General features: G+C 71.9%; 49 protein-coding genes and 1 pseudogene (2 of these 50 cut by a window edge). 23 read left to right on the plus strand and 27 right to left on the minus strand.

The genetic code is table 11. The features are described 5' to 3' along the window. On the plus strand, positions 1-139 hold the end of the coding sequence (locus tag ACHBTE_RS20005) for a cytochrome P450 (protein ID WP_394725332.1). Its footprint begins 1,106 nt before the window's first position; 139 of the gene's 1,245 nt are visible here — the last part of the coding sequence; the start codon falls outside the window, past its left edge; its stop codon occupies positions 137-139. A 100-nt stretch (positions 140-239) separates the two neighbouring features. On the opposite strand, the gene ACHBTE_RS20010 is transcribed toward ACHBTE_RS20005, so the two are convergent. The 3 genes from ACHBTE_RS20010 to ACHBTE_RS20020 all read right to left on the minus strand — a co-directional run bounded on the left by ACHBTE_RS20010 (position 240) and on the right by ACHBTE_RS20020 (position 5,321). Beyond that, entirely contained in the window at positions 240-1,868 is a 1,629-nt protein-coding gene (locus ACHBTE_RS20010) for a hypothetical protein (protein ID WP_394725333.1), read from the minus strand. Between the two features lie 295 nt (positions 1,869-2,163). After that, positions 2,164-3,798, minus strand: coding sequence for an amidohydrolase (locus ACHBTE_RS20015; protein WP_394725334.1), 1,635 nt, complete (start codon positions 3,796-3,798; stop codon positions 2,164-2,166). A 20-nt stretch (positions 3,799-3,818) separates the two neighbouring features. Further along, complete coding sequence (locus tag ACHBTE_RS20020; RefSeq protein ID WP_394725335.1) at positions 3,819-5,321, minus strand: APC family permease; 1,503 nt, start codon at positions 5,319-5,321, stop codon at positions 3,819-3,821. Positions 5,322-5,444: 123 nt separating this feature from the next. On the opposite strand from ACHBTE_RS20020, the gene ACHBTE_RS20025 reads away from it, so the two are divergent. Then, positions 5,445-6,284: a TetR/AcrR family transcriptional regulator gene (locus ACHBTE_RS20025; protein ID WP_394725336.1), complete on the plus strand. Its 840-nt coding sequence runs from the start codon at positions 5,445-5,447 to the stop codon at positions 6,282-6,284. A 137-nt stretch (positions 6,285-6,421) separates the two neighbouring features. Further along, on the plus strand, positions 6,422-6,814 hold the full coding sequence (locus tag ACHBTE_RS20030; protein WP_394725337.1) for a VOC family protein: 393 nt from the start codon (positions 6,422-6,424) through the stop codon (positions 6,812-6,814). Positions 6,815-6,847: 33 nt separating this feature from the next. Here ACHBTE_RS20030 and ACHBTE_RS20035 read toward each other — a convergent pair whose 3' ends face one another. Continuing rightward, complete coding sequence (locus tag ACHBTE_RS20035; RefSeq protein WP_394725338.1) at positions 6,848-7,156, minus strand: DUF4235 domain-containing protein; 309 nt, start codon at positions 7,154-7,156, stop codon at positions 6,848-6,850. 24 nt (positions 7,157-7,180) lie between these two features. Then, on the minus strand, positions 7,181-8,194 hold the full coding sequence (locus tag ACHBTE_RS20040) for a glutathione S-transferase family protein (RefSeq protein WP_394725339.1): 1,014 nt from the start codon (positions 8,192-8,194) through the stop codon (positions 7,181-7,183). 180 nt (positions 8,195-8,374) lie between these two features. Here ACHBTE_RS20040 and ACHBTE_RS20045 point away from each other — a divergent pair, with 180 nt between their 5' ends. Further along, positions 8,375-9,295 (plus strand): cation diffusion facilitator family transporter, encoded by a 921-nt coding sequence (locus tag ACHBTE_RS20045; protein WP_394725392.1) that lies wholly within the window; start codon positions 8,375-8,377, stop codon positions 9,293-9,295. A gap of 82 nt (positions 9,296-9,377) precedes the next feature. Here the strand turns inward: ACHBTE_RS20045 and ACHBTE_RS20050 are convergent, their stop codons facing one another. Together ACHBTE_RS20050 and ACHBTE_RS20055 are read right to left on the minus strand one after the other, a co-directional pair. Further along, complete coding sequence (locus tag ACHBTE_RS20050; protein ID WP_394725340.1) at positions 9,378-9,821, minus strand: nitroreductase family deazaflavin-dependent oxidoreductase; 444 nt, start codon at positions 9,819-9,821, stop codon at positions 9,378-9,380. A 127-nt stretch (positions 9,822-9,948) separates the two neighbouring features. Beyond that, positions 9,949-10,572, minus strand: a complete 624-nt coding sequence (locus ACHBTE_RS20055) for a LysE/ArgO family amino acid transporter (RefSeq protein ID WP_394725341.1) — start codon at positions 10,570-10,572, stop codon at positions 9,949-9,951. 320 nt (positions 10,573-10,892) lie between these two features. Here ACHBTE_RS20055 and ACHBTE_RS20060 point away from each other — a divergent pair, with 320 nt between their 5' ends. From ACHBTE_RS20060 to ACHBTE_RS20080, 5 genes are all read left to right on the plus strand, one after another. Beyond that, positions 10,893-12,110: a cytochrome P450 gene (locus ACHBTE_RS20060; RefSeq protein WP_394725342.1), complete on the plus strand. Its 1,218-nt coding sequence runs from the start codon at positions 10,893-10,895 to the stop codon at positions 12,108-12,110. A gap of 60 nt (positions 12,111-12,170) precedes the next feature. Then, positions 12,171-12,371, plus strand: a complete 201-nt coding sequence (locus ACHBTE_RS20065; RefSeq protein ID WP_394725393.1) for a ferredoxin — start codon at positions 12,171-12,173, stop codon at positions 12,369-12,371. A gap of 196 nt (positions 12,372-12,567) precedes the next feature. After that, the gene (locus tag ACHBTE_RS20070) at positions 12,568-13,110 is read left to right on the plus strand and encodes a flavoprotein (protein WP_394725343.1); all 543 of its coding nucleotides are present in this window, start codon (positions 12,568-12,570) and stop codon (positions 13,108-13,110) included. 39 nt (positions 13,111-13,149) lie between these two features. Next, entirely contained in the window at positions 13,150-14,118 is a 969-nt protein-coding gene (locus tag ACHBTE_RS20075) for an aldo/keto reductase (RefSeq protein ID WP_394725344.1), read from the plus strand. Positions 14,119-14,554: 436 nt separating this feature from the next. Then, on the plus strand, positions 14,555-16,855 hold the full coding sequence (locus ACHBTE_RS20080) for a ricin-type beta-trefoil lectin domain protein (protein ID WP_394725345.1): 2,301 nt from the start codon (positions 14,555-14,557) through the stop codon (positions 16,853-16,855). A 38-nt stretch (positions 16,856-16,893) separates the two neighbouring features. Here the strand turns inward: ACHBTE_RS20080 and ACHBTE_RS20085 are convergent, their stop codons facing one another. Then, positions 16,894-19,278 carry a SpoIIE family protein phosphatase gene (locus ACHBTE_RS20085; protein WP_394725346.1) on the minus strand — a complete coding sequence of 795 codons (2,385 nt, stop codon included), beginning with the start codon at positions 19,276-19,278 and terminating at the stop codon, positions 16,894-16,896. Between the two features lie 396 nt (positions 19,279-19,674). Between ACHBTE_RS20085 and ACHBTE_RS20090 the strand changes: the two genes are divergently transcribed. The 3 genes from ACHBTE_RS20090 (at position 19,675) to ACHBTE_RS20100 (ending at position 22,268) form a co-directional block, all read left to right on the plus strand. After that, positions 19,675-19,920 carry a hypothetical protein gene (locus tag ACHBTE_RS20090; RefSeq protein ID WP_004979459.1) on the plus strand — a complete coding sequence of 82 codons (246 nt, stop codon included), beginning with the start codon at positions 19,675-19,677 and terminating at the stop codon, positions 19,918-19,920. Between the two features lie 3 nt (positions 19,921-19,923). Next, a complete protein-coding gene (locus ACHBTE_RS20095; RefSeq protein ID WP_394725347.1) occupies positions 19,924-20,301 on the plus strand; it encodes a toxin Doc in 378 nt (125 codons plus the stop codon). A gap of 353 nt (positions 20,302-20,654) precedes the next feature. Then, positions 20,655-22,268, plus strand: a complete 1,614-nt coding sequence (locus tag ACHBTE_RS20100; RefSeq protein WP_394725348.1) for an RICIN domain-containing protein — start codon at positions 20,655-20,657, stop codon at positions 22,266-22,268. Positions 22,269-22,415: 147 nt separating this feature from the next. On the opposite strand, the gene ACHBTE_RS20105 is transcribed toward ACHBTE_RS20100, so the two are convergent. The 3 genes from ACHBTE_RS20105 to ACHBTE_RS20115 form a co-directional block, all read right to left on the minus strand. Next, positions 22,416-23,408: a 2-hydroxyacid dehydrogenase gene (locus tag ACHBTE_RS20105; RefSeq protein ID WP_394725349.1), complete on the minus strand. Its 993-nt coding sequence runs from the start codon at positions 23,406-23,408 to the stop codon at positions 22,416-22,418. Next, entirely contained in the window at positions 23,405-24,574 is a 1,170-nt protein-coding gene (locus ACHBTE_RS20110; protein WP_394725350.1) for a lactate 2-monooxygenase, read from the minus strand. The genes ACHBTE_RS20105 and ACHBTE_RS20110 overlap by 4 nt, the downstream gene beginning before the upstream one ends. Positions 24,575-24,712: 138 nt before the next feature. Further along, entirely contained in the window at positions 24,713-25,264 is a 552-nt protein-coding gene (locus tag ACHBTE_RS20115; protein WP_394725351.1) for a hypothetical protein, read from the minus strand. Between the two features lie 335 nt (positions 25,265-25,599). On the opposite strand from ACHBTE_RS20115, the gene ACHBTE_RS20120 reads away from it, so the two are divergent. Beyond that, the gene (locus ACHBTE_RS20120; protein ID WP_394725352.1) at positions 25,600-26,034 is read left to right on the plus strand and encodes a protease inhibitor; all 435 of its coding nucleotides are present in this window, start codon (positions 25,600-25,602) and stop codon (positions 26,032-26,034) included. A gap of 254 nt (positions 26,035-26,288) precedes the next feature. On the opposite strand, the gene ACHBTE_RS20125 is transcribed toward ACHBTE_RS20120, so the two are convergent. The 3 genes from ACHBTE_RS20125 to ACHBTE_RS20135 are packed head-to-tail and all read right to left on the minus strand — an operon-like array spanning position 26,289 to position 28,188. Beyond that, entirely contained in the window at positions 26,289-26,501 is a 213-nt protein-coding gene (locus tag ACHBTE_RS20125) for a CDGSH iron-sulfur domain-containing protein (RefSeq protein WP_394725353.1), read from the minus strand. Further along, positions 26,482-27,135: a HemK2/MTQ2 family protein methyltransferase gene (locus ACHBTE_RS20130; RefSeq protein WP_394725354.1), complete on the minus strand. Its 654-nt coding sequence runs from the start codon at positions 27,133-27,135 to the stop codon at positions 26,482-26,484. Before ACHBTE_RS20130 ends, ACHBTE_RS20125 begins: the two co-directional genes overlap by 20 nt. A gap of 21 nt (positions 27,136-27,156) precedes the next feature. Beyond that, positions 27,157-28,188, minus strand: a complete 1,032-nt coding sequence (locus ACHBTE_RS20135; protein ID WP_394725355.1) for an iron-containing redox enzyme family protein — start codon at positions 28,186-28,188, stop codon at positions 27,157-27,159. Between the two features lie 73 nt (positions 28,189-28,261). Between ACHBTE_RS20135 and ACHBTE_RS20140 the strand changes: the two genes are divergently transcribed. Beyond that, positions 28,262-28,870, plus strand: coding sequence for a flavodoxin family protein (locus ACHBTE_RS20140; protein WP_394725356.1), 609 nt, complete (start codon positions 28,262-28,264; stop codon positions 28,868-28,870). Positions 28,871-28,939: 69 nt separating this feature from the next. On the opposite strand, the gene ACHBTE_RS20145 is transcribed toward ACHBTE_RS20140, so the two are convergent. Both ACHBTE_RS20145 and ACHBTE_RS20150 read right to left on the minus strand, forming a co-directional pair. After that, positions 28,940-29,161: a hypothetical protein gene (locus ACHBTE_RS20145; protein ID WP_394725357.1), complete on the minus strand. Its 222-nt coding sequence runs from the start codon at positions 29,159-29,161 to the stop codon at positions 28,940-28,942. 48 nt (positions 29,162-29,209) lie between these two features. Next, positions 29,210-30,229, minus strand: coding sequence for a Ppx/GppA family phosphatase (locus tag ACHBTE_RS20150; RefSeq protein ID WP_394725358.1), 1,020 nt, complete (start codon positions 30,227-30,229; stop codon positions 29,210-29,212). Between the two features lie 104 nt (positions 30,230-30,333). On the opposite strand from ACHBTE_RS20150, the gene ACHBTE_RS20155 reads away from it, so the two are divergent. Together ACHBTE_RS20155 and ACHBTE_RS20160 are read left to right on the plus strand one after the other, a co-directional pair. Beyond that, entirely contained in the window at positions 30,334-30,750 is a 417-nt protein-coding gene (locus tag ACHBTE_RS20155) for an ArsR/SmtB family transcription factor (protein ID WP_394725359.1), read from the plus strand. Next, a complete protein-coding gene (locus ACHBTE_RS20160) occupies positions 30,747-31,277 on the plus strand; it encodes an SRPBCC family protein (protein ID WP_394725360.1) in 531 nt (176 codons plus the stop codon). Before ACHBTE_RS20155 ends, ACHBTE_RS20160 begins: the two co-directional genes overlap by 4 nt. Before the next feature lie 7 nt (positions 31,278-31,284). Here the strand turns inward: ACHBTE_RS20160 and ACHBTE_RS20165 are convergent, their stop codons facing one another. The 5 genes from ACHBTE_RS20165 to ACHBTE_RS20185 form a co-directional block, all read right to left on the minus strand. Then, a complete protein-coding gene (locus ACHBTE_RS20165; protein ID WP_394725361.1) occupies positions 31,285-34,101 on the minus strand; it encodes an NHLP bacteriocin export ABC transporter permease/ATPase subunit in 2,817 nt (938 codons plus the stop codon). A gap of 1 nt (position 34,102) precedes the next feature. Continuing rightward, the gene (locus ACHBTE_RS20170; protein ID WP_394725362.1) at positions 34,103-36,325 is read right to left on the minus strand and encodes an NHLP family bacteriocin export ABC transporter peptidase/permease/ATPase subunit; all 2,223 of its coding nucleotides are present in this window, start codon (positions 36,323-36,325) and stop codon (positions 34,103-34,105) included. Next, positions 36,322-37,128, minus strand: a complete 807-nt coding sequence (locus tag ACHBTE_RS20175; protein WP_394725363.1) for an HlyD family efflux transporter periplasmic adaptor subunit — start codon at positions 37,126-37,128, stop codon at positions 36,322-36,324. Before ACHBTE_RS20175 ends, ACHBTE_RS20170 begins: the two co-directional genes overlap by 4 nt. Positions 37,129-37,272: 144 nt before the next feature. After that, positions 37,273-37,488 (minus strand): type A2 lantipeptide, encoded by a 216-nt coding sequence (locus tag ACHBTE_RS20180; protein WP_383442906.1) that lies wholly within the window; start codon positions 37,486-37,488, stop codon positions 37,273-37,275. A gap of 625 nt (positions 37,489-38,113) precedes the next feature. Then, positions 38,114-38,527 (minus strand): PaaI family thioesterase, encoded by a 414-nt coding sequence (locus tag ACHBTE_RS20185; RefSeq protein WP_394725364.1) that lies wholly within the window; start codon positions 38,525-38,527, stop codon positions 38,114-38,116. 185 nt (positions 38,528-38,712) lie between these two features. Between ACHBTE_RS20185 and ACHBTE_RS20190 the strand changes: the two genes are divergently transcribed. Next, the gene (locus ACHBTE_RS20190; RefSeq protein WP_394725365.1) at positions 38,713-40,044 is read left to right on the plus strand and encodes a S1 family peptidase; all 1,332 of its coding nucleotides are present in this window, start codon (positions 38,713-38,715) and stop codon (positions 40,042-40,044) included. Between the two features lie 149 nt (positions 40,045-40,193). Here ACHBTE_RS20190 and ACHBTE_RS20195 read toward each other — a convergent pair whose 3' ends face one another. Then, positions 40,194-42,344 (minus strand): SpoIIE family protein phosphatase, encoded by a 2,151-nt coding sequence (locus tag ACHBTE_RS20195; RefSeq protein ID WP_394725366.1) that lies wholly within the window; start codon positions 42,342-42,344, stop codon positions 40,194-40,196. A gap of 666 nt (positions 42,345-43,010) precedes the next feature. On the opposite strand from ACHBTE_RS20195, the pseudogene ACHBTE_RS20200 reads away from it, so the two are divergent. Further along, a pseudogene (locus ACHBTE_RS20200) lies at positions 43,011-43,229 on the plus strand (LuxR C-terminal-related transcriptional regulator); the annotation flags it as partial. Here the strand turns inward: ACHBTE_RS20200 and ACHBTE_RS20205 are convergent. The 4 genes from ACHBTE_RS20205 to lanKC form a co-directional block, all read right to left on the minus strand. Then, positions 43,152-45,719, minus strand: coding sequence for an ATP-binding cassette domain-containing protein (locus ACHBTE_RS20205; RefSeq protein WP_394725367.1), 2,568 nt, complete (start codon positions 45,717-45,719; stop codon positions 43,152-43,154). The pseudogene ACHBTE_RS20200 and the gene ACHBTE_RS20205 sit on opposite strands and share 78 nt — an antisense overlap. Further along, a complete protein-coding gene (locus tag ACHBTE_RS20210) occupies positions 45,716-47,407 on the minus strand; it encodes an ABC transporter ATP-binding protein (RefSeq protein WP_394725368.1) in 1,692 nt (563 codons plus the stop codon). The genes ACHBTE_RS20205 and ACHBTE_RS20210 overlap by 4 nt, the downstream gene beginning before the upstream one ends. Before the next feature lie 95 nt (positions 47,408-47,502). Next, positions 47,503-47,619: a SapB/AmfS family lanthipeptide gene (locus tag ACHBTE_RS20215; RefSeq protein ID WP_019759682.1), complete on the minus strand. Its 117-nt coding sequence runs from the start codon at positions 47,617-47,619 to the stop codon at positions 47,503-47,505. Positions 47,620-47,680: 61 nt separating this feature from the next. After that, positions 47,681-50,278, minus strand: coding sequence for a class III lanthionine synthetase LanKC (gene lanKC, locus ACHBTE_RS20220; RefSeq protein WP_394725369.1), 2,598 nt, complete (start codon positions 50,276-50,278; stop codon positions 47,681-47,683). A gap of 186 nt (positions 50,279-50,464) precedes the next feature. On the opposite strand from lanKC, the gene ACHBTE_RS20225 reads away from it, so the two are divergent. From ACHBTE_RS20225 to ACHBTE_RS20245, 5 genes are all read left to right on the plus strand, one after another. Beyond that, positions 50,465-52,921, plus strand: coding sequence for a SpoIIE family protein phosphatase (locus tag ACHBTE_RS20225; protein WP_394725370.1), 2,457 nt, complete (start codon positions 50,465-50,467; stop codon positions 52,919-52,921). Between the two features lie 95 nt (positions 52,922-53,016). Further along, the gene (locus tag ACHBTE_RS20230) at positions 53,017-54,084 is read left to right on the plus strand and encodes a glucose-1-phosphate thymidylyltransferase (protein ID WP_394725371.1); all 1,068 of its coding nucleotides are present in this window, start codon (positions 53,017-53,019) and stop codon (positions 54,082-54,084) included. Next, complete coding sequence (rfbB, locus tag ACHBTE_RS20235; RefSeq protein ID WP_394725372.1) at positions 54,081-55,067, plus strand: dTDP-glucose 4,6-dehydratase; 987 nt, start codon at positions 54,081-54,083, stop codon at positions 55,065-55,067. Before ACHBTE_RS20230 ends, rfbB begins: the two co-directional genes overlap by 4 nt. Beyond that, the gene (rfbD, locus tag ACHBTE_RS20240) at positions 55,067-55,948 is read left to right on the plus strand and encodes a dTDP-4-dehydrorhamnose reductase (protein WP_394725373.1); all 882 of its coding nucleotides are present in this window, start codon (positions 55,067-55,069) and stop codon (positions 55,946-55,948) included. Before rfbB ends, rfbD begins: the two co-directional genes overlap by 1 nt. After that, positions 55,935-56,744, plus strand: a complete 810-nt coding sequence (locus tag ACHBTE_RS20245) for a class I SAM-dependent methyltransferase (protein WP_394725374.1) — start codon at positions 55,935-55,937, stop codon at positions 56,742-56,744. Before rfbD ends, ACHBTE_RS20245 begins: the two co-directional genes overlap by 14 nt. A gap of 155 nt (positions 56,745-56,899) precedes the next feature. Here the strand turns inward: ACHBTE_RS20245 and rfbC are convergent, their stop codons facing one another. After that, positions 56,900-57,223, minus strand: partial view of a dTDP-4-dehydrorhamnose 3,5-epimerase gene (rfbC, locus tag ACHBTE_RS20250; RefSeq protein ID WP_394725375.1) — the 3' portion only. 288 nt of this gene lie beyond the right edge of the window; the window shows 324 of its 612 coding nt (coding positions 289-612); the start codon falls outside the window, past its right edge; its stop codon occupies positions 56,900-56,902.

The raw sequence follows: 57,223 nt of genomic DNA on the forward strand, positions 1-57,223 counted from the left end.
CGTCATCGAGATCGCGGTGGACGTCCTTCTGCACCGTCTGCCGGGCCTGCACCTAGCGGTGCCGCCGGAGGAACTCACCTCGACGGCGTCCACATGGATGTCCCTGCTGGACAGCCTGCCGGTCGAGTTCGAGGTGTAGACGCCGAGGCGACAAGACGACAAGACGACAAGACGTCGAGAAGCCGCTCCCGGCCGGGAGCGGCTTCTCGACGCGTAGGAATCGGGGCCGGATCGAGGCGTCAGCCGTCCAGCCAGTCGCCCTCGAGGTCCGTGGGACGGTACCCCATGGCGTTCCAGAGGAAATGCGGGTGGGCGCAGCCGAACATGTAGGCGAGCAGAGCGGCGTCCTCCCTCCCTGTGCGAGGGTCGTGCAGGGCGTGGAAGAACTCCGACCCGACCGCGCCGGAGTCCTGTTGGATCTCACGCGCGCGGGCCGTGGACGGCGCGGCGGCGGATGCCTCCACCGCGGCGATGTACGTGCGGCGCAGGATCTCCCAGGTGCTGTCGGCGTCGCCGTGCCAGGGGCCGTGCAGTGCTTCGAAGGCATGGAGTTCGGTGTCGAAGAGGGACCATGCCCCGGGGTTCTGCGCTCGGCAGCGTGCGGACAGCTCGGCGGTCCGGGCGCTCAGAGCAGGTGCGGTGGGCCGCGGGGAGAGGGTGAGCGTGGTGCCGTCTGTGAGGATGCCGGTGCACGCGTTGGGCTGAAGGTCGCACAGCGAACAGTCCTCGGCCGGCGGGAGACCCTGGACGATGCCGTCGAACCACAATCCGTGCCGGCCCGTGAGCCCCAGCCAGACGATGGTGCTGGGCATCAGCCAGGTGTTCCACATCGGGGGGTGCGCCTCGGGCATGCAGCCGTACTTGACGGCGGCGATGGCGCAGGCGGCGTAGAGGGCCTTGGTGTGGGCGGGCAGGTCGGCGAGCCAGAAGTTGCTGATCTCGCCGGTGAGGGCGTCGGCTCGGACGTCGACCATGTCGTCGACGACGCGGCACAGCAGCAGCGCGGCGAGGTGTTCCTCCTGCCAGAGTTCGGTGTCGGGTGAGACGTGCCAGAACAGGCAGTCCATCATCTGCAGGAGCGAGTAGGTGCCCTGGCCGAGCGGGTTGGTCTGGGGGAGTGCGACGTCGCCCGCGTGGTGCCGCTGGAGCCAGGACTCGTCCACGGATCGCTTGTGGGCCGCGTAGAGTCCGCAGACCAGGGCCCGTGCCGTGTTGATGCTGAAGTCTTCGGCCAGGCGGCCTTCGATGAGTTGGGTGAGGTGCGTGGTGTCTATGGTGTCGATCACGCGCTTGTACTCATGGAAGAGCAGGATGTCGTCCTCGAAGCGGTGGCGGTAGCCGAGGTCTCGTTCGAGGTCGTTCATCTGCCGGGCCAGGACCCATCCACCGGTCAGGACGCTGTCCAGTTCCCGGTGGTACGGCCAGGTCTTGACGGTGAGGGGACGACCGGCGCTCTGCCGCCAGTCGTAGTCGGCCAGCGTGCGGTCGGGGGGCGTGGGTAGCCGGCGGCACAGGGAGCAGGCGCAGGAGGCTGCCTGCTCCTCCTCGCGCGGCGGGGTGAGCGCCCGGCTCCTCCAGGCCCCCTCCAGCATCGTGCACGTCAGCCGGCAGATCTCGACATCGGTGCTGACCTGAGGGAAGGCTGACTCGATCACGCGCAGCCCGGCGTCCAGCCGCCTCAGCCTGGCGTAGCCCTCGTCATCGGGCGGGAGGAACGCGCGCGGCGCCGTACGAAGGGCTCCCTCCACATGCAGCGTGGTGCCCGAGCGGGGCGATCCGAACGCGTCGAGGCGCTGCTGAGCGGCGTTCTGGCAATCCCGGTACTCGTCGGTGCACCCGTTGACGTGCTCGGCGAAGAGGCCGGCCAAGGCGTTCCCCGCCTCGGCCGGCTGGAGCCGGGCACTCGGCCGCGCCGGGAGCAAGCGGTCCGTGGATATCCGAGGACCACCGCCTACGACTCGAGATTGCACACCGGTCTCCCTTCAAGCTGCGGTCCTGGCAACGGATCGATCGGCCGTGGCTGTCAGCCGGTCGTGACCGCCACACGACCGCCCGCTCGTTCGAACTCGCTTTCCCGATACGCAAGTTGAAACGAAAAGCGGTACGAGACTGCCCAGGCCGGAAATGATCTACGCCCAACCGGACCGTGATCTCCGTTACTGCTCAAGCCTCCTGAGCTGCGTATACTCGCGCGCCCCCGACGTAAGTGACAGCTACACGCGTCTGGGCGATCTCCTCGGCCGGCGCGTCGAACGGATCGCGGTCCAGGACGACGAGATCCGCCAGCGCTCCCGCACGGATCTCACCGGTGTCGTCGAGGTGGTTCACATACGCCGAGCCCGCCGTGTAGGCGGTCAACGCCTCGACGAGTCCGATCCGTTCGCCGGGCAGGAACACCGGCGCGTCGCCCTCGCCGGGCGCCACCCGGTTGACCGCCACATGAATGCCGTGCAGCGGATCCGGGCTGCTCACCGGCCAGTCGCTGCCCGCCGCGAGCCGGGCACCGGAGCGCAGCAGCGCGCCGAACGGGTACTGCCACGCGGCGCGTTCGGGCCCGAGGAAGGGAATGGTCAGCTCGTCCATCTGCGGTTCGTGCGCGGCCCACAGCGGCTGGATGTTCGCGACCGCCCCGAGCCGGGCGAAGCGCGGCACGTCAGTGGGTTGCACCACCTGGAGATGGGCCAGGTGGGGCCGTGTGTCGCTCGGCCCGTTCGCGGCTCGCGCGGCCTCGACGGCGTCCAGGGCGTCACGGACGGCGCGGTCGCCGAGGGCGTGGAAGTGGCACTGGAAGCCGAGCGCGTCCAACTCGGTCACGTAACCGGGAAGTCGGGTCGCGTCGATGAAGCTGGTGCCCCGGTTGGCGGTGGCGCAGCCGCACTTGTCGAGATACGGGTCCAGCAGCGCGGCCGTCCCGGTCTCGGCGACGCCGTCCAGCATCAGCTTGACACTGCCCGCGCGGAAGCGGCCGTGGGTCAACGCGGCCCGCCGCTCGACGAGTTCGGGAATCTGCTCGGCTCCGCGCTCGCGGTCCCACCACAGCGCTCCGACGACGCGTGCGGTGAGCGAGCCCTCCCGGGCGGCGGCCAGATACGCCTGCGCCGGGTCGTCCATGCCGAGGAAGTCCCCGACCAGAGCGTCCTGCCAGGCCGTGATGCCGAGCGCGTGCAGATGCCGCTGGGCGTGCAGCAGGGCCGCCAGCCGGTCGGCGGGTGTGGCCGGCGGCGTGAGCCGTCCCACCAGCTGCATCGCGCCCTCCTGGAGCGTGCCGCTCGGCTCACCGGAGGCGTCCCGGTCGATCCGCCCGTCGGCCGGGTCGGGCGTGTCCCGTGTGATCCCGGCGAGCGCGAGGGCACGGCTGTTGACCCAGGCGCCGTGATGGTCCCGGTTGGGCAGATACACCGGCCGGTCCGGCACCACCTTGTCCAGCAGCTCCTTCGTCGGCGTACCGCCCTCGAACGCCTCCATCGACCAGCCGCCGCCGGTGATCCACTCCCGTGCGGGGTGCGCGTCGGCGTAGGCCCGCACCGCGGCCAGGGTCGCCTCCGCGGTCCTCGCCCCCGTCAGATCGCACTGGGTCAGCTCCAGCCCCGCCGGCACCGGATGCACATGAGCGTCCTGGAAGCCGGGCAGCAACAGCCGCCCGGCGAGGTCCACCACCTCGGTCCGCGGTCCGGCGAGCTCGTGCACCTCCTCGCGTCCTACGGCCGTGACGCGGTCGCCCGTGACGGCCACGGCGGTCGCGGTGCGGCCCTCGGGGGTGAGGACGGGGCCGCCGGTGAAGAGAAGATCTGCGTACATGGTCCGTTTCCTGGTCGGGGTCATCGGGAGGTGGCGAGCAGCCGCGGAGCGTCGGCGTCCGTGCCCTCGCCGGTGCGGAAGTACGGCGACCTGCGCACCCACTTGGCCCACGCGGCGGCCACGAAGCCGGACGCGATCATCGTGAGCGGGGTGAACAGTAGGAACCATCCGTTGTCGGCGCTGACTTCGAAGTGGTCGGCGGAGGTGTAGAAGGACCAGCCGAGGTAGCCGCCGAGAGCGAGCAGCGCCGTCGCGCTCAGCGTGGGCAGCACGACCGCGCGCACGCCCTGCCGCCAGTCCTCGCGCAGCAGCGATCGGAACCGTACGGCTGCCGCCAGTGCCGTGAGCGCGTACGACAGGGCGACCACGATGCCGACGGCGCTCACCGTCGCCATGATCATGTCGGCGAGCCGGGGGATGACCAGTGCGAGGGCCGCCACCGTGGCCGCCAGCGCGCCGATCAGCAGGGTGCCGGCGGCCGGAGTCCCGTACCGCGGGCTGACCTTGGACCACACCGGCCCGAGCGTACGGTCCCGGCTCATCGCGAACATCGCCCGGGCCGTCGGGATCACCCCGGCCTGGAGCGAGGCGACCGCCGAGAACAACAGGGCGATCAAGGGGAGCGCCGCCCACGGCTGGGACGCCAGCCGCTCACCGAAGAAGGCCAAGCCCTCGGCGCCGTGGCCGACCAACTCCTCCTCGGACAGGACGCGTTGGAACGCGATCGAGCCGAGCAGGAACAGCCCCAGCATGGTGAACAGCGTGATGAGCCCGGCCCGGGAGGCGTCACGGGGATCGCGCACCTCCTCGTTGACGCTGAACGCCGACTCGAAGCCCCAGTAGCAGAACACCGACAGCAGCAGGCCCTGCGCCAGTGCCGTCGCCGACGGGATCGCGAACGGGTCGAACCAGCTCAGGGTGAACGCGTGCGGTCCGGTGACGATCCCGTATCCGCAAAAGCCCAGCAGGACGACGTACTCGAAGACCAGCAGTGCCGCCTGGAGTCGCGCCGCGGTGCGGATGCCGGTCACCGCGGTCAGCGTGACGGCCACCAGGACCAGGATGCCGACCGCGGTGGTCTGCGCGGTCGAACCCGGGTCGAGCGCGAGTGCGCCGACCCGGTGCACTCCGGCGTCCCCGGCCAGCTGGAGCAGCGCCGAGCCGGTGACCGCCGTGGTGTAGGCGAGGAACGCCACCACCGCCACCAGGTTCACCCAGCCGACCATGAAGCCCAGCCAGGGGGTGAGTGAACGGCCCACCCACACATAGCCGTTGCCCGCGTTCGGCTCGACCCTGTTCAGCCGGGAGAAGGCGCCCGCGATGCCCAGGACCGGCAGGAACGCCAGCAGCATGATCGCCGGCAGATGCAGCCCGACCACACCGGCCGTGACGCCGAGACCGATGCCGATGCTGGTGGTGGCGGCCGTGCTGGACGCGGCGATGGCGACACCGTCCAGGACACCGAGGGACTTGCGCAGCTCGGGCCGCTCGGGTGGGGCGACGCTGTGGGGCTTGTCGGGCATGGCCGGTCTCCGCTCGCACCGGGGGCCTGGACGGCCCCGATGAGCGGACATGAAACTGTCCGGGGTCTTAACAGGTCAACGGTGTTGTCATAAGGTGCGGACACGCCGAGAGGGAGGCAGTCCATGACCGAGCGCGTCGTCCCGCCCGCCGATCGCCGCCGCAGGCGCCCCACCAAGCAGGGCGTCGTCCTGTCCGAGGCACTCATCGTCGAGACGGCCCTCAGACTCATCGAGGAGCACGGCGCCGACGCCCTCTCCGTGCGCCGCCTCGGCCGCGCCCTGGGCGCCGACCCCAGCTCGCTGTACCGGTACTTCCGGCACACCGACGACCTGATGCTCGCCATCGCCGACGAACTCATCGGACGCACCCTGCGCACCTGGCGCCCCACCGGCGACTGGCGCGCCGACCTGCGCGACCTGGGGCTGCGCATGCACGCCGGTGCCCTCGCCCACCCACGGGCCGCGGTGCTCAGCTCGTACCGGGTGACCGGGCGGGTGCACGAGATCCAGGCCGTCGAGACCATCCTCGGCGTGCTGCGCCGCGCCGGATTCCCCGACGCCGAGGCGGTGCGGATCTACCACGCCTTCGTCGACCAGGCCCTCGCCCACGGCGCCCTCGACTCGGCGAGCGTGGCGATGCCGAAGGCGGCGCGGGAGGCGGAGGCGGCCGTCTGGCGGGCCACGTACGCCCGGCTTCCTGCCGACACCCACCCGCACATCGCCGCCACCGCCCGGCACCTCGTGGCCGAGATGCCGCACAGCTCCTACCCGGCCGCCCTGGACCTGCTGCTCGCTGCCGCCGCCGCTCGGCTCGCGCGGGTCCGGTCCGGCTCCGGACACCCGACGGCCACCATGGACACACCGTCAGCACGGCCCGACGAACCCGACGAACCCGACGAGCCCGACCAGCCCGCCGAACCCGACGAGGAGGCCGAGCTCCACGAGGAGGCCGTCGACCGATGACCTCACCGACCGCGCGCCCCGCCGGACATGACGGACGGCGCGTGGCCGGTGGCGGACTGAAACGGCCTGCCCGGGACACCCGGCAAGGACAGGGCGCGGGACCGGACGTCCCGCGCCCAGGACACTTCGGAGGAGCCATGCCATTGGTGAAAGCGGGCGTCGTGGTGCTCGACTGCGCCGAGCCCGAGAAGCTCGCCGTCTTCTACAAGGAACTGCTCGAAGGGGAGCAGACGGACGCCACCGCCAACCGCGTCGAGATCAGGGGCGCCGACGGGGTCCGGCTGGCGTTCCGCCGCGACATGAACGCCACCCCGCCGAGCTGGCCGCGCCCCGAGAACTCCCTTCAGGCCCATCTGGACTTCGTGGTGGACGACCTCGACGAGGCCGAGCGCAGGATCGTCGGGCTCGGCGGCCGTCCGCTGGAGGCGAAGGAAGCGCCGGGACCGTACGAGGAGCGCGGTTTCGCCGACCCGGCCGGCCACTCCTTCACCCTGCGCCGCGTCGCGGCCACGGCGCCGAAGCAGGGCTGAACCGGCCGCGGCCGGCCCGGCGAGAAGCGCTCCTCAGTCCCGCCCGCCCTTCTCGGTGGCCGGCCACACCCCCGTCGAGCGTTCGATCGCCTTCGCCCCCGTGCGGTCCGCCAGGCTGCGCGCCACCGCGAAGAGGGCGCCCTGGACCGCGGCTGCCAGCAGGATCTCTCCCCAGCCGCGGTCACGGTCCAGGGCGTCGGGGGCGTCCTCCTCGTGCCGGATTGCCATCCACGTCTTGCGGAAGGCGAGCCCCGCCATCGCCCCGCTCGCCCAGCCCAGCGCGAACCCCAAGGGCTTGTAGGCGAGGGGAAGCTTCATCTTCTTCTTGCTCTGCTTGGCCATGTGTGCCTGCGCCTCCTTCATCGGTCAGGGCCGTCCCCGCTCCGGGACCTGCTCGGCCTCGGGAACCGGCCCGGGCGGCGTCCCGTCACCGAACGGCCTGCCACCCAGTTCCTCACGACGGTGCGGTGTCAGCCAGTCCGACAGATCCGGCCCGAGAGGGACGATGCCGGTCGGGTTGATGCCGCTGTGCACCTGGTAGTAGTGCCGCTTGATGTGGTCGAAATCGACGGTGTCACCGAACCCGGGCGTCTGGTAGAGATCACGGACGTACGCCCACAGGACCTGATTCTCCGTCAACTTCCAGCGATTGCATTTGAAGTGACCGTGATAGACGGCGTCGAAACGCACCAGCGTGGTGAACAGCCGGATGTCCGCCTCGGTGATCGTGTCGCCGACCAGATAGCGCTGCCCGGACAGCCGCCGCGCCAACAGCTCCAGCCGCTCGAAGAGCCGTGTGCAGGCCCCCTCGTACTGTTCCTGGCCGGTGGCGAAGCCCGCCCGGTACACGCCGTTGTTCACATCCTCGTAGACCTCCGCCATGACGGCGTCGATCTCGTCCCGCAGCCCCTGCGGATACAGGTCGGGCGCTCCTTCGCGGTGCAGGGCCGTCCACTCGGTGGCGAGGTCGAGCGTGATGCGCTGGTAGTCGTTGCTGACCAGCTCGCCGCTCGGCACGTCCACGATCGCGGGCACGCTGACACCGCCCGGATAGTCGCTCTCACGCTTGCCGTAGGCCTCGCTGAGATAGCGGATGCCCAGCACCGGATCGCGGCCGTCCGGGTCGAGGGAGAACCGCCAGCTGCGGTCGTCCTGGATCGGGTCGGCGATCGCCATCGGCAGGGCGTCCTCCAGCCCGAGCAGCCGACGTGAGATCACCGCCCGGCTCGCCCACGGACAGGCGCGGCTCACCACCAGCCGGTAGCGGCCCGCCTCCACCGGCCATCCGTCCCGGCCGTCCGCGGTGATGCGGTCGGCGAAGTGTGCCTTCGACCGCTGGAACGACTTCCTTCCGTAGGCGGTGTTGCCGCCGCCGCTCATGATCGGACTCCTCTCTGGCGTACACCCGCTGCCGTACCCGGGTTCCCCGTTCACCGGGTTCCCGTTGTACCGACGGGTCCCCAGATTTGCGCCGACGGCACGGGTGTGAGCCCGATCGGCCGGGGCAATCGCCGTGGAATGAGCGACACGCCCAATGCAGACCGCAGGACCCGCTTGACCGTGCTGGTGGCTCTCGCGGCCAACCTCGTCATCGCGGTCGCCAAGACCATCGGCGGCCTCCTCGCCCACTCGCCCGCGCTGCTGTCGGAGGCGGCGCATTCGGTGGCGGACAGCATGAACGAGGTCTTCCTCCTGGCCGCGCTGCGCCGCAGCCGCCGCCCCGCCGACAGCAGGCATCCCTTCGGCTATGGCAAGGAGCGCTTCTTCTGGTCCCTGCTCGCGGCCGTCGGCATCTTCGTGATGGGCGGCTGCTTCTCCTTCTTCCAGGGCTTCGAGGCTCTGCGCGGGGGTGGAGAGGAATCGTTCGGCGGTTATGTGGCCGGCATGATCGTGCTCGGCGTCGCCCTGCTCGCCGAAGGTCTGTCGCTGGTCCGGGCCCTGTACCAGGTCCGCCGGGAGGGCGGCCTCGGCAAGGGCATGCGCGACCCGGCACTGCGCACGGTGGTCGCCGAGGACGGCACGGCGGTGCTGGGCGTGAGCCTCGCTCTCGTCGGCATGGCACTGCACATGGCCACCGGGCAGGTCGTGTGGGAGGCGTCCGCCTCGCTCGCGATCGGCGCGCTGCTCGTGTACGTCGCCTTCCGGCTGGGGCGCGAGGCCCGCGACCAGCTGATCGGGCAGGCCGCCGACCCCGAGGCCGACGCCCGGATCCGTGCCCTGCTCGAGGCCCAGCCCGAGATCGACAGCGTGGAGGCGCTGTTCACGATGCAGACCGGCCTGGAGACGGCACTGGTGGCGGCCCGGGTCGATCTCGTGCCGGGCCTGGACAGCGAGCAGGTCGAGGAGGTCGCCGTACGGATCAAACGGTCCATCGCCCACACCGTCGCCGAGGCGGACCAGATCTTCCTCGACGTCACCGAGCGCTCCGCCTGCGAGGCACAAGGAAGCCCCGCCGCGACGGGGGAGCGCGGCGGGGCCTGACGCAGGTGTGCCCGGCGCACAGCAGTTCATGCGCCGGCCCCGAAAAAATCTCCGGGCACCCGGACAGCCCGCGGTCCGGGCCTCAGATCCGGTCGAGCGGCTCCAGCACGAAGACGGGGATCACCCGGTCGGTCTTCTTCTGGTAGTCGGCGTACGGCGGGTACGCCGCGACGGCGCGCTCCCACCACTCGGCGCGCTCCGTCCCGGTGACCTCCCGGGCCGACATGTCCTGCTTCACCGGGCCGTCCTGGAGCTCCACATGAGGTTCGGCCTTGACGTTGTGGTACCAGACCGGGTGCTTGGGCGCCCCGCCCAGCGAGGCCACCGCGGCATAGCGGCCCTCGTGCTCGACGCGCATCAACGGCGTCTTGCGGATCTTGCCGCTCCTGGCACCCCGGGTGGTGAGCAGGATGACCGGCATTCCCTGCATGGTCGTCCCCTTGGTGCCGCCGGAGCTCTCGTACTTCTCCACCTGGTTGCGCACCCACTGGGTCGGGCTGGGCTCGTACTCGCCCTCGAGAGGCATGTCATCGGTCCCATCGTCGTGTCCTGTCGACTGACGCCGATCTTCAACACCAAAACGGGCCGGTTTCATCCTGACCGGCCGGACAGGAACTCCTGTGTCCGGTGTCTGCCCGAGCGCATGCCGAGCCCTACAGAAGCATGTGCACGGCGAGCGCCAGGATCACGGCGCTCGACACCAGGGCCGTCACCAGCCGTCCCCTGTACCCGGTCAGCACCCGCCCCAACAGCGCCCCGCCCCCGGCGAGCAGCAGCTGCCAGCTCGCCGACGCGGCGAACGCGGCGAGCACGAACACGCCCTGTTCCAGCGGTGATACGGCATCCGTCGCGCGGGTGCCGAGGACGAGGGCCGCGAAGTAGATCACCGTGGTCGGGTTGAGCAAGGTGATGCCGAGCAGCGCCAGATAGGCACGTCCCGGACTCGGGGGTGGTGGTGTGGAGCGGGTGGCGAGCCGGTGGCCGCGGTAGTGGCGTACGGCGGTCACCGCGCCCCGGATCGCGAGGAAGGCCAGCACCAGGGCGGAGGCCCAGCGCAGCGGCGTCAGCACCGGTCGCAGCGTCTCGGCGAGCGCGGAGCCGCCGAGTGCGGCCACGAGGGCGTAGAGCCCGTCGGCCGTCGCGACGCCGAGCGCGGCGCAGATCCCGGTGCGCAGGGAGGTGCGGGCGGTGAGGGAGACGAGGTAGGTCGCGACGGCGCCGACCGGTACGGCGATGCCGTAGCCGGCGATCAGACCCGCGACGAGGGCGGCGGTCACGACGCCGGATGCGTCGGCCTCCGGGGGACGCCGGGCTGCTGCTGGTACCGCACCGGAACGGCGGCGGTGGTCAGCGGCAGGAAGGCGAGGATCGTAGGCATGGCCGGATTCTGCGGGCGGCCGGCCTTCGCCGACAAGCGATTTTCTCCCGGCGGCCCGTTCGAGCGTTCCCGCTGTCGGAACCCTGTGCGACGATCTTCGGCCAGAATTTCCGGTGCGTCTGATATGGCCGAACTTGTCGTGGTCCCGCTAGATGCCTGGGGCATCTAATGAAGATCGGCACGACGCACCCTTCGTCTGCGAGGTCTTCCGTGACAGACATGACGGACACGACGAACAGGACGCAACCGCCCACCGTCGCCTTCCCTCAGAGCCGCAGCTGCCCCTATCACCCGCCCACCGCCTACGCCCCTCTGCGCGACAACCGCCCGCTGGCCCGTGTGAAGCTCTACGACGGCCGTCTCGTCTGGATGGTCACCGGCCATACGCTCGCCCGTGCGCTGCTGGCCGACCAGCGCCTGTCCAGCGACCCCGATCACCCCGGCTTCCCGGCCCCCGTCGCGCGCTTCGCCGAAGTGCGCCGGCGCAGGACCGCCCTGCTGGGCGTCGACGACCCCGAACACCGCGTCCAGCGGCGGCTGATGATTCCCAGCTTCACCCTCAAGCGGGCCGCGGCCCTGCGACCGCGGATCCAGCGGGTCGTGGACGAGCGGCTCGACGCGATGACCGCCCAGGGGCCACCGGCCGAGCTGGTGAGCGCCTTCGCCCTGCCCGTGCCCTCGATCGTGATCTGCGCCCTGCTCGGCGTCCCCTACGCCGACCATGAGTTCTTCGAGGGCGAGTCCCGTCGACTGCTGCGCGGCCCGTCGGCCGCCGACTCCATGGACGCGCGCGACCGCTTGGAGGCGTACTTCGACGACCTGATCCACCGCAAACAGAGGCAGCGGGAGAGGGGAGACGGCGTCCTGGACGAACTCGTCCACCAGCAGCTGCGCGACGGCGAGCTGGAACGCGAGCTGCTCATCGCCCTCGCGATCATCCTGCTGGTCGCCGGCCATGAGACCACCGCCAACATGATCTCGCTGGGCACCTTCACCCTCCTCCAACACCCCCACCGACTGGCCGAGTTGCGCGCGGATCCGGCACTGCTGCCCGCCGCGGTGGAGGAACTGATGCGGCTGCTGTCGATCGCCGACGGCATGCTGCGGGTCGCCGTCGAGGACATCGAGGCGGCAGGGGAGACGATCCGGGCGGGCGACGGCGTGATCTTCTCCACCTCGGTCATCAACCGCGACGAGAGCCTCTACCCCGACCCGGACACCCTGGACTGGCACCGCCCGGCCCGCCACCACGTCGGCTTCGGGTTCGGCATCCACCAGTGCCTCGGCCAGAACCTCGCCCGCGCCGAGATGGAGATCGCCCTGGGCTCCCTCTTCGAACGGCTGCCCAGCCTCCGCCTGGACGTCCCTGCGGAGGAAATCCCGTTCAAACCGGGCGACACGATCCAGGGGATGCTGGAACTCCCCGTGACCTGGTAAGAGGCTCCGGTCATGCACAACGAAACGCACGAAACAAACGAAACGCGCGAAACGCGCGACCTGCACATCGACATCGACCACGACCTCTGCGTCGGCGCCGGCCAGTGTGCCCTAGCCGCCCCGGCCGTCTTCACCCAGGACGACGACGGCTTCAGTGCTCTGCTGCCGGGCATGGAGGACGGTGGCGGCGACCCGATGGTCCGGGAGGCCGCCCGGGCCTGTCCGGTCAGCGCGATCACCGTGTCGGAAATGGAGAGCTGACGAGACCCTCGCTCGACACCCTCGGCAGTGGGCGGGCCCGCACCCGTGCGGGCCCGCCCGCCTGTCAGCCGGCCACCGCCGACGAAGTGCCGACCGAGGAGGAGGAACGCCGGATCCCCGGCCCCGGCCCGACAACGAGCGGGGGTGACCTTCCCGGTCCCTCAGCCCGCCCGAATGCCTCGATTAGGGTTCCCGAGTGACCCAACAGGCCCAAAGACCCTTCCTCTACGTCGTCGTCTGCGCCGCCGGGATCGCCGCGGACGTGAGCAAGTTGATCACCGTCGCTCAGGAGCGGGACTGGGAGGTCGGTGTCATCGCCACACCGGTCGCCATGAACGGTTTCTTCGACACGATCGCCGTCGAGGCCCTGACCGGCCGCCCGATCCGCTCGGCCTGGCGCACGCCCGCCGAGCCACGTCCCTTCCCGCCGCCGGACGCCGTCGTCGTCGCACCGGCCACCTTCAACACGATCAACAAGTGGGCCGCGGGCATCGCCGACACCCTCGCCCTCGGCACGCTCTGCGAGGCGTACGGCCTGGGCGTCCCCATCGCCGTACTGCCCTGTGTGGCCGACGCGCTGGCCGCTCATCCCGCGTACCAGGACAGTCTGAGCCGGCTGCGGGGGATGGGCGTCCGCTTCGGCGAGCCGTACTCCGGCGAGGCGGGGGAGGGCGGCGGGCGGCCGGAGTTCGGGTGGGGACGGGCGCTCGACCTGCTGGAGCGCCACGGGGCGCCGTAGGCTCCCCAGGTACCGATCCCGAAGGCAGGAGCAGCAACGATGCAGTACGTGAAGCTCGGTTCGACGGGCCTGGACGTGTCGCGGATCTGTCTGGGCTGCATGACCTACGGGCTCCCCGACCGCGGCACACACGAGTGGACCCTCGACGAAGAGGCGTCGCGGCCCCTGATCCGGCAGGCGCTGGACGCCGGAATCACGTTCTTCGACACTGCGAACGTCTACTCCGACGGCACCAGCGAGGAGATCGTCGGCAGGGCACTGCGCGACTTCGCCCGCCGGGACGAGATCGTGCTCGCGACGAAGGTGAACGGCAGGATGCGGCCCGGCCCCAATGGCGCCGGCCTCTCCCGCAAGGCGATCATGACGGAGATCGACCACAGCCTCAGCCGCCTCGGCACCGACTACGTCGACCTGTACCAGATCCACCGCTTCGACCCCCGCACCCCGGTCGAGGAGACGATGGAGGCCCTGCACGACCTGGTCAAGGCGGGCAAGGTGCGCTACATCGGGGCGAGTTCGATGTACGCCTGGCAGTTCTCCAAGATGCAGTACACGGCCGAACTGCACGGCTGGACCAAGTTCGTCTCGATGCAGAACCACTACAACCTCCTCTACCGCGAGGAGGAGCGCGAGATGCTGCCGCTCTGCGCGGACCAGGGCGTCGGCGTGCTGCCCTGGAGCCCGCTGGCCCGCGGCCGGCTCACCCGGGACTGGGGCACGGTCACCGACCGCAGCGCGAGCGACGACTTCGGCAGCCGGCTCTACGCCGACAGCGACCGGGTCGTCGCCGAGGCCGTCGCCCGCGTTGCGCACGAACGCGGCGTCCCGCGTGCCCGGGTCGCCCTCGCCTGGCTGCTCCACCAGGACACGGTGGCGGCCCCCGTCATCGGCGCCGCCAAGCCGCACCACCTGGAGGACGCCGTGGCAGCGGTCGAACTCGAACTGAGCGACAAGGAGTTGGCGGAGCTCCAGCAGCCCTACACCCCTCACCCGGTCATCGGCCACTGACCGTCCCAGCCGCTCGGCGCGGTCAGTGCGGCGCGCAATTCGTGCCGCACGGACCGCGCCCTCGCTCCGGGTTCAATGGTTGGCCGATGACTTGTGAAGGCGCGGTGAAGGCCGGTGCGGCCGTATGACCAGGCTAAAAAGAGGCTCGGCGAGGCCGCAATGGTTTGCACTCGCGTCTGTCACGAGCTGAGTGGATGACATTTCCAATTCGCCCGCCGGATAGGCCGCAATCGCTGTGAGCCCGCTATTGACCGGCCGTCAAACAACGACGGCCTTACATGCAATGCACAATAATCCGGAGTCCCTTGTTCCCTGTCCCTGACCTGTGCAAAGGTGTTCTTCGCTCCCACATGCCCGTGCTTCACAGGAGTCGCGCCCGGAGCATACCCCTTGGTATGGACCATCAATGCCACATGCCCTCCGGAGGAATGCCACCGTGCAAGACGCTGGCCTGTCGAATTCCCCTGACGACGCCCGTCTCTTTGAAGTGACGGACGCTCAACTGAGCACCGAACTCAAGCGGTGGACAGGGGCGACACCGGCGCTGCACCCGGTCGGAGAACTGCTCGACCGGCACTGGGAAGCGGGTGTCGCTTACGCACGACTGTGCACCGCGGACGCCCGGTCCGCGGGAATGCTCACCACCGCGGCATTCACCCGGCTTTTCGGCGAAACACTGCGACACACCGGTCCGACCGCCGCATGGCGTCCCCGACTGCTGCGCACCGTGGGCCGTATCGCGGCGGAGTGGGACACCGACCACCGCCGGGAAATGCTGCACCCCGAATTGCGGTCCGACGCGAACGAGCCCGAGCGCACCGCCGCGCGACTGCTGCCGCCGGCCAACCGCAGACTGCTGTCCGAGGCCTTCGAACGGCTCCCCCAGTCGGCCCGCTGCCTGCTGTGGCACACCGAGGTCGAGGCCGAGCCGCTGACGCTGCCCGCCGGACTCCTCGGCCTCGACGAGGAGTCCGCCCGTGTCGACCTGGGCCGGGCCCGTGATCGCCTGCGCGAGGAGTGCCTCCACGTCCACCGCGAACTCGCCCCCGAGCAGGAATGCCGGCGCTATCTGCGGATGCTGGACGTGACCTACCGGCGCGCCCTGGACGTCGACCCCGACCTGCGCGAGCACCTCATGCGCTGCGGGCATTGCAGCGAGACCGCCGAGCAACTGAACTTCTTCAACGCGGGACTCGGCTTCGCCCTGGCCGAGGCGGTGCTCGGCTGGGGCGCCCGAGCCTATGCGGAGTCGAGAGCGACCCGTCCCGCCGAGCCGCCCCGACCGGCACCGCAGCCGCCGACGATGACAGCGGGCGAGTCCTTCTTCGCCGACAACGCCGATCTTGCCCTCGGCAGCACCGGATTCCCACGCGAGAGCAAGGTCCCTGCCCCACCCTCAGGCGCCCCCGTCCGCCCCGCGGCCGGCGCACCCTGGGGAGCCGCCCTCACCGGCGGGGCGCCCGGCTCACAGACGGCGGCCTCCGCTCCGCAAGGCGAGTCGGGCGGCGCCTCCACGCCCACGACCACGGGTTCGCGAAGAGCCCGCCGGACCGGCCGCCGAGCCGCCCCGCGAAACGCCGCCGCGGCGGCTGCTTCCGGTCCCGGCGACGCCGGTGCCGCTTCCCGTGTGGCCGAGACGGGCCCAGCCGCCCCCCGCCTCGCGGGCCCCACCGCCGCGACCGGCCCCGGCAGCCGCACGTGTTCCCCCCGCGCCGCCCTCAAGGCCGCCCGTCGCGCCGCCCGGCGCCGCAACCTCACCGCCGCGGTCGCGACCGTCAGTGCCCTCGTCGTCCTCCCGCTCGTCGTCTGGTCCGCCCTCGACTCCGACGACAGTCCCGCCCCCGCCGCCCACGACCTGCCCACCGAGGCACCCGACTCCGGCCAGGACCCCACCACGGGCAACCCGTCCTGGGCCGGCGCCGCCGAGGCCGCCAAGGGGGACCTGCGGGGCCGGCTGCACAACCTCGGATCCGGGCTGTGCGTCGGCATCGTCGGCGGTAAGGCCGTCAAGGGCGCGGAGACCGAACTGACCACCTGCTCCTCGGCAGCGGGGCAGCAGTGGTCGTACGAGACCGACGGGCTGCTGCGCAGCGGCGCGAACCCCGATCTCTGCCTCGACTCCCGCCTCGGCTACTCGGTCCGCCTGGCCCCCTGCGCACAGACGTCGGAATCCGCCGCCGAGAACATCAGCTACGACTTCACCCTCCAGGGCATGCTGGTACCGCGCTTCGACCAGGAACTCGCCCTCAGCCCCGCCGCCACCGACGGCTCCGGCGCCCTGGTCCTCAAGGCCCGCGACGATGACGGGGACGCACAGCACTGGGTGATCGACACCTCGACGGCGAAGGTCCAGATGGAGAGCGTCAACTGGGGGGCGGAGCGCGAGATCAGGACGACGAGCGCATCCACGCCGACCCCGGCCCCCACCGCCCCGTCCACATCACCGAGCCCCACCCCGACACCGTCACCGACCCGCTTGAACCCACAGCCGACACCCGCGAGCCCGTCCCCGACCAACGCGTGCTCCTCCGACCCGTACCACTGCTCCTGGGACGACCCGTACGACTCGCCCGGCGGCGGCCACGGGGGCTACGACGGCGGGTACGGGGGCGGCTACGGGGACCCCGGCGGCCATGGGCACGGCGGCGGTGGCTACGGATACGGCGGTGGATACGGATACGGCGGTGGATACGGAGACGCGGGCGGCTACGGATACGGCGGCTACGGCCGCCACTGAACCACTCCCCGCATGCGCCGACCGTACGCACGCGGGGGTCAGCCCTCGTCGAAGAGGCCGATCTCCGCCCAGATCGTCTTGCCGTCCGCCGTGTGCCGGCTGCCCCAGCGCTGGGTCAGCTGAGCCACCAGCAGCAGCCCCCGGCCACCCTCGTCGAAGGTCTTCGCGCGGCGCAGATGCGGGGCCGTGTGGTTGGTGTCGGACACCTCGCAGATCAGGGTGGCCGCGTCGTGGATCAGCCGGAGCCGGATCGGGTGGGCGCCGTAGCGGATGGCATTGGTCACCAGCTCGCTCACCACCAGCTCGGCGGTGAACGACGCCTCGCTCAGGCTCCAGGTGGCGAGCTGCTCCAGGACCTGCTTGCGAATGGGCGCGACCAGCGCCGGATCCGCGGGGATGTCCCAGGTCGCGACCCGGGAGGCGGGCAGCCCCTGGGTGCGGGCCAGCAGCAACGCCACGTCGTCGGCGACACCGCCCGACGGCAGCAGGGCGCGCAGGACGTGGTCGCAGGTCTCCTCCAGCGAGGCGGAGGCCGCCGACAGAGACTCGCACAGGAGCGCGTGGCTGGCGTCGACGTCACGGTCCCGGCTCTCGATCAGACCGTCGGTGTAGAAGGCGAGCACCGAGCCCTCGCGCAGTTCGATCTCGGCGGATTCGAACGGCAGCCCGCCCAGGCCCAGCGGCGGTCCCGCCGGCAGCTCGATCTCCCGGGCCGCGCCGCCGGGCGGCACCATGACCGGCGAGGGATGCCCGGCCCGGGCCAGTGTGCAGCGCCGCGAGACCGGGTCGTACACGGCGTACAGACAGGTGGCGCCGACCTCCCCGGGGCTGCCCTCGTTGCCGGTGTCCTCCGACAGCCGTACGACGAGATCGTCGAGGTGGGTGAGCAGCTCGTCCGGGGCGAGGTCGATGTCGGCCAGGGTGCGCACGGCGGTGCGCAGCCGCCCCATGGTGGCGGAGGCCTGGATGCCGTGGCCGACGACGTCGCCGACCACCATGGCGACCCGCAGCCCGGACAGCGGGATCACGTCGAACCAGTCGCCACCCACCCCCGAACGTGCCGCCGGGAGATACCGGGAGGCCGCGTCGAGCGCGGCGGTGCTCGGCAGGGACCGGGGCAGCAGGCTGCGCTGGAGGGCCAGGGCGGTTTCCCGCTCGCGGGAGTAGCGGCGGGCGTTGTCGATGCAGACGGCCGCGCGGGCCGTGATCTCCTCGGCCAGCAGCACGTCGTCGGGCGTGAACGGCTCGGGGTTCTTGAACCGGGTGAGCACGGCGACCCCGAGGGTCGTGCCGCGGGCCTGGATCGGCACCGACATGCTGGTGTGGATGCCGTACCCCTGGATCCGCACGGCGCGTGCCGGCTCGGAGGCCAGCCACGCCGCGAGGTCCCCGGTCGACGTCGAGGCCACGATGGTGTGGCCGGCCAGGAGCGCGTCGGCCTGAGGCGACGGCGTGGGATACATCTCGACCCGCCCGGGCCGCACCACGGCTTCCGGGCTGCCCGCGTCGATCGACCGGTGCGCGGCCCGGCGCAGGCCGACCGGCGCGACGAGCCGGTCGGTGGGCAGTTCGCTGCCGTGCTCCTGGGGGTCCAGCAGGTCGACACTCACGAAGTCGGCGAGCGCCGGCACACAGACGTCCGCCAGCTCCTGGGCGGTCCGGGTGACGTCGAGGGTGGTGCCGATGCTCACGCTCGCCTCGTTCACCAGCTGGAGCCGCTCCTGGGCGAGGTACTGCTCGGTGAAGTCGTGCGCGGCGACGGTCACCCCGCGCACCCGGCCCTTGGCGTCGACGACCGGCGCCATGCGGGCCAGCCAGGCATGCGTGCGGTCGCCGCCGACCGGGATGTACGCCCGTACGTCGGTGCCCCGGCCCGTCGTGAGCACGCGAAGCAGCTGGCGTTCGATGTCGTGGCTCTGGGGTCTGCCGCTCAGTTCGGGGGCCCGCAGTCCGCGCACGTTCTCCTCGGCCAGCATCAGGATCTCCGACATCACGGAGTTGATCCTGCGCAGCCGCAGCCGGTCGTCGTAGATGGCGATCGCACACGGGGAGGCGAGGAGACCGACGTCGTCCAGCGGATCGTCGGGCAGCGGGGGGCCGTCCCCCTCGACCGGTGTGACCACGAGCCAGCGGTCCGGGCCCTCGTCCGGCATCCGTATCCGATGGGCGAGCAGCCACACGGGCAGCGTGCCGCCGTCGTGCCGGCGCAGGGTGAGAACGCCGTCCCAGCGGTCGCCGCGCGGGGGGTGGGGCCGGTCCGTGCGCCCGTCGGCCAGCAGTTCCGCGGCCGGCCGCCCCACGACCTCGGCGGCGCGATGGCCCAGCAGCCGCTCGGCGCCCGCGTTCCACTCGACGAGCGTGCCGGCGGCGTCGATGACCGCCCGGGCCGTAGCGGCCTCGTCGAACGGGTACTCCGGGCTCATGCTCGCCACTCCATCGCGGACACTCACCGTGAACAAGCGCGTCACTGAGGCCCCAGCCTAGTGCTTCGGCGCCCGGCCCGTACCTCAACTGCCGAGCGCCCCGGGCGGGAATCGGCTTGCCCGCACGGCTTCGTTCGTGGTGGACCAGCAGGAGGGCGGCGCGGTGTCCGTCGGCGGGGACGCGGGGGCCGTCGCCGTGTCGGGCCCGGCGCCGGGATCGAGCAGACGCCGCCCCACCTGCGCGACCGCCGTCCGGCCTGGTGACCGGCTCGACGCGGGAAGACCGGAACGAGGAAGCACCCCCTCCCGCGGGTACGGCCCCTTCCCGGTACCGTCGTACATCATGCTTGACCTGCTGGTATTTACGGTCGAGTACCCGAGCGGTACCGTGAGGGCATGCCAGCTCTCAACGTGGAGTTCAGCGACCGCGAGCTCGAGGATCTGCGGCAGATCGCCAAGGAACGCGGTACGTCGATGAAGGCGCTCGTGCGGGAAGCCGCCGCGGCCGACATAGCCCGGCACCGGGCGCTTCAGGAGGGCGCCGAGGCGTTCCGCCGGTTCTTCGCGTCGCATGCCGACGAATTCGCCGCCGCCTTCCCCGACGACGAGCCGCCCGCCAAGGGCGAGGGACGGGCCGCCTGACCGATGGCACCAGTCATCCACATCGACGTGCCCTGGCTGCTCCAGCGTCACGAAGAGGTCCTGCCGGACCAGCCCACGATCAACGACTTCTCCGCGCTGGTCGCCGCCGTCGCCCGCCATCGCGTGGACCCGCCGCGCCTCGGCGTCGACTCCGACCCCGCCTGGCGCGCCGCCGCGCTGCTGCACACCCTCGCCCTGCTCAAGCCGCTGCCCTCGGCCAACGCCCGCTTCGCCTGTTCCTCGGCGGTCGCCTACATGTTCGTCAGTGGCGTCGGCATCGACCCGCCCTACGGCGCCCTCGTCGACCTCGCGCGCGACCTGATCTCCGGCAGCACCGACGTGTACGGGGCGGCCGACCGGTTGCGTTCCTGGCAGATCTGACGCGCCGGCCCCGCGCTGCGGGGTCGTTCCAGGCAGGACGCGCCCATTCCCGCCGGCCCCTGGAAATGCCGAAAGTCGGTGCGGGCGCGGGGAGTTGCCATCGTATCTGACTTTCTTTCAAGGATACGGATGTTGCCCAAGTGCCTTGTTGGTCATGAGGGGCTGTGCCAGGGTGAAGTACCCGCGGGGGGTGGAAAAGGCCGGGCTCATTCGTGCCGAGGGGAACCGGGGCGGATGGACGCCGGTGAATTCGCGCTCCCCTCGCTCGCGTCGAAAAGGTACGCACGCCACCGCACGTCCTTTTCGGCGACCCGGCCTTCTGTGTCACATGCGCGTGGGAAGGAATCCGTTCAGTGCCCACCCCCCACCCCCCTCGCCCCCCTTACCCCCCGCCCGGAGGCGTTCCCGAGGAATCCGACGAAGGTCTTGCCGCCCGGCTGCGCAGCCGCCCCGACGGCGAGGCGGCGTCGTCCGTCGCGCTGCTGATGGCGCGGCACTGGCAATCGGGCCGCGCGTACGCGGTGATCTGCCTCGCCTCCTCCGGCCGCGCCGCCGACATGGTCACCGCCGCCGCCTTCCACCAGGTCCTCGACCGCCTGGCGCTGGGCGAACCGGCCGTCGCGGTGCGTCCCAGGCTTCTGGTCGCCGTCCGGGACACGGTCCGGCAGTGGTCGGCCGACGAGCGGACGGCGGACGTCCTGCCGGAGCTGGCGAAACCCGCGGGCGGTCGCGGTATGCGTACGGCGAAGTCCATGACGCCGGAAAATCGCAAGCTCGCCGACCGGTCTTTCCAGTCGCTGCCGGGACTTGCCCGATGCCTGCTCTGGCACACCGAGGTCGAGGCCGAGCCGCTGAGCGTCCCCGCCGGTCTGTCGGGCATGGACACCGTTACCGCCGCGGTCGCACTCGAACAAGCGCGTGAGAAATTCCGCGAAGGATGTGTACATGCCCATCGGGAACTCGCACCGACGAAAGACTGCCGGTTCTACAACCGCCTCCTCGACGTCCCCATTCGCCGAGGCGGAGCCCTGCTGCCGGATGTTCAGCAGCATCTGACGGAGTGCCGCTACTGCCGAAACGCGGCCGAACAACTGAGCCATTTCGAGGGTGGACTCGGAGTGCTCATAGCCGAGGCGGTGCTCGGCTGGGGCGCCCGGCGCTATCTGGACACCCGACCGGGCCGGGCCCGTGGCGGCGCCCCCGGATCGCGCCGCGCCGCCCGGCACGGCGCCGGACGCCGCCGACTGCTCCCGCGGATCCCCGCCCAGACCCGCGGGGGGCCCGGCCGGCCACGCCCGCGGACACTGCTCACCGGAGTGGGCCTCGCCTCCGCCGGACTCCTCGCGGCCATGCTCGCCACCGGCCTGCTGTCCGACGACGACGGCGTCGACCCGGCGGCCTCCGCGACCGGCGGCGGCACCGCGTCCCAGCCTCCGCCCGCCGTGTCCGCCTCACCGCCCGGTACCGCCCAACTGCCCACCGCGCCACGGCAGACCAGGCTGCGCAACGCCGGCGCCGGACTGTGCCTCGACATCAAGGGCGAGCCCGAGGCCGGCGCCGGGACCGAGCTGGCCGCCTGCGCCGCCGACGAAACCCAGCGGTGGTCGTACGAGAAGGACGGTCTGCTGCGCAGTGCCGCCGATCGCGAACTGTGCCTGGACTCGCACGCGGACGCGGGCGTGGTGATCCTCGGCAAGTGCGCCGGCCCCGACTCCGCGCGCGCCGACGACGTACGCTACGACCTCACCGCGCAGGGCGAGTTGCTGCCGCGCTGGGACGGGAGGCTCGCCCTGGCGGCCGTGGCCACCGACCCGGGCTCCGACATCGTCGTCAAGGTCCGTGACGGCTCCGACGGGCAGCGCTGGTCGGCCGACCCCGTGGCCTCGTCGAGCTCCGGTTCACTGTCGAGCGCGGGGACGGGGACGCCGGGGGCACGGGCGGTGCGGCTGGGGGAGGAGAAGGCGTAACGGCGGGCCGCGGCAGGACAGCGAAGGAACGGGGCCGGGGGCGGGGCCGGGGCCGTTCGACGGCTGCGGCGGCCCCCGGTCCGTATACGCCGGGCTTGGTTCACGTACCAGTCATGTACTGGTTCACGTGCTGGTTCACATACTGGCTCACATACGCCGGGACTGGTTCACGACATCCTGGGGTGTCCCGCCCGACAGGAATACGGTCACGTTCTGTACCGCGGCGAGGGCGATACGCACGAGGGTCTCGCGGGTGACGCCACCGGCGTGCGGGGAGAGCACCACGTTCGGGGCGCGCAGCAGGCGCAGGGCCCGGGTGGGCGGCTCGGGGTCGAAGACGTCGATGCCGGCTCCGGCCAGCGCGCCCTTTTCCAGCGCGTCCGCGAGGGCGTCCTGGTCGATCAGGGCGCCCCGCGCGGTGTTGATCACGAACGCCGTCGGCTTCAGCAGCGCCAGCCGCTCGGCGTTCAGCAGGTGCCGGGTGGCGTCGGTGAGCGGGGCGTGCAGCGAGACGTAGTCGGCGCCGCGCAGCAGTTCGTCGAGCGGAACATGGCGGGCGCCGCCGGACTCGGCCTCGGTCTGCGGCGCGAGGCGGTGCCGTCCGGCATAGACGACGCTCATGTCGAACGCCGCCGCCCGGCGGGCGACCTGCCGCCCGATCTGGCCGAGGCCCACGATGCCGAGCGTCTTGCCGGACAGTTCGGTCAGCGAGCGCTGGAGCCGGGGGAGTGCCCAGTCGGCCTCGACGAGCGCGGTGTGGGCGGGGACGAGTTGCTTGGCCAGGGCGAGCATCAGGGCGAAGGTCTGCTCCGCCACGTTCTGCGCCTCGGCGCCGCTGGAGCCGATGTTGCACACGCTCACCCCGCGTTCGCTCGCGACGCGCGCATCGACGTAGTCGAAGCCGTGGCTCGCGCACTGCACCAGCCGCAACTCCGGAGCGGCGGCGAGGTGTTCGGCGGTGACCGGGGCGAGTGCGGTGATGACGACATGTGCCGAGCGCAGCGCCGCGGGGTTCTCGTCGGCCGTCTCGACGACGGTGACGGCCGTGCCCTCGGGGAAGAGCGTGGCGAGGCCGGCGCCGATGCCACGGCCGCCCACATGCGGTGAGACGACGGCCAGAACGTTCCGTGCGGCGGTCATGCGGGTCCTTCGACGAGATCGGCGGCGCTGATCGTGGCGGGCGTGGCATGCCCGGACAGGGCGAGCGTGAGGTCGAGTTCGGCCAGCAGGCAGCGGATGACGTGCTCGACGCCCGGCTGTCCGTCGAGACCGAGCCCGTACACATACGGCCGTCCCACCAGCACCGCCCGCGCGCCCAGGGCGAGCGCCTTGAAGATGTCGTCGCCGGTGCGGATGCCACTGTCGAACAGCACGGTCAGCCGGTCACCAGCGGCCTCCACGACCCGCGGCAGGGCGTCGGCGGCCCCGATCGATCCGGCCACCTGACGGCCACCGTGGTTGGAGACGATCACTCCGTCCATCCCGGCCTCGGCGGCCTGTCGGGCGTCGTCCGGGTGCAGGACGCCCTTCAGCACGATCGGGCCGTCCCAGTTCTCCCGCAGGAACTCCAGGTCGGGCCAGGTCTTGGCAGGGTCCGAGAACATGCCGACGAAATGCATGACGGCCGCGTTCGGATCCTCGTGCACCGGCTTGGCCAGGCCCGCCTGGAAGGCCGGGTCGGAGAAGTAGTTGGCGGTGCCCACGCCGTGCAGGAACGGCAGATACGCCTGGTCGAGATCGCGTGGACGCCAGGCCAGCATCGGTGTGTCCAGCGTGACGACCAGCGCGGTGAACCCGGCCGCCTTCGCCCGGGCGAGGAAACTCCGGGCGACCTCCGGGTCCCTCGGCCAGTACAGCTGGAACCAGCGCTCGGCGTCCCCCATCGCCTCCGCCACCTGCTCCATCGGGGTGCTGGACGCCGACGACAGGACGAACGGCACGCCCTGCGCGGCCGCGGCGCGGGCGGCGGCGCACTCCGCGTCCGGGTGCATGATCGACAGCACCCCGACCGGCGCCAGCGCGATCGGTGCGGGCAGCGACCGGCCCAGCACCTCGACCGACAGATCCCGTTCGTGCACGTCCCGCAGCATGCGGGGCACGATCCGGCGGCGGTCCAGGGCCGCCCGATTGGCGCGAGCGGTGCTGCCGTCGCCCGCGCTTCCCGCGACATAGCCGACGGGGCCCGGCCCGAGGCGTTGCTCGGTGAGCTGCTCCAGCCTGGTCAGATCGGTGGGGAGTCGGGGTACCGCCCCCGCCATCCCGTTCAGATAGATCTCGTACTGGAAATCCGCCCAGTGCTTGCCCATGCGAAGGCCCCGCCTCTCGTCACTGAGAACGCGCTGTACGCAGACCATACCGACCGGTAGGTGGAGGGCGGGACGAGGGTGCGCTCGATGGGGGATGGGGGACGGGGGCTCAGCGTGCGGTCCTGCACTTGACAGTCGTCAGTCGCCGTCCCCGGGTGCCTCCTCCTGCCCGGTGTCCGGTCCCTGGGCCCGGACCCGGTGGACGTTCTCCAGGGACTCGCGCAGCTCGGCGAGCCAGTCGTCGGTGTGCCGCTGGACCAGCCGTACGCACCACGCGAGGGCGTCGCTGCGGCTGCGGGCGACGCCGCCGGCGATCAGGGTGTCGAGGACCTGGCGCTCGGGCTGTCGAAGCCGGGTCATGACAGGGGCCGCCACATGCGTGAACAGGGCGCGCTCGGCGCCGCACTCCACGCCCCAGGAGACCTTGCGGCGGAACCGGTGCTCCGCCTCGCGGGCCACCTCGATCCGGGTCTCCCGGGTGCGCTCCCGGAACTCCTGGATCCGGCCCTCCACGGCCGCCTCCCGCTCGGCGGCCGAAACGCCCTCGGCCAGGTGAGGTTCGGGGATGCGGCCGATCACGGTGATCTCCTCGCGGTCGACCCGTACCTCGGTCAGCTCCTCGAAGAGGTCCTCGGGCAGCCGGCCGGCGAACCAGCCGCGCAGCTTCTCTCGTTGGTCGCTGGTAATCATGTAATGACGATTACTCGTCTCGTCCATGAACACAAGGGGTGCGCGAAAGGTCCACGAAAGGTCGACGGAGGGTTCAACCGGAATGTTTCAGGCCTATTAAGCAGCGTGCGAAAACCGGCCACTCAAGGGCTTGGGGCGATCAAGAGGCGCCAACTTCCGGCGTTGTAACGTTCGAAGTCCGTCACTTCACGCCACTGATTCAATACGCAAGGTTACCGAAACTCAGGGGGTCGATGTGAGTTTCGGCGGCGGACTCGGCAGACTCCCGCTCGTCGCTCCGGCACCGATCGCGCCGGAGTCGGCAGACACTCGAATCGAGCGGAAGGATGCACACAATGCGGAACACCGCGCGCTGGGCAGCGACCCTCGGCCTCACGGCCACCGCCGTCTGCGGACCCCTGACCGGGTCCGCCCTCGCCACCCCCGACGCCGCCCCCGCCTCCCTCTACGCGCCCTCGGCCCTGGTGCTCACCGTGGCCCACGGCGACGACGCAACCATGACCACGCCGGTGCGCGCGGTCACACTGAGCTGCGCCCCGACGGCCTCGGGCACTCATCCCGCCCCCGGTGCGGCCTGCGCCGAACTACGCGGTGTGAACGGGAACTTCGATGCCCTGAAGGCCAGAGACGGTGTGCTGTGTACCAAGCAGTACGACCCAGTGGTGGTCACGGTGGACGGGGTCTGGCAGGGCCAGCGCGTCTCCTATGAACGCACCTTCTCCAACGAATGCGTGAAGGGCTCCTACGCCACGAGCCTGTACGCCTTCTAAGACCGGGATCGCATGGTCCCCGTGCAGTTCGGCAGAAGTCGCGGATGGGGAGTGCGGCCTGCCGAGGGACCCCAGCGATCTCGCACCGGGGGTCGGCCGGGCGGAGTGGGGCCGCCCGGCCGACACCTCGAATCGCCTTGATCGCCTTGATCGCCGTGAGCCGTGAGCCGTGGGCCGTTCACCACGACTCACGGCTCACGGCGTCACGGCCGCCGGGCCTCGGCTCACCGGCCCGAGGCTCACCGGCCCGAGGCTCACCGGGCCTTGGTGCGGTCGCGGTCGCGATGGCTGGTGTCGCACCACGGATAGCGGCGGCTGCGGCGGCAGGTGCACAGCGCGACACGGAAGCGGTCGCAGGAGACGGTCGTGCCGTCCTCCAGCTCCACTTCGACCGGGCCCTCCACCAACAGCGGGCCCTGGCGCTGGACTTTGATCCGGCGCGGTTCCTCAGACCGGGAGTTCGGCACGGACGACCACCAGCTCCTCCCTCGGTTCCGGGCCGGCCAGCAGACCGCGCTGCCGCAACCAGCCCTCCCGGGATCGCAGTACCGGGCCGAACGGGACCGTCCGACGCCGTGTCACCGAGGCCTTCAGCCCCTCGCCGCGCAGATGCGACAGCGTCCGGTCGGGGCAGCTGAACGCCGAGTGCACCACCAGCAGGACACCGCCGGGGCGCAACAGGGGCGGGGCCTCCTGGCAGATCCGGTCGAGGACGAGCCGTCCGTCGCGGCCCGCGTCCCACGCCCGGGCGGCACCCTGTGGCGCACGGCCCGTCTCCGGCGCGGGCACATAAGGGGGATTGGCCAGGATGAGGTCGAAGAACTCCCCGCGCACCGGCGCGAAGAGGTTTCCGTGCCTGATCCGCACCGGACTGCGGGCCAGCCAGGTGTTGAACCGGGCCGTGCACACCGCCCGCCACGACACGTCCACGGCGGTCACCCGCGTACCGCGGCGTGCGGCCTCGATGGCCAGCGCACCCGAACCCGTCCCCACGTCGAGGACGTCCGCGTCACTGGGCAGGGGCTCGTCGTACAGGGCACCGACCAGCAGGTCGGTGTCGTCCTGAGGGGCGTACACGCCCGGGGGTACCAGTGGTTTCACGCCGCACGAGTACCCTCAGATTCAGGAAATAAGGGGAATTCCGGAATCCTGCGCCGTCCGCAGCGACGACCGTCCCTCGCGCCAGGCGTCCAGCAACCGTTCCCCGAAGCGGTCCTCGAGGTACCCCGTGACATCGATCCCGAAGGTGACGTCAGGGGCGAGATGGGGTTCCTCGGCGAGCAGGCCGTCGATGACCTCGTGGCGTACGACCTGCTCGTGCACGGCGTCCGCCTCGACGTGCTCGTCGTAGAAGTGCTCGGCGGCGGGCCCGGCCCCCGTGCGGCGCATCGCCTGCGCCAGCCGTCGGGAACCCGGCGACGAAGTGATCTCGACCGCCGCGAAGTGGCCGACCAGCGCTCCCCGCAGCGCCCGGTGCAGACCGAGCAGCGACATCACGTTGACGGTCGCCAGGGCCTCCGGCGTCGCCGCGTCGAGATAGTGGCCGTACGTGGTGTCCAGGCCGAGATCCGTCATCAGGTCAGCGAAGAGGCGCGCGTGGACACGGTCGGCCCGGCCGCCGCCGTACTCGTCGAACTCCACCGCCGCCATGCCGGCCTTGGCCCTGCCCCACAGCCGGGGCAGCACCCAGGCGTGCGGGTCCGCCTCCTTGAGGTGGTACAGGGAGCGCTGGGCGGCGTATTCGCGCAGCTGCCACAACTCGCCCTCGGCGGCCAGGTGATGGCTGACGCCCGTGCCGTCGAGGGGTTCGACGAGCAGGTCGGCGAGTGCGTCCTCGACGCTGTCGTGGGAGGGCACGTCCGTGCGCAGGGCGGTGAGGAAGCGGTGTTCCAGCGCGGCACGCGCCCGCAGCAGCTCCGGGTTCCACTCGTGTGACTCCGGCACACCGGCGAAGCCGCGGTAGTGCAGCTCGTAGCAGAGGTAGAGCGCCAGCTGGAGATCGTCGCCGTAGACGCTCGCGCTCGCGATGTCCTCCTGCCGGGGCGGTGGGCCCGCGCCCCGCAGATGGTCCTCGACGGCGGCGGACACGGGGCCGCGCGCGGACGGCAGCCGGGGGCCGTCGTCGACGCGTGGCATACGGACGTCATGTGCCATGGCGCCCGAGTACCCGTGGCCTGCCGGACCACCCGTCCGCGTGAACCGGGTCGTAACGGGTACTCCGGGCGGAATGAAGGCACTCGTGATCAACTGCACGCTCAAGAGGTCACCTGAGCCCTCGAACACGGATGCCCTGGCCGGCGTCGTGGTCGAGCGGCTCGAGCAGAGCGGCGTGGACGTCGATGTCGTCCGTGCCGTGGACCTGCCCATCGAACCCGGTGTGGTCAGCGAACCCGTGCGTGAGGGCGACGCCTGGCCGCTCGTCCACGACAAGCTCCTGGACTCCGAGATCCTCGTGATCGCCTCGCCGACCTGGCTCGGGCGCCCTTCCTCGATCGCCCAGCGAGTGCTGGAGCGGATGGACGCGATGCTCTCCGAGACCGACGAGGAGGGGAGGCCAGTCGCCTACAACCGGGTCGCCGGCGTGGTCGTGACCGGCAACGAGGACGGCGCGCACCACGTCATCAGCGAGATCTCCGGCGCGCTGGCCGACATCGGGTACACCATCCCTGGTCAGGCGTGGACCTACTGGCACCTGGGCCCCGGCCCCGGACCCGACTACCTCGACGAGGAGCGTGGCCGGGACTGGTCCCACAGGACGGGCCGCGCCATGGCCGACAACCTCCACGGCGTGGCTCGCGCCTTGGCGGAGCGCCCGGTGGGGCCGCCGCCGGGGTGACGGCTGCGGTCATCGCATGAAGCCCCCTCGGGCGGGCCGCCCCCCGGCACGCCGTCCCCCCGCCCCCGTTCACTCGCCCTTCGACTCCTCCTGCGCCCCCGTGCTGGGAGTGATGGCCTCGCCCGCCTCGCCCCTGTGGCGGCGCTGATCGGCGGAGTCGTGGGTGCGCCGTTCGGCGTCGGCGATCTCCTCCATGACCTCCTCGAACGCCGTTTCCGTGTGTTCCTCGGGCTGCTTCTGGTCCCTCTCGCCCTCGGCCGTCTCGTCGTGGGCCTTGTGGTTCTGCGTCACGAAAGTCTCCTTTCGTCGTCGGAGGGAGGTAGGGCGGTCCCTCGGATGTCAGTTGCTCAGCGGCGCGCTCGCGATCCGCAAGGGCACCGGCGGCTCCGGCGCGGTCGTGCCCTCCTCGTCGAGGCGGCTGACCTCCGCCCACCAGGCCGCGCCGTCCTCGATCTGCCGCAGCATGATCCCCTCACGGATCGCCCAGGGGCAGAGCGTCACCGACCTGAGCCCCGTCAGCTTCATCGCCGTGTGCGCGACCACCGCGCCGGCCAGGCTCTGCGCGGCACGCGGTGCGGAGATGCCGGGGAGCAGGGCGCGTTCGGCGACCGGCAGCGGCGACAGGCGCTCGATCGCGCCGCGCAGGTCCGGAAGCGTCAACTCCCTTTCGACGAACGGCCCGTGCCGGCCCGGCGCGGCCCCGCACAGCCGGCCCAGCTGCTGGAACGTACGCGACGTGGCCGCGGCCGTACGCGGTCCCTCCCAGCGTATCCGGGCCGCCACGTCCCGCAGTTGATGGCGGACCTTGCGACGCAGCTCCCGGATGCGTCGCGGGTCCGGCGGGTCCTCGTCGGTGAGGAACTCATGGGTCAGCTTCTGGGCGCCGAGCGGCAGTGACGCCACGAAGTCCGGCAGCCGGCCGCGGCCGAAGGCGACTTCGAGCGAGCCGCCGCCGATGTCGAGCAGGGCGAGCGGCCCCGCGCGCCAGCCCATCCACCGCCGTGCCCCGAGGAAGGTGAGCTCGGCCTCGAGTTCGCCCGGCAGCGTGCACAGGCTCACCCCGGTCCGGGCCCGCACGGTACGCAGCACCTCATGGCGGTTCGGTGCGTTGCGTACGACGGCCGTCGCGAAGGCCAGGGGAGTGCTGGCGCCCCATCTGGCCGCGGTCCGGCTCGCGGCGCAGACCGCGCCCACCAGCCGTTCGACCGCTTCCCCCGGAATGTGGTCCCCCGGCTTCACCTGCTCGGACAGCCGCAGCCGCCACTTCTCCGTATGGACCGGCAGCGGCACCCCGTCCTGTGCGTCGGCCACCACCAGCCGGACCGTGTTCGACCCCACATCCACCACGCTGATTCGCATGCGACGGCGTGTACCCGTTTCGAGGCCGGTGCAACGGGGGCGCACGGGAGCGAGGTCCAGTTATGCCTTGACAGGAATATAACCAGAGAGGCATATTGGATCGCATGTCCGATCCCGGTGCGTCGCTCTGGAGCGCGCTCGCCGATCCTCACCGGCGGGCCATCGTCACGCTGCTCCTGGAGCGGCCTCGGCCCGTCGGGGAGATCGTGGAGGCATGCGGGCTGAGCCAGCCGAGCACGTCGAAGCATCTGAAGGTGCTGCGGGAGGCGGGTCTGGTACGGGTACGGCAGGACGCCCAGCGCCGCGTCTACGCCCTCGACCCGGCCCCGATCGCCGCCCTGGACTCCTGGCTCGCCCCCTACCGCAGGCTCTGGAACAGCAGCCTGGACGCCCTGGGCCGCCGCCTCGACGATACGACGGACGACAGCGAGGCCGACGACACCCCGGCCGAGCGACCCGCTCCTCGGCCGCCGGCACCGGGCGACACCGAGGCCCCTAACGAAGGGACTGATCCACCATGACCGCGGACCTCACCGGCACCTATCTGACCCTCGACGACGGACGCCCGGCCGTCCGCTTCAGCCGCACCTACGACCATCCCGTCGCGCGCGTCTGGCAGTTCGTGACCGACGCCGACGAACTCGCCCACTGGTTCCCGTCCCGCGCCGAGATCGAGCTGCGCCCCGGCGGCACGGTCACGTTCTCCGGAGACCCGAACATGGCCGACTCCACGGGACGCGTGATCGCCGTGGACGAGCCCCGGCACCTGTCCTTCGCATGGGGCGACGACGAACTGCACTTCGACCTGGACCCCCTGGACGGCGGACGCACCCGCTTCACGCTCACCAACGTCCTCGCGGCCGAGAACACCGCCGCCCGCAACAGCGCCGGCTGGGAGGTGTGCCTGGCCGCCCTGGACGCGCACGCGCGCGGGGAGCGCTTCGAGGGACCGCACGCGGGGGCGAACGCGCCCTGGAAGGAGCTCTACGACGGCTATGTGGCCGCCGGTGTCCCCGCCGGCGCCCCCGTCCCCGGCCTCGACACCTGACCTGCCGTCACGTCATCTGGCGCCGTACCAGTTCGTGCAGCCGCCCGCCGGTGTCCGCGAGCAGCTGTGCGGGCGGGCCCTGCTGGGCGACCTTGCCGTCCTCCATCACGATGACGCGGTCCGCGTCCAGCACCGTCGACAGGCGGTGCGCGATGACGACGCGGGTGGCGTTGAGGGCCCTGGTCGACTCGATGACCGTGCGCTGGGTCTCGTTGTCCAGGGCGCTGGTCGCCTCGTCGAAGAACAGGATGCGCGGGCGGCGGATCAACGCCTGGGCGATCATCAGTCGTTGCCGCTGGCCGCCGGAGACCGCGCCGCTGCCCGAGACGATCGTGTGCAGCCCCATCGGCATGCGCTTGATGTCCTCGGCGAGGCCCGCCATCTCGGCCGCCGCCATCGCCTCCTCCGGCGTGTACGGCTCCGTACCGCAGATGACGTCCAGGATGGACCCGGTGAACGGCTGGGCGTGTTGGAGCACCACCCCGCACTGCCGGCGCACCGCGGACTGATCGAGCGCGGACAGGTCCTGGCCGTCGTAGAGCACACTGCCCGAGACCGGCTTGTCGAAGCCGATCAGCAGCCGCAGCAGGGTCGACTTGCCGCAGCCGCTGGGTCCGACGATCGCCACGAACTCGCCCGGGCTCACCTCGAAGGACACGTCGTCGAGGACGAGGGGACCGTCGTCGGAGTAGCGGAAGGACAGCCGGCGCGCCTCGATCGACCCGGACAGCGGGCCGGGCCGGGTGCTCGCCGAGCGCACCTCCGGCGTGGCCTGGAGCACCGGCTTGATCTCCTCGAACAGCGGCAACGCCGCCACGGCGGAGACGAACGCGCCCGTCAGCTGGGTGACCGACGTCAGCAGCATCGTCACCGACGTGTTGAAGGTGAGGAACGCCGCCGCCGACATCGACCCGTGCGCGGGTCCCGCCAGCAGCATGAACATCAGCAGCGTGCACAGCGGCAGATACACCGCGCCCAGCACCGTGGTGAGGTTCTTGATCCGCCCCACCTTCTGCTGAAGCTCCCGGCTGCGCGCGAACCGGTCCGCCCAGGCCGCGTAGGCGTAGTTCTCGGCCGCCGCGACGCGCAGCTTGGGCAGGCCCCGCAGAGTCTGGAACGCCTGGTTGTTCAGTTTGTTGTTCAGCACCACCAGCCGCCGCTGCCAGCGCACCTGCCACAGCCCCAGCCCCAGGAAGACGCCCGCGATGACGACGAGCATGCCGATCGCCGCCAGCGCCATCGGCACGCTGTACCAGAACAGCAGCGCCAGGTTCATCGCACCCACGGTCACCGACTGCGCGACGACGGGACCGACCCCGGCCAGCAGACGGCGGACGGCGCTGATGCCCATGGCCTGGCTCGCCAGCTCACCGGTCGAGCGCTCGGTGAAGAACTTCGTCGGCAGCCGCAGCAGCCGGTCCCACAGGGCGGGTTGGAGCGTGGCCTCGATCCGGCCCTCCAGCCGCAGGATCGTCAGATTCTGCAACAGCATGAAGGCCGCCGCCACCACGCTGCTGATCATCACGGCGAGACAGAACTGCACGATGAGCGCGGTCTGCGCCTTCGGCACGAACTCGCCGAGCACCTTGCCGGTCGCGACCGGCACCAGCGCGCCGATCGCCACGGTCACCAGGCCGCTCAGCAGGAGGTTGGTGAGGTCGCCGCCGGTGCCCCGCATGCTGAACCGCAGCAGCCGCAGCGGGCTCAACGCACGGTCGGGCAGCGGGCGGTAGAACATCACGGCACGCGGCTCGAACTCCTCCGCGTTGGCCTTCTCGACCGGCGTCTCACGGCCCGTCGACGGATGGACGGCGACATAGCCGCCGCGCCGCCACAGCAGCGCCACCGGCGCACCGGACAGCGCCCGGTGACCGACGAGCGGGCCGATGTTGTCCCGCCACCACCGTCCGTCCAGGCGTACGGCCCTGGTGCGGATGCGAGAGGCGAGTGCGATCCGCTCGACCGGGTCGAGCCGTTCGCTCTCGACACCGCTCTGCGCGGGCTCGGCCAGTGTGATCCCGGCCGCCTCGGCGACCAGCTTGCAGGCGGCGTGACTGGCGTCCGCGTCGGCTGCCGTCGCGCGCTTGTCGCGCCGCTTGCCGATGGACGCGAGCAGCGTCCGGTCGGCCTGGGCGCGCACCGCCTCACCGGCCTTGATACCGGCGGCCGTACGTGTCTCGTGGGTGCGTTCCAGCTGCTCGATCCAGCGGTCCAGCGTGGTCAGCAGGCGGTACTGCTGGTCGACCATGGACTGCCAGACCGCCGGGTCCATCAGCAGGTCGGCGGCGGCCTCCGCGCCGTACAGCGAGCCGTACTGCACGCTGCCGGGCGGCACCTGCATCCAGAAGACGTCGTCGTCAGTCACCTCCGCGGCCCGTTCGGTGGCCATCGGCGCCTGGAACAGGATCGACAGGCTGCGGCCGACGCCGAGGGCGAGGGCGTACTCCAGAGGGCTCGTCTGCGGCGGGACGTACTGCGGATTGCCGTACTCGTCGTAGGACCAGGTCTGGGTGTTGGCGGGCTGGTACAGCTCGCGCAGGCCGATGCGGTGCACCACGCAGTCCCGCAGCGGACGCGCGACCAGCGTGTGCTGCGGTCCCGCGACCGGACCCAGCAGCAGCGAGCCCGCCTCCAGCCGGCCGAGGTGATGCCAGTGGCCCTGCTGCCCGGCGTCGACCGCGAACAGGTCCACCGCGCCGGACGCCACCAGCCACAGCACCTGCGGGCCTTCGAGGTCGAGGCGGTTGAGTCCGGCGCAGTCGATCCGCGCGCCCATCTGCCCCAGCGCGTCGAGAACGAGGTCACCCTCGTGGACGGCAGTCATCTCACCGCTCCCTGACCAGTGTTGCGTACGCGCCCCCACGCGCCACCAATTCCTCGTGCCGCCCGCGTTCCACGATCGTGCCGTGCTGGAGTACGACGATCTCGTCGCTGTCGCGCACGGTGCTGAGCCGGTGCGCGATCACCACACAGGCACAGCCGCGCTTGCGCAGGTTGTCCATCACGATCAGCTCGGTCTCGGCGTCGAGCGCGCTCGTCACCTCGTCGAGGACCAGGATGCTGGGGCGGCGCACCAGCGCCCGCGCGATCTCCAGCCGCTGACGCTGCCCGCCGGAGAAGTTACGGCCGTCCTGCTCGACATGGCTGTGGATGCCGCCCGGGCGGCGCATGACCACGTCGTACAGGGCCGCGTCGCGCAGCGCGTCCACCACCGCCTCGTCCGGGACCGACGGGTCCCACAGCGCCACGTTGTCGCGGACGGTGCCCTCGAAGAGGAACACCTCCTGGTCGACGAAGGAGACGGAGGCGGCGAGCGCGCCCCGCGGGATGTCCTCGATGCGCTGGTCGTCGATGCGGATGACACCCTCCCACGGGGCGTACAGACCCGAGATCAGGCGCGAGACGGTCGACTTGCCGCTGCCGGAGCCGCCGACCAGGGCGACCTGCCGGCCCGGGCCGACCGTCAGGTCGAAGCCGGTGAGCAGGGGCTTGTCGAGGGGGCTGTAGCCGAAGGTGATGTTCTGGAGCTCGACGTGGCCGTGCAGCCGGCGCGTCGAATCGCCCGCGCCGGGACGGCCGTAGAGCGGGTCCGCCTCGAAGTTCTCCACGTCCTTCAGGCGGGCCACGTCGGCGGCGAAGTCCTGGATGCGGCCCGCGACGCCGTTCAGACGGGTGATCGGCGCGGTGAAGCGGGTGACCAGCGCCTGGAAGGCGACCAGCAGGCCCACGGAGATGCCCCCCTCGATCGCCCGCATGCCGCCGATCCAGAGGATGAGCGCGCTGTTGAGCGTGGCGAGCGTCGGGGCGACCACGCCCAGCCAGGCACTCGGCACGCCGAGGCGCTGCTGCTCCTCCAGCGTCGTGGCGTGCTGTCCGGCCCACTTGCGGAAGTAGCCGTCCTCGCCGCCGGTCGCCTTCATCGTCTCGATCAGCTGAAGGCCGGTGTAGGCGGTGTTGGTCAGCCGTGCGTTGTCCGCGCGCAGCTTGGCCGTACGGGTGGCGCGCAGGCGGATCACGACCCGCATGGCGACGACGTTCAGCAGGGCCACGCCGATGCCGACGAACGTGAGCTGGGGGTCGTAGGTGTAGAGGAGGAGCGCGTACAGGACGACGACCACGGCGTCCACGCCCGCCGCCGCCAGGTCACGGGCCAGGGTCTCGGACACCGCGTCGTTGGACTGGAGGCGCTGCACCAGGTCGGCCGGGCTGCGCTGGGAGAAGAACGTCACCGGCAGCCGCAGCAGATGGCGCAGGAAGCGGGCGCTGGACAGGGTCGAGGAGATGATGCGGCCCCGCAGCAGGTTCGCCTGCTGCAGCCAGGTCAGCACCACCGTGAGCGTGACGCAGGCCCCCATCGACGCGAACAGCACGCCCAGCAGGGAGGTCTGGCCGCCGATGAGGAACATGTCGATATAGGTACGGCTCAGCGCGGGCACCGCGGCGCCGACCAGCACGAGCAGGAGGCTCGCCAGCACGGCGGCGGGCATCGTGCCCGCGGTGCCGCGCAGCCGGGCGGGCATCGCGCCCAGGATCCCGGGTTTGCGCCCGCCCTTGCTGAAGCCCTCGCCGGGCTCCATCACCAGGACGACACCGGTGAAGCTGCCGTCGAAGTCCTCCATGGGCACGAAACGGCGGCCCTTGGCGGGGTCGTTGATGTACACCCCCCGGCGGCCGAAACGGCGGCCCATGCCGTCATAGACGACGTAGTGGTTGAACTCCCAGAACAGAACGGCCGGCGTCTTCACCTCGGCGAGGGCGGCCGTGTCCATCTGCATGCCCTTGGCCGTCAGCCCGTAGCCGCGGGCGGCCTTCAGCAGGTTGCTGGCGCGCGAGCCGTCGCGGGAGACGCCGCACGCTATGCGCAGCTCCTCCAGCGGGACATGGCGGCCGTAGTGGCCGAGCACCATCGCGAGGGAGGCGGCGCCGCACTCCACGGCCTCCATCTGCAGGACGGTGGGCGTGCGGACCGTCTTCACACGGCCCTTGGGCACGGGTCGTTTCGGCGGAGCGGCGCGCCGCCGGCTCCGGGTCTCCTGCGCGGCGCTCACGGCAGCAGCCAGTCGACGGGACGCTGATCGGCCAGCCGGATCGAGGCGTCGGCCATGGTCATGGAGGTGAGGGAGAACGGCGGCCCGTCCGTGGACGACCACGCGTAGCCGCTCTCGGTGCTCGACTTCTCGTCCAGCTTCACCAGTACGGCGACCGGCCTGCCGTCCTTGGTGAACTGCTCGCCGAGCTGGTCGTCTCCGAGGAATGCGGCGATCTGCTGTGCGGACTGCGCGGAGCGGTCCACCGACTTCACATGGCCGCGCAGCACGCCGTACTCCTGGGTGGGCACCGACTGGACGGTGAGGTCCACGGCGGCGTCGTCCGGGATGGCGGCCGCGTTCTCGGCGGGGACGTACACCGTGGCGTACAGGGGGTCCTCAGCGCGGGCGACCTTCTCCACGGCGGCCACGTTCGCGCCGGTGGAGATGATCTGCCCGATGGTGGCGGCGAGCGTGGTGACCCGGCCGGCGGCGACCGTGCGGACGACCGTCTCGCCCCGGGCGGTACGGACCTTCAGGACCGGGGACTTCGCCGGGAGCCGCCGGCCCTGCTCGGCGAGGACCGCGGTGACCTGGCCGGCGACGGGGCTCTGGAGGATGTAGCTGCCCTGGCCGTGGGTGAGGACGGCGGGCGCGCCCACGGTGGAGGCGACCGAACCGGTCAGGGCCCACACGGACGCGGCGGCCATCACGACCACCGTCACGGCGAGGACCAGCCAGCCCTGGGGGCGGGCGAAGCGCACCGGAAGGTCGAGTTCCTCCGGTGACTGGAGCTTGGCGAGGGCCTGTTGGCGGAACTGCACGGAACTTTCCCTCACCTGAGGATGAGTGGAGACCGGCGTGGGGAGGCCGGCCGTGTCACGGGGGGTGCCGAAGCCGCGGCACGGCACCCGAAGAGCCCCGGAGCCGGGGAGGCTCCGGGACTCAGCGGTTGCAAAAAGGTGCGATCAGAGACCGGCGACCAGGCCCGAGACCGGGGCGGTGTTCAGGCCGGTGACACCCTCCACGGTGCCGACGACCGTGTCGACCAGGCCGGAAACCGGGGCAATGCCGTTGACAGCGTCGAGGGCACCGTTCACGGCGTTGACCTGCAGGCCGCCGGAGACGTTGTCGAGCTCGGCGTCGGAGATCTCGACGGTCTCAACCTGGGGGGTGGAGTTCATGATGGAACTTCCCTTCCTAATGGGTATTCACAAGGGGGAGCGGCCCCCTCTGGGGACAGACGACGGCCGCGACCGCGGGCGCCCGGCGCCCGTTGCCGGAAGCCGATCGCGGCCCCCGCGGTGCGATGGATCAAAGCACGCTGCGGGCGCGCGCTTCCAATCAACCATTGGCCTCACCTGGGCAATTGGCTCCCCGAAGCAGTCATCCGTGCAGAAGCGGGCACGTCTTGTCGGCGACTTCTTCACATGCGTCACAGCATCGGCTCGGACGTGCTGTTGCATCCGCCCGGCGGGGCGACGGGGCGGGCGCGGCGAATCAGACACTCCGGCCCCAAGGGGGTGACCGCCGGTAGTCCCGTGTGCAGAACCGCGGTGCACGGTGACTTCGTTGAGCATTGAATGTGTAGATTCGCTGAAGCTGGGATTCCGCTAAGCATTTACAACCGACCGTGATCGATCGGTTGCGGATCGTGTCGGCCCGGAAGGGGGCACATCGTGCACGCCGGGCAGCGCGCAGCGCAGCCGCCACAGCCCGGCGATGCGCACACCGCCTCGGTCGGAAGGACCTGCACCACCTCAGCCCAGCAGTGCGCACACCGCCTCGGTCGGAAGGTCCTGCACTGCCTCAGCCCAGCAGCGCGTACACCGTGCTCGCCCGTGCCGCGATGTCTCCGGATCCCTCGTCCGTCATCACGATGTCGGCGAAGGCCATCCGGCGGCCCAGCTTGGTGACGACCGCTTCGATCAAGACATCCGAACCGATCACCGGGCGCTGGAACGACGTCGACAGCTGCACCGTCGTCATCGGTCCGTACGCCCCGCGCGCCGCCGACACCGCGATGACGGTCGCGGTGTCGGCGGCAGCCATCAGCGCCTGCCCCGACAGCGCGCCGCCCTCCCGGGCCAGGCCGTCCGACCAGGGCAGTCGCAGGATCGCGCGCTGATCTCCCACGCCCTCGACGGACAGACCGAGGGCGAGCACCCAAGGGGCGAAATTGGCGGAGAGGATCTTGTCGGCTTCGGCCGTAGTCATCGTCATATGGGGGATTGTTCCCGCCCCTGGCCCTCCGGGTGCGGCCCTTGGCTGATTCGGTGTGCCGAGTGGGGCGCGTGCAAACGCAATTGAACGCCCCGCGCGCCCCGTGCGTACCAACTGCCAACCAGGCGCCCCGAACAGCTGCCGCACAGGCGGCACAGACCCCGTCCCCCAGGAGGTCGAGAAGTTTGAGTCACAAGCGAATTCCGAAGCGCAAGGCCGCGATAGCAGCGGGCAGCGTGGTGGCGCTCGGAGCGGCGGCGATCCTGTTGCCGAACGCCAACGCGTCACAGGACGGTGCCTCGGACGCCGCAGCCGCTCCCAAGACCCTGAAGGCGGCGGACGCCTCGGATCTCGCCTCGCAGCTCGCGGGCATGCTCGGCGACGCCTTCGCCGGTTCGTACTACGACGCCGAGAGCCAGCAGCTCGTCGTCAACGTCATCCCCGGCGACAACAACAACGTCATCGTCCAGGCGAAGAAGGCGGGCGCGAAGGTCCGCGAGGTCGCCAACAGCCTGGCCGAACTCGATGCCGGAGCCAAGACCCTGAAGTCCGAGGCGACCATCCCGGGCACCGCGTGGGCCGTCGACCCCAGAACGAACAAGATCCTCGTCACCGCCGACCGCACGGTCACCGGCGACAACTGGGACCAGCTGGAGTCGACCGTGCAGAGCCTCGGCTCGAACATGGCGACCATCAAGAAGTCGTCCGGCACCTTCAAGCCCTTCGTGTCCGGCGGCGACGCCATCTTCGCGGGCGGCTCGCGCTGCTCCCTCGGCTTCAACGTCACCGCGGGCGACGGCTCGCCCGCCTTCCTGACCGCCGGTCACTGCACGCTCGGCGGCAACGAATGGTCGGACACCCAGGGCGGCCAGCCGATCGCCACCGTCGACCAGTCCACCTTCCCCGGCGCAGGCGACTTCGCGCTCGTGAAGTACGACGACCCGGCCACCCAGGCGCCGAGTGAGGTCAACGTCGGCGACCAGACCGTCCCGATCAGCCAGGCCGCCGACGCCGAGGTCGGTCTCCAGGTCCTGCGGATGGGCAGCACCACCGGGCTGAACGACGGTCAGGTCACGGGGCTCAACGCCACCGTGAACTACCCGGAGGGCACGGTCACCGGACTCATCCAGACCGACGTCTGCGCCGAACCCGGCGACAGCGGCGGCTCCCTGTTCACCCAGGACGGTCTGGCGATCGGCCTCACCTCCGGCGGCAGCGGCGACTGCACGGTCGGCGGCGAGACCTTCTTCCAGCCGGTGACCACCGCCCTGGAAGCGGTAGGCGCGACCCTCGGCGGCGGCGCCGGCGGCGGACAGGCCGGTGCGGGCGAGGAAGCCGGTGCGGGCGAGGAGGCCGGTGCCGGTGCCGGTGAGGAAGGCGGAGTCGGTGCCGGTGAAGAGGCCGGAGCAGGCCAGGAAGCCGGTGAAGAGGCCGGCGAAGAGGCGGGCAACGGCAACGCCGACGGCACGGGCAACGGCCTCGGCGAGATCATCGGCAACGGTGTCGGAGTGAACTGATGTGAACTGATGTGAACTGAACTGACGTGAACTGACGTGAACTGACGTGAACTGACGTGAACTGACACACCGACACCGCCGTCGAAGGCGAGTGCGCACGCGGTCCGGCCCTCCGGCGGGAGGCTCGGACCGCAGTGTGTGCGGACCCCTCAGCCCCGGGCCCGCAGCAACAGCAGCGCCACGTCGTCGACCCGTTCCCGTACCGAGGCGCTGTGCCGGACCAGCAGATCGGCCAGCTCGTCCAAGGGGCGTTCGCCGGCCTCGCCGAGGACCTGGCCGAGGTCGGCGAGGGCGTCCTCGATGTCGACGCCCGGGGACTCGATCAGGCCGTCGGTGTACAGCAGCAGCACACAGCCGGGCGTGAGATCGACCTCCGTCGTCGGATAGGCGGGTGAGCCGTCGATGCCCAGCAGCGGGCCGCCCGCCAGGTCGAGCACCCGCACCCGTCCGTCCGGCCGCCTCAGCAATGGCGGAGGATGCCCGGCCCGGGCCATCACCGCCTTACCGTGCTCGGGGTCCAGACGCATATACAGACAGCTGGCGAACAGGTCGGCACCGAGGTCCAGCAGCAGCCGGTTGGTGCTGCGCATGACCTCCTCCGGGGCCTGCCCGACGGTCGTGTACGCCCGTACGGCGGTGCGGATCTGGCCCATCAGACCGGCCGCGGTGACGTTGTGGCCCTGTACGTCCCCGATCACCGCCGCCGTCAGGCCCTCTTCCGTCGGCACCAGGTCGTAGAAGTCGCCGCCGATCTCCATGCCCTGGGTGGCGGGCAGATAGCGTGCCGCGGCCTCGACGCCGGGCAGCGGCGGCAAGGAGTGCGGCAGCAGGGCGGCCTGAAGGCCGTGCGCCAACTGGTGCTTGGCGTCGTAGAGCTGGGCCCGCTCCAGCGCCTGCGCGATGAGCCCGCCCAGGCTGGTCAGAACCGCCCGTTCGTCGGCCGGGAAGGCATGCGGTTCGGCGTAGGCGAGCACACAGGTGCCTACGGGCCGGCCCGAGGCGATCAGCGGCAGATACGCCCAGGCCGCGAACCCGTCGGGCGTCGCGTGCCGCGCCGGGTACAGCCGCTCCAGCTCCTGCCGGGAGTCGAAGAACGCGGGCACCCCGGTGGTGAGGGCGTGGGTGCCCGCCGTCTGCTCGGTCAACGGCATCCCGTCGAACTGCTCCACGACCCGCGGGTCGGCATAGCCGCGGTGACCGAGCACATGCAGCCGGCCCGCCCGCGAACCCAGCACGACCAGGGCCTGACTGCCCACGGCCGGCACGATCTCGTCCGCGACCAGCTGCACCACGTCCTGCACGCCCGCCGCCTCGGTGAGCGCGCCGGCCAGACTCAGCACCTGGGAGATGGTCACCAGCCGGGCCGGCGCGTCACCCGGCTCCGGGCCGCGGCGGCCCATCTCGGCCACCGCGCGGGCCCTGCTGATGCGTACGCTCAAGCCGCTCGTACTCGGGTACATACGGAACGACAGCCAGTCGCCGGGTGGCCGCAGCGCCACGAACGACGTCGTCTGCTGGCTCATCAGCGCCGCCCGGTAACGGTCCTCGTACACGGGGTCGTTGAGCCAGGGCACCGCGGCCCACAGCTGGTTGCCGAGCAGCCGGCTGGCCGGGACGCCGATCAGCTCGGCCGCCGCCGGATTGGCGAAGCTGACCCGGCCGTGCAGATCCAGCGAGCACAACCCGTACGGCAGCCGCGACACCATCCGCGCCGCCTCCACCGTGCCGAGCGTGCCCGCCGCGCCGCTGAACGCCGGTCCGGCGACCAGATCGGGCTCGGGCAGCGGCGGGCGGCTGTCCTCCCTGGCCCTTTCCAGCCGCACCGCGAGCCGTCGGCAGGCCGCACTCAGATGGTCCTGGTCCCGTTCCGACAGCTCCGGGGGATGCGAGCCCGGCCAGGTCACGAAGATCGCGCCATAGGCGTCGGTCTCGGTCGCCACGGGCAGCGCGGCCAGCGCGAACGGATAGGGCAGCACCAGGGCGATGCGCGGATAGCGGGCCGCCATGTCGTCCTCGCCGCGCACCCAGACCAGCTGCCGCTCCCGCACCGCCTCGGCCACCGGGATCGGCGCGCTGAGCCCGACCCGCTCCCACGGCGCCGCGAACGCCCGGGGCAGCCCCGCCATCACCGCCATCTCCAGCACTGGCTCGTCGGCCGCCAGCAGATACACCGCCCCGGAGTGCGCGTGCACCTCGTCCATCATCGACGCCAGCGCCAGCGACAACAGCGGCCGGCCGACCCGCGTCCGCGCGGCCGACGGCGCCTGTGCGGACGTCTGTCCGTCGGACACGCCGACCACCTCCTCGCACCGGCGCGCGTTCCCGCGGGGCCCGGTGCGCCGACATGCGTCCGGGCCCCCAGGGCTCAAATCTCCCCCTTCCCGGCCCTTCGCGCACGGCGAGCGCCCGGAGGCACGGGCTGCCAGGGGGATCATGCGCGGCGCACGCGTACCCGAAGCGCGGCGAGGGCGCTGTATACCCCTTCCGCCTCGGACCATTCCCCCGGATCGGAAGCGCGCGGCGGGGCCCGGGCGCCGAGTGTGCGCCCCCACGCACCCCGATGGCCGGTTCTTCGCGCCCGGGGGCCGTGCGGGACGCGAACAATAGGGCACGCGTTTCTCACCACGGTCCGGTGCAGGGTGAGCCGAAAGGACGGGGAATTGATCCGGGTGTTATTGGTGCATGACGCGTGTCTGGTCAGATCGGTCTTGGCGGAGTGGCTGCGCCGGATACCGGACCTCGAGGTGCACGACGCCTCGTGGCGCAGCGGGCCGGGCCGTCTGCGATCCCTGCGGCCGGACGTCTGCGCGGCCGACCTCGACTGCTCGGACGCTTACGGCATCCCGCCGCTGGGCGACCTCTGCGCACGCGAGACGGGCCGGAGCGCGCCGCGGCTCCTGGTGCTCGCCGGCTCCCACCGGCCGGGGCTGCTGAAGCGGGCCGCCGAGGCGGGGGCGCTCGGCTATGTGGACAAGGAGGGCTCGCCCGACAGCCTCGTACGCGGGATCCGGCGCGTCGCGGAAGGGAAACGTTTCGTCGATGACTCGCTGGGCTTCGGGTTCCTCAAGGCCGCCGAGATGCCGCTGACCCGGCGGGAACTGAGCGTGTTATCCCTCGCCGCCGAGGGGGCCTCGGTGGCGGAGATCGCGGGAAGCCTGCATCTGTCCCACGGGACCGTGCGCAACTACATGGCCGCCATCACGCGCAAGACCGGTGCCCGCAATCGCATCGACGCGATCCGGATCTCCCAGGGGGAGGGCTGGCTGTGAGGGCGACGGCGTCCAGCCGCCCACCAGATCGCGGTACGCCGCCGAGTGGCGCAGCAACGCGTCATGGGTGCCGTAGGCCGTGTCCGGACCGTCCATCACCAGCACGCCGTCGGCGCGGCGCGCCGAGCTGATGCGGTGCGCGACGACGACCAGAGTGCCGCCCGGCCGCTGTGCGAACGCCCGCTCCGCGCGCTCCTCGGCAGCCGCGTCGAGGTGGCAGGTCGCCTCGTCCAGCAGGGCGAGCGGTGCGGGCGAGAGATAGGCCCGGGTCAGGGCCACGAGCTGGCGCTCACCGGCGGAGAGCGCCGCCGGATCCACGGTCGCACCGGGCCCGCCGAGCGCGTCGAGCAACGGCAGGAGGCCGACGGCCTCAGCCGCGCAGAGCAGCTCCGCCTCGGGCACGGGGTCGTCCCGCAGATGCCCGAGGTTCTCGGCGAGCGTGCCGGTGAACACGTACGCCTCCTGCGGGATGAGCACCCTGAGCGCGGCGGCCTCCGGCCCGGGCACCGGGTGCCCCAAGAGCCGTACGGCACCGTGCCCCGGCTCCAGCAGCCCGGCGATCAGCGCGGTCAGAGTGGACTTCCCGATCCCGCTCGCGCCCACGACGGCCAGGTGGGCGCCGGGTTCGAGGGTGAGGTCCAGGCCGTCGATGACGGGGGCGGCGGTGGGGCCGTAGGCGAAGGTGACGGAGGTGAGGGAGAGGGCGGGGGCGGTGGCGCTGTCCGGGCCGGCGGCGCGGACGGTGGCCGACGGTGCCTCGTGGATTCGCGCCTTCCACCGGGGCGGGGGTCCGGCCCCGACGGAGAGGTCTTGGGGGAGTCGACGGGCTCGGGCCGGGGCTTCGTGGGCGGGCTTTCCGGTCTCGGGGTGGGTCCCGCGGGCGGGCTTCGAGGTCTCGGCGCGTGTCCCGCGGGCGGGTTCTGGTGCTTTGGCGGATGCGTTGTGGGCGGGCTTTCCGGTCTTCGCGGATGCGTCGTTGGCGGGCTTTCCGGTCTTGGCGGACGTGTCGTGGGCGGGCTTTCCGGTCTCGGTGGATGTCGCGCGGTCGGGGTTTGGCCCCTCATGCGCAGGGTCTCCGCTCCTGGTGGATGCCCTGCGGTCGGGGTTTGGCGCTTCGACGGATGTGTCGTGGGAGGGCTTTGCGGTCCCGGTGGTGACTGCGTTGTCGGGTTTCGGCGCCTCGCTGGGTGTTGCCTGAGCGGGCTCTCCGATCCCTGCGGCTGCCCCGCGGTCGGGTTTGCGCGCCTCGGTAGATGATTCGTGCGCACGCACTGCGGCCTCGGTGAGGACCTCATGGGCCGGCTCTCCGGCGTCGGCGGGGACCTCATGGGCCGGCTCTCCGGCCTCGGCGCGGACCTGAGTCGGCCTTCCGGCCCCGGCGGGGGCCTCGTGGGCCGGCCCTCCGCCCTCGGTGAGGGTCATGGGGACCGGCGCCCCCACCCCCGAGGCAGCCGCGTGGGCGCGTCGTTCGGTGCCCGGTCGGGGCTCACGGGTCAGTCGGCGTAGTACCACCACCAGCCGGGAGCCGCTCGTGCCCAGGCCGTGGACCAGGTTGTGCAGCGCCGGGAGGAGGGACTGGGTGATGTAGGCGAGGGCGCCGATCAGCGCGCCGGTGGTGACGCCGCGGGCGAGCAGCCAGGGTGCGCAGACGAGCAGCAGCACGATGGGCAGCCGGCCGCCGAGCGCGAGGGACGCCACGCGCAGGACGCCCCAGCGGGCGAGGGCGGAGGCCGCCCGCCGCTCCGCGTCGATGCGCAGCCCGGTGGCGGCGGCGACCCTGTCCTCCGCGCCCGCTGCCGTGATGTCCCGCAGTCCCGGGCAGACGGCGGCCAGCCGGTCGGCCAGCGCCTCGTCGGCGACGAGGTACGCCTCCTGACGCCGGGCCAGTGGTCGCAGTGTCACCGCGAACAGGGCCAGGCCCGAGGCGAGCGGGGGCCCGACGACCAGCAGGAGCAGCGGGTCGAGCGACGCGAGCCCCACGACGGCGCCGGTCGCCGTGAAGACGAACGAACGCGACACCATCACCAGCCCGGCGAAGGTGTCCCGCGCGATCTCGACCTGCTGGGTCAGCCCCGACAGCGCGCCCGCGTCCGCCTCCCGCACGCCGCGCACCACGACTCGCTCCACCAGCCGGTCCCGCAGCGGCTCGGCCAACGCGGCGACCGCGCCGTACACCCGCGCCGTGCCGAACGCGCCGACGAGCACGCCGAGTCCGGCCACCGCCAGCCACCCGAGCCCGGTCCCGGGCCGGGCGGCCAGGAAACCGTCGTCCAGGGCACGGGCCAGGGCGTACCCGGTGAGGAAGGTCTGTCCCGTCTCCAGCACCGACCAGCCGGCCAGCCGTACCAGCACCCGCCACCGCTCGGACAGGAACCGCAGTCCTCGCCGGTGCACACCCTCGGTCATGACCGGTCCCCGTCCGCGAACACCGCCCGGTACTCGGGGATCCGCCAGAGCCGTTCGTGGGGTCCGACCGCCCGCACCCGGCCCCCGTCCAGCCAGGCCACCGCGTCCGCGCGGGCGGCCGTGGCGGCGCGGTGCGCGATCAGGAGCCGGGTGCCGGCGTGCGGGCCGTGCGGCACGAGGGCCGCGGTGATGCGGGCCTCGGTCACCGTGTCGAGGCTGGAGAGGGCGTCGTCGAGGATCAGCAGCCGCCCGCCGTGCGCGAACGCCCGGGCGAGGCCCAGGCGCTGGGACTCCCCGCCGGAGCGCGGGGCGTCGGCGACGGCGGTGGCGTAACCGTGGGGCAGGCGGCGCACGAAGTCGTCGGCGCGGGCCGTGCGGGCCGCCTCCCGGACCCGTTCGGGGGAGGGGGACGCCAGTGCGAGGCCGATCTCGTCCTCGATCGTGCCGCCCAGCAGCGCGGGGCGTTCGAAGGCGTACCCGACGGCCCCGCGCAGCGCGTCGCGGGTGAGCTCGCGCAACGGCACGCCGTCGAGGAGCACCTCGCCCGTGTCCGGTTCGGCGAGCCGTCCGGCCACCGCGGCGAGCAGCGACTTGCCCGCTCCCGACCGGCCCACGACGGCCAGCGTCGTGCCGCCGGGCACCACCAGATCGACTCCGTCGAGCACGGCACGCCCGCCGCGTACGGCGGTCACCTCGCGCAGCTCCAACCGGCCCGGACCGTGCGGGAGGACACGCTCGCCGTGGGCCGGCGCCGGTTCGGCGAGCACCTCGTGCAGGCGGCTCGTCGCGGCGCGGGCGCGGGCCAGGCCGGCGAGCTGCCCGACCAGGACCCCCACCCCGGTGGCGAGGACCGCGTACCGGGAGGCGGCGAGCACCTCACCCACCGTCAGCCGGTGCCGGGCGAGCAGGACCCCTGCCACGGCGACGACGCCGAGCTGGAGCAGCGGGGCCACGGCCACCGAACGGCCCGCCGCGAGCCCCTGCACCCGCCACATGCGGTGTCCGGCCCGGGAGAGTTCCGGCAGGGGCCGCAGGATCCGTGCCGTCTCCCGGCCGGCCGTGCCCGCCGCCTCGATGGTGCGGTGCCCGCGGACGGCTTCCGCCAGTGCCCGTGCGATCCGCCCCTGCGCCTGCTGGTAGCGCGCCACGCATTCCCTGGTGTCACGGGCGAAGGCGCGCAGCAGCAGCGCCAGCACGGGCGTTCCGGCGAGCAGTACGGCCGCGAGCCATGGATCGATCAGGGCGAGGGCCACGATGCCGCCGACGGGCCCGGCGAGCGCGGCGAGCAGTGCGGCGCGGGCGGTCGGCGCCGTACCGGCCTGGGCGGCGTTGCCGACGAGGCGGGCGACGAGGTCTCCGGGTCCGAAGCGGGTGGCGGCGCGCGGGCCGACGGCGAGGACGTGCGCGGTCAGCCGGCAGCGCAGCCAGGCGGTGGTACGGGCGTCGACGGTGCCGGTCAGTACCGTCTCGCACGCGTCGAAAAGGGTGAGCAGCACGGTGATCGCGGCGCAGTACAGCACCCAGCGCGTCGCCGGGGCCTGCGCGAGCAGCAGATCCAAGGTGTGTCCGAGCGCGGCGGGCAGCAGCAGGCCGGCGCCGGTCGCTGCGGTGCTCACCAGGCAGAGCGCCACGGTGCGGGCGGCGGCCGGACCCAGCGGTCCGGGAAGCGTCCTGACGGCTTGTGTCATACGGCGGCGGCCTCACCCTCGATGCGCGCGCGACCCCGGGCGGTCGCTCCCTCGTGGGGAGCGGACCGCCCGGAGCCCTGGGCACACGGTGTGTGTCAGAGACAGAGCGTGAGGCTCGCGGCGCTGACGCAGGACAGCAGGCTGAGTGTGCTGGCGCCGCCGCCTCCCGTGTGCTCGTCCGATTCCATCGCCTGAAGGTCGAGAAGTGCCATGTCTGTTTCCTTCCTCTTGGGTGTCGTCCATCCGTGGGGACGGGGTGGTGTCACGGCTGCGTCAACTCGCGCAACCGCGTGGTGAGGGCCGCCCGATCGGCGGCAGGAACGGCAGCCGGGCGGCGGCCGGGTCGCCGAGAGCGGCTCCCAGCGCGAGCAGGCACCCTGCCGTTCCGGTGCCCAGGTCCATCGACAGACGCATCATCTGGTGACCTGGGAAGGCCAGTTGGCCCTGATAGTCCATGGCGAACCAGCCGAGCCCCGCGATCTGCTCGGCCAGCCGGTCGCCGGTCGCTCCCGGCGTGCCGGTGCGGGCCAGGTGCAGGATCATCCCGGCGCGGCCCTGGAACAGGCCGGGCTGCACATAGAAGCGGCTGGTGGCGGCGGTCAGGATCCCGGCCCGCGCCCGCTCCAACTCGCCGTCCACATCCGTGACATGGACGAGGAGGTCGTCCAGCACCATCCCGATGCCGGCGCTGCCGTCGCCGAGGTAGGGCAGCGTCCGCCAGCCCTCGTCGACCTCCAGCGAGCCGCTGTGATGCGTCACGCAGCACTCCAGGTCCCCGCGCAGAGCCACCCCGGCCGCCTCCAACAGCCCCGGTTCACCGGTCCGTTCGTACTGCCGCAGCAGGAACAGCGCCGGCCCGCTCGCGCCGCGCAGCAGCCCGGCCCGCCGCCGGGGGGTGTCCGGCAGCGGCTGCGCGAGTCGTCGCATGAGGATGTCCGCGACGTCGGCGGCATGCTCGCGCAGCTCCGGCTCGCCCGCCGATTCCGCCAGCTCGCCCAGCACCAGGCCGAGTCCGGCCAGCCCCCCGTGCAGGTCGGAGGAGAGGTTCCGCCAGCGTTCCGCGAGGATCCGCTCGACCAGGTCGAGGGCGCGCTGCCGGTGTCCGAGCCGGTTTAGGACATGGGCGACGCCCGCGAGACCGTCGTACAGTCCGAGCGGTGTGCCCGTCGGCGGCGGTGCGGTGCGGGCCAGCAGCCAGCGCTCGCCCTCCTCGTACCGTTCGGCGCCGACCGCGTCCAGCGCGTACAGCACGCCCGCCGCGCCGTGCGCGAGGCCGAGGCCGCCGCCGTCGGAGAACTGCGTGATGTCGCCGGGGAAGAGCCGGTCGTCGCGTTCCGGGGTCGCCGAGGCGAGGAGCGCCTTGACCATGGAGTCCCGGCTGTACGGCCAGTCCCCGGGCTCGACGAAGGAGGGTGCGCGCACGGTCGTGCCGCGGGTGATCTCGGTGACGGCCCCGTCCAGGAACTCCCCGGGCACGTCCGGGAACTGACGGGCGATCACCTCGGCGAGATGGGCCGCCTTGCCCCGGTCGACCACGAACAGCGTGGTGACGGGCAGGAACATGGCGAGCCGCAGACACGCCAGCGCATAGCGGTCGACGTCGATGCCCCTGCGGTCCGGCGGGGCGAAGAAGCCCGGATGGGCCACCACCTGCCGGCCCCGCTCGGAGACCGGCGCCGCCGCCTCGAAGTCCAGCAGCACCACCGACTCCTCGTCGGGCGCGACCATGATGTTGAAGACATGCAGATCGTGGAAGACGATCCCGCGCGCGTGCACCGCCTCCACCGCGCGTTCCACCGCCCCGTACATCCGCAGCGCCCACGCCGTGTACTCGGCGACCGCCTCCGGGTCGGGGTCCGCGGCGAGCAGCGGATGGCGCTCGGCGAAGAACGAGTTCAGCGGTCGCCCCTCGACGAAGTCCATGACGAGGAACCGGTGGTCGCCGAGCGTGAACCAGTCCCGCACCTCAGGCACCACCCCCGTCCCCGCCAGCTGCTCCAGAGCGGCCTTCTCCCGCTCCAGACGCGCGATCGCGTCCGCCCCGTCGGCCGCCAGCCCCGCGTGCGGCCGCCCCTCCTTCAGCACGACCCGCCGGCCGTCCCGGGTGTCGGTGCCCGCGTACACCCCGCCGCCGTTGGAGAAGTGCAGCGCCTTCTCGATGCGGTACGGCAGCTCGCCCACCGTCGTCGTGTTGCGGGCCGCCAGATGCGGCTCCAGGAACGCCGGCAGCGTCACCCACTCCGGCACCTGGAACGACGGCGCCCGCCGGTCCGGCACCCGCCTGCCCTCGCCGTCCAGCACCGCCGGCACGAGCGAGCCGCGCTCGTCGACGACGAAGCTGCGGGCGAACGCGCCGTAGCGGACGTAGAGCGGGCCGTCGTACCAGCGCAGATCGGTAAGGATGTACGGCCCTTCGAAGCCCTCCAGGAGCTTGCCGAGCTCGCGCAGCACGACGTGCAGCTGCTCCTCGTCGGCCGGATACACCGTGACGAACTTGCCGCTGGTGTCCCGGGCGGCGTACTTGGTGTTGCGCAGGTGCAGCAGCTGCGGGCCCGGCACGAACTTGAACGGGATGCGCCGGGGCACGCAGTAGTCCCACACGATCGCCGCGATCCGCTCGGCGTTCGCCCGGGTGGCCGAGGCGTGGATCTTCCAGCCCTGCGCCGGGCCGGACACGGGGCGTGAGTCCGCGTCGAGCGGCGTCAGCGCCAGCCAGTCGCCGATCCGCGTCGCGTCCCAGCCGTCCGGCACCTCGCGCCGCGCCGTCTCGTAGAGATGCGAGGTGGTGTCCCGCGCCTGAACGGACATGCGTTCAGGCGTCTCGTAGAAGTGCCGGTCGGCGAGCGCGTACACCTCGTACCGCTTGTCCATGCCTCCCCCTCCGTGTCCGACGCCGAGACTTCCAGTGCGGGGCCGGGCACGCACAGTCACGGCTGTCACGAGATCACCGTGCGGAACGCATGAGTCAAGAACTGTTCGGAGGGTTTCGAGCACTGCCGACGTCTACGCCGCATCGAACGGTCACAGGGGCTGCGTCCGTGGCTCACAAGCGCTGTAATGGCGGACGTGGTCACTGAGGGCGCTGCCGGACGCAGGACTGGGCGTCTGCGGGCCGAAGGTGCCCTGAAGGCGCTCGCCGGCGAGACGGACTCACCCGAACGACTGCGCCGGGTCCTGGAACAGGCCCTGGTCTTCGGCCGGGCCGCCTTCGCCGCCGTGTACACCCCGAGCGAGGACGGCGAACTGCTGTGCCTGCTCGAGTCCGTCGGCGTGCCCCGCACCCTGTACGGCCTGCGCGACGGCTACCCCCTGGCCGGGCGGTCCCCGCTCGCCGCCGCCCACCGCACCGGCCGCCCGGTCTGGCGCGCTCCGCACGAACTCGCCGGCACCGCCGAGTCGCGGCGGACCCCGTCGCCGGACTTCCACCTGGCCGCCCTCCCCGCCCGTGGCGGCGACGAGGACGGCTGCCTGCTGGCCGTCAGCGAGAACCCCGGCGGGTTCGACACCGACGACCGCGTCTGCCTGGAACTGGTCGCCGCGGCCGTCGCCTTCCCCGCCCGCCCCGCGGCCCCCGAGCCCGGCGACCTGCCGCCGGGCGCGTTCAGCCTCGCCATGGACACCGGCCGCGTCGACGTCGGCGAGGACATCCTGGTGCTGTTCGGCCTCGGCCCCGGCGAGTTCGACGGCAAGGTCGAGACCCTCCTCGGCCGTACCGTCCCCGAGGACCTGCCGGCGCTGATGTCCGTCGTCGAGGCCGACCACATGTCCATCGGCGACCGCGAGCTGGAGTTCCGGGTGCTGCAACCCGCGGGCCCGCCCAAGTGGCTCAGGCTGCGCGGCCGGCTGCTCCCCGGCGGCGAGGGCCTGCCCGCCCGCCTCGTCGGCACCGTCGCCGACGCCTCCACCCTGCGCGCCGAGGTCACCGACGCCGCCCGCGTCCAGCGCCTCGCCGCCGCCCTCGCCACCGCCGGCACCGTCCGCGACGTCAGCCACGCCGTGGTCGGCGCCCTGCGCAAACCGTTGCGCGCCGACCGCATCGCGCTCGCCGAGCTGGAGCACGACCGGCTCGTCGTCACCGTCCTCGACCCGCCCGAACCGGAGGCATGGCCCCAGCTGTGGCGCCAGGAGTGGCGCACCGAATGGCCCGACGCGCCCGTGCGCGCCATGCCCACCCTCGCCGCCGCCCTGCGCGAGGGCCGCGCCCAGATCTGGCCCGCCGGCACCACCCTGGAACCCGCCCTCGCCGACGTCGGCCCCGGCGGCCTCGCCGTCCTGCCACTGCCCGCCGGGGGCCGGGTCGCCGGCGCCTGCGTGATCGGCTGGGACACCCCGCACGAGTTCGGCCCCGACGAACGCGCCCTGCTCACCGCCTCCGCCGGCCTCGCCGGCCAGGCCCTGCTGCGCGCCCACGCCTTCGACGCCGAGCACGAACTCGTCGGCATGCTCCAGCGCCAGCTGCTGCCGCGCCGACTGCCCCGGCTGCCCGGCGCCGAGGCCGTCGCCCGCTATCTGCCGACCACGGCCGGCCTGGAGGTGGGCGGCGACTGGTACGACGTGATCCCGCTGACCGACAACCATGTGGCCCTGGTCATCGGCGACGTCCAGGGCCACAGCGCCGCCGCCGCGACCCTGATGGGCCAGATGCGCACCGCCCTGCGCGCCTACGCCGCCGAGGGGCACCCCCCGGACGTGGTCGTCCACCACGCCAACCGGCTGCTGATGGACATGGAGACCGACCTCTTCGCCACCTGTTGCTACGTCGACGTCGACCTGGAGGAGGGCACCGCCTGGTGCGTGCGCGCCGGACACCTCCCGCCCGTGCTGCGGCACCCGGACGGCACCACCGAGATCGCGGAGGCGGAGGGCGGGCCGCCGCTCGGCGTGCTGCGCCAGGCCGGCTTCCCGATGAGCCCGCTCAGGCTTCGGCCCGGCACCCTGCTCGCCCTCACCACCGACGGCCTCGTGGAGTCCGCCGACGCCGACATCGACACCGGCATGGACCGGCTCGCCTCCGCCCTCGCCCGCTCCGACCCGGCTCACCTCGGCCTGGTCGCCGACGCCCTGCTCGTCGGCGCCCCACGCAGCGACGACATCGCCCTGCTGCTGATGCGCTACGACGGCATGGCCGTACGCCCGCTGCGCGAGAGCTGGACCGTCTGGCGCGTCCCGGAGGCCGTCGGCCACGCCCGCCGCTTCACCCGGCGCACACTGCGCGCCTGGGGCGTGCCTGCCCAGGACGCCGACACCGTCCTGCTCGTCGTGTGCGAACTCGTCACCAACGCCCTGGTGCACACCGACGGCCGGGTCCGCCTGGACCTCACCCTCGTCGGCGGCCGGCTGCGCGTCGCCGTCGCCGACTCCTCACCGCGCACCCCGGCCAAGCCCACCAGCATCAGCTGGGAGGCGACCGGCGGGCGCGGCATCCTCCTCGTCGAGGCCATGTCGGCGGCCTGGGGGACGGTGCCGGTCAGTGGCGGAAAACAGGTGTGGAGCGAGATCGCACTGGCCGACTGACGCCGGGCCCAGGTGAACACCGGGGGTCGCTTCCGCCAAGAACAAGCCAATCCCGACACAGTCAAATCGGGGATATCCGGGCTAAGGTGAAGCAGATGAAGGCTCTTGTGCTGTCCGGCGGCGCCGGTACGCGCTTGAGGCCGATCACGCACACTTCGGCCAAACAGCTCGTGCCGGTGGCCAACAAGGCCGTGCTCTTCTACGGGCTGGAATCCATCGCCGCGGCCGGCATCACGGATGTCGGCGTCATCGTCGGTGAGACCGCGGCGGAGATCCAGGACGCCGTCGGCGACGGCACCAGATTCGGCCTGGACATCACCTACATACCCCAGGAACGCCCGCTGGGACTGGCCCACGCCGTCCTCATAGCCCGCGACTGGCTCGGCGACGACGACTTCGTGATGTACCTCGGCGACAACTTCATCGTCGGCGGAATCACCGACCTCGTCGAGGAGTTCCGCAGCAACCGCCCCGACGCCCAGATCCTGCTCACCCGCGTCCAGGACCCCCGCTCCTTCGGCGTCGCCGAACTCGACGACCTCGGCCAGGTCATCGGCCTCGAGGAGAAACCGCAGCACCCCAAGAGCGACCTCGCCCTCGTCGGCGTCTATCTGTTCACGCCCGTGATCCACGACGCGGTGCGCGCCATCACCCCGTCCTGGCGGGGGGAGTTGGAGATCACCCATGCCATCCAGCATCTGATCGACACGGACGCCGACGTGCGCTGCACGGAGATCAAGGGCTACTGGAAGGACACCGGGAACGTCGCCGACATGCTGGAGGTGAACCGAACCGTCCTGGAGGGCCTCGCCCGCCGCATAGACGGTGACGTCGACGACGCCTCGGAGACCGTCGGACGCGTCGTCGTCGAGGAGGGGGCGCGGATCGTCAACTCCCGGATCGTCGGCCCGGCGGTCGTCGGCTCCGGCACCCTCGTGGAGGACTCCTACGTCGGCCCCTTCACCTCCATCGCGGAGAACTGCCGTATCACCGACAGCGAACTGGAGTTCTCCATCGTGCTGCACGACGCCTCCATCGACGGGGTCGGCCGGATCGAGTCCTCGCTCATCGGGCGGCACGCCGAGGTCACCCCCGCCGCCGGCGTCCCCAGCGCCCACCGCCTCGTCCTCGGGGACCACAGCAAGGTGCAGATCCACACATGAACCTTCTCGTCACCGGCGCCGCCGGCTTCATCGGCTCGACCTATGTGCGCACCCTGCTCGCCCGCGACGCACCACACGCGCCCGACGCGCCACGCGTCACCGTGCTGGACAAACTCACCTACGCCGGCACTCTCGACAACCTCGAACTCGACCATCCCCGGCTCACGTTCGTGCGCGGCGACATCCGGGACGCCGAACTCGCCGACAAGCTGATGGCCGAGGCCGACCAGGTCGTGCACTTCGCCGCCGAATCCCACGTCGACCGCTCCATAGCCGGCGCCGGTGATTTCGTCCGCACCAACGTCCTCGGCACCCAGACCCTGCTGGACACGGCCCTGCGCCACGGCGTCGAACCGTTCCTGCACGTATCCACCGACGAGGTCTACGGCTCCGTCGCGTCCGGCTCGGCCACCGAGGAGGACCCACTGCGCCCCAGCTCGCCCTACGCCGCCTCCAAGGCATCCTCCGACCTGCTCGCCCTCGCCTACCACCGCACCCACGGCCTGGACGTCCGTGTCACCCGCTGCTCCAACAACTACGGCCCGCACCAGTTCCCCGAGAAGGTCGTCCCGCTCTTCGTCACCAACCTCCTCGACGGCCACCCGGTCCCCCTCTACGGCGAGGGCCTCAACGTCCGCGACTGGCTGCACGTGGACGACCACTGCCAGGGCGTCGAACTCGTCCGCGCCAAGGGCCGCCCGGGCGAGATCTACAACATCGGCGGCGGCACCGAGTTGAGCAACAGGGAGCTCACCGCCCTGCTGCTTGAAGCCTGCGGCGCCGACTGGGACCAGGTGACCCATGTCGAGGACCGCAAGGGCCACGACCTGCGCTACTCGGTCGACTGGACCAAGGCCCGCACCGAACTCGGCTACCGGCCCCGCCACGACTTCGCCGCGGGCCTCGCCGCCACCGTCGCCTGGTACCGCGACCACCGCGACTGGTGGGAACCCCTCAAGCGGCGCGCGAGCGGGGAGCACTGATGAGGTGGCTGGTCACCGGAGCGGGCGGCATGCTGGGCCGCGACACGGTCGGTGAACTGCGCGCCCGCGGCGAGCAGGTGACCGGCCTCGGCCACACCGCCCTCGACATCACCGCCACCGCCGCCGTCGACCGCGCCCTCACCGCCCACCGGCCCGACGTGCTCGTCAACTGCGCCGCGTACACGGCCGTCGACGACGCCGAGACGGACGAGGAACGCGCCCTGCGCGTCAACGGCGACGGCCCGCGCCTGCTCGCCCGGGCGTGCGCCGCGCACGCGGTCCGCCTGATCCACGTCTCCACCGACTACGTCTTCGCCGGGGACGCCCGGACCCCGTACACCGAAAGCCATCCGCCCGCCCCCCGTACCGCCTACGGCCGGACCAAACTCGCCGGTGAGCGGGGTGTTTCGGACGAGCTCCCGGCCGCGAGCGTGATCGTGCGCACCGGCTGGATGTTCGGCGTCCACGGCCGTAGTTTCGTCCGGACGATGATCGAGCTGGAGGCCCGCCGGGACACCCTCGACGTCGTCGACGACCAGCGCGGCCGGCCCACCTGGAGCGCCGACGTCGCCGCGACGATCGCGGACCTCGGCCCGCGCGTCGGCGTCGACGCGACCGGCGTCCTGCACGTCACCAACTCCGGCGAGGCCACCTGGTACGAGCTGGCCCGTGAGGTGTTCCGCCTCCTCGGCGCCGACCCCGACCGGGTGCGCCCCGTCACCGGCGACGTCTTCCCCCGGCCGGCGCCCCGGCCCGCGTACAGCGTCCTCGCGGACGACCGCGGCCGGCGGCTCGGCCTCACGCCCGCACGCGACTGGCGCACCGCCCTGCACGAAGCACTGCCCCTGATCCGCAAGGAGACCCTTCGTGAAACGCCATGAGTTCCTGAAGGAACTGCACAAGGTCAGCGGGAACCGCAACTACCTGGAGATCGGCGTCAACGACGGCCGCAGCCTACGACTTTCCCGAGTCCCCAGCATCGCCGTCGACCCCGCCTTCAAAGTCGTCACGGAGATCCGCTGCGACGTCCATCTGGTGAAGGCGACCAGCGACGACTTCTTCGCCCGTGACAACCCGCTGATCCACCTCAAGGGCGGCCGGCACCCGGTGCGCAACCTGCGCCGCGGTCGCAGCCCGCTCGGCCACTGGCGGCGCACGGTCCTCGATCTGTCCTTCATCGACGGCATGCACCTGTTCGAGTACGCGCTGCGGGACTTCATGAACATCGAGCGGCATTCCGACTGGACCAGCGTGATCGTCTTCGACGACATGCTGCCGCGCAACGTCGACGAGGCCGCGCGCGACCGCCACACCGGCGCCTGGACCGGGGACGTCTACAAGATCGCCGAGATCCTCGGACGGCACCGTCCCGACCTGGTGACGGTCCTCGTCGACACCCAGCCGACCGGGCAGCTGGTGGTGTTCGGCGCCGACCCGCGCAACACGGTGCTGCGGGACCGGTACGACGACATCGTCGCCGAGTACCAGGTGCCCGATCCGCAGAAGGTGCCCGAGACGATCCTGGACCGGGCGGGGGCGGTGGCGCCGCAGACGCTGCTGGGGGCGAGCTTCTGGCGCCCGCTGGCGCGGGCCCGCAGGCTGGGCGTCGGGCGGTCGCGGGGGTGGGAGCCGCTGCGGAAGGCGGTGGACGCGGCGGTCGGCAGCGGTCGTGCGTAGCACCGTCGGCCACGTCCCGGGCGTCTTCGACGCGAGGGACGGGCGGTCGAGGGCGGAGGGACGGGCAGTTGACTGCGGAGGGACGGGCGGTCGACTGCGGTACCACCCCGCGCAGCGCCCGCCGCCGGCCCGGTGAGCGTCGCGTCGCGTGGACGTCAGCCCCGCTCCGGACGCCCGGTGCGCAGCCGGTCGTAGTGGGCGGTGCAGCTCGCGTACGACGGCAGCAGTCCCGTCTCCCGGGCCTCGGCCAGGGACGGCGCCTGTGCGTCCTTGGGGGAGAGGACCGGCGCGATGCCCTCGGGCCAGGCGATGCCCAGCCCGGGGTCGAGCGGGTGGACGCCGTGCTCGCGCCGGGGGGCATAGCCGGTGGAGCACAGGTAGACCACGGTGGCGTCGTCGGTGAGCGCCATGAAGGCGTGGCCGAGTCCTTCCGCGAGGAACACCGCGTGCCGGGTGATGTCGTCCAGGCGCAGGGCCTC

Origin of the sequence: Streptomyces sp. M41, from assembly GCF_043673425.1 — a bacterium.
Lineage (GTDB): Bacteria > Actinomycetota > Actinomycetes > Streptomycetales > Streptomycetaceae > Streptomyces.

Bases quoted from the DNA above. Each gene is read 5' to 3' on its own strand.
- ACHBTE_RS20015 (WP_394725334.1), bottom strand. From the start codon at position 3,798: ATGTACGCAGATCTTCTCTTCACCGGCGGCCCCGTCCTCACCCCCGAG.
- ACHBTE_RS20020 (WP_394725335.1), bottom strand. From the start codon at position 5,321: ATGCCCGACAAGCCCCACAGCGTCGCCCCACCCGAGCGGCCCGAGCTG.
- ACHBTE_RS20025 (WP_394725336.1), top strand. From the start codon at position 5,445: ATGACCGAGCGCGTCGTCCCGCCCGCCGATCGCCGCCGCAGGCGCCCC.
- ACHBTE_RS20030 (WP_394725337.1), top strand. From the start codon at position 6,422: ATGCCATTGGTGAAAGCGGGCGTCGTGGTGCTCGACTGCGCCGAGCCC.
- ACHBTE_RS20035 (WP_394725338.1), bottom strand. From the start codon at position 7,156: ATGGCCAAGCAGAGCAAGAAGAAGATGAAGCTTCCCCTCGCCTACAAG.
- ACHBTE_RS20040 (WP_394725339.1), bottom strand. From the start codon at position 8,194: ATGAGCGGCGGCGGCAACACCGCCTACGGAAGGAAGTCGTTCCAGCGG.
- ACHBTE_RS20050 (WP_394725340.1), bottom strand. From the start codon at position 9,821: ATGCCTCTCGAGGGCGAGTACGAGCCCAGCCCGACCCAGTGGGTGCGC.
- ACHBTE_RS20060 (WP_394725342.1), top strand. From the start codon at position 10,893: ATGACGGACACGACGAACAGGACGCAACCGCCCACCGTCGCCTTCCCT.
- ACHBTE_RS20075 (WP_394725344.1), top strand. From the start codon at position 13,150: ATGCAGTACGTGAAGCTCGGTTCGACGGGCCTGGACGTGTCGCGGATC.
- ACHBTE_RS20085 (WP_394725346.1), bottom strand. From the start codon at position 19,278: ATGAGCCCGGAGTACCCGTTCGACGAGGCCGCTACGGCCCGGGCGGTC.
- ACHBTE_RS20090 (WP_004979459.1), top strand. From the start codon at position 19,675: ATGCCAGCTCTCAACGTGGAGTTCAGCGACCGCGAGCTCGAGGATCTG.
- ACHBTE_RS20095 (WP_394725347.1), top strand. From the start codon at position 19,924: ATGGCACCAGTCATCCACATCGACGTGCCCTGGCTGCTCCAGCGTCAC.
- ACHBTE_RS20105 (WP_394725349.1), bottom strand. From the start codon at position 23,408: ATGACCGCCGCACGGAACGTTCTGGCCGTCGTCTCACCGCATGTGGGC.
- ACHBTE_RS20110 (WP_394725350.1), bottom strand. From the start codon at position 24,574: ATGGGCAAGCACTGGGCGGATTTCCAGTACGAGATCTATCTGAACGGG.
- ACHBTE_RS20115 (WP_394725351.1), bottom strand. From the start codon at position 25,264: ATGATTACCAGCGACCAACGAGAGAAGCTGCGCGGCTGGTTCGCCGGC.
- ACHBTE_RS20120 (WP_394725352.1), top strand. From the start codon at position 25,600: ATGCGGAACACCGCGCGCTGGGCAGCGACCCTCGGCCTCACGGCCACC.
- ACHBTE_RS20135 (WP_394725355.1), bottom strand. From the start codon at position 28,188: ATGGCACATGACGTCCGTATGCCACGCGTCGACGACGGCCCCCGGCTG.
- ACHBTE_RS20140 (WP_394725356.1), top strand. From the start codon at position 28,262: ATGAAGGCACTCGTGATCAACTGCACGCTCAAGAGGTCACCTGAGCCC.
- ACHBTE_RS20150 (WP_394725358.1), bottom strand. From the start codon at position 30,229: ATGCGAATCAGCGTGGTGGATGTGGGGTCGAACACGGTCCGGCTGGTG.
- ACHBTE_RS20155 (WP_394725359.1), top strand. From the start codon at position 30,334: ATGTCCGATCCCGGTGCGTCGCTCTGGAGCGCGCTCGCCGATCCTCAC.
- ACHBTE_RS20160 (WP_394725360.1), top strand. From the start codon at position 30,747: ATGACCGCGGACCTCACCGGCACCTATCTGACCCTCGACGACGGACGC.
- ACHBTE_RS20165 (WP_394725361.1), bottom strand. From the start codon at position 34,101: ATGACTGCCGTCCACGAGGGTGACCTCGTTCTCGACGCGCTGGGGCAG.
- ACHBTE_RS20180 (WP_383442906.1), bottom strand. From the start codon at position 37,488: ATGAACTCCACCCCCCAGGTTGAGACCGTCGAGATCTCCGACGCCGAG.
- ACHBTE_RS20185 (WP_394725364.1), bottom strand. From the start codon at position 38,527: ATGACGATGACTACGGCCGAAGCCGACAAGATCCTCTCCGCCAATTTC.
- ACHBTE_RS20205 (WP_394725367.1), bottom strand. From the start codon at position 45,719: ATGACCGAGGGTGTGCACCGGCGAGGACTGCGGTTCCTGTCCGAGCGG.
- ACHBTE_RS20210 (WP_394725368.1), bottom strand. From the start codon at position 47,407: ATGACACAAGCCGTCAGGACGCTTCCCGGACCGCTGGGTCCGGCCGCC.
- ACHBTE_RS20215 (WP_019759682.1), bottom strand. From the start codon at position 47,619: ATGGCACTTCTCGACCTTCAGGCGATGGAATCGGACGAGCACACGGGA.
- lanKC (WP_394725369.1), bottom strand. From the start codon at position 50,278: ATGGACAAGCGGTACGAGGTGTACGCGCTCGCCGACCGGCACTTCTAC.
- ACHBTE_RS20225 (WP_394725370.1), top strand. From the start codon at position 50,465: ATGGCGGACGTGGTCACTGAGGGCGCTGCCGGACGCAGGACTGGGCGT.
- ACHBTE_RS20230 (WP_394725371.1), top strand. From the start codon at position 53,017: ATGAAGGCTCTTGTGCTGTCCGGCGGCGCCGGTACGCGCTTGAGGCCG.
- rfbB (WP_394725372.1), top strand. From the start codon at position 54,081: ATGAACCTTCTCGTCACCGGCGCCGCCGGCTTCATCGGCTCGACCTAT.
- rfbD (WP_394725373.1), top strand. From the start codon at position 55,067: ATGAGGTGGCTGGTCACCGGAGCGGGCGGCATGCTGGGCCGCGACACG.